Raw genomic sequence first — 56,522 nt, forward strand, 5'->3', positions numbered from 1 at the left:
TACCAACCTGTGGGTCGAGGTGGAGAAGGACTTCACCACCTACGGCGACGAAGTGAAGTTCGGCGGCGGCAAGGTGATCCGTGACGGCATGGGCCAGAGCCAGCTGTGTGCCGCAGACGTGGTCGATACGGTGATCACCAACGCGCTGATCATCGACCACTGGGGCATCGTCAAGGCCGACGTCGGCCTCAAGGGCGGGCGCATCGCCGCCATCGGCAAAGCCGGCAACCCGGACATCCAGCCCGACGTGACCATCGCCATCGGCGGCGCCACCGAAGTGATCGCCGGCGAGGGCATGATCCTCACCGCCGGCGGCATCGACACCCACATCCACTTCATCTGCCCGCAGCAGATCGAAGAAGCCCTGATGAGCGGCACCACCACCATGATCGGCGGCGGCACAGGCCCGGCCACCGGTACCTTCGCCACCACCGTCACCCCGGGGCCGTGGCACATGGCGATGATGCTCAAGGCCGCCGACGCCTTCCCGATGAACATCGGCTTCACCGGCAAGGGCAACGTCTCGCTGCCCGAGCCGCTGATCGAGCAGGTCAAGGCCGGCGCCATCGGCCTGAAGCTGCATGAGGACTGGGGCACCACGCCGGCGGCCATCGACAACTGCCTGAGCGTGGCCGACCAGTACGACATCCAGGTGGCGATCCACACCGACACCCTCAACGAATCTGGCTTCGTCGAAACCACCCTCGGTGCGTTCAAGAACCGCACCATCCACACCTACCACACCGAGGGTGCCGGTGGCGGCCACGCGCCGGACATCATCAAGGCCTGCGGCTTCCCCAACGTGCTGCCCAGCTCGACCAACCCGACCCGGCCGTTCACCCGCAACACCATCGACGAACACCTGGACATGCTGATGGTCTGCCACCACCTCGACCCGAGCATCGCCGAGGACGTGGCCTTCGCCGAATCACGCATCCGCCGCGAAACCATCGCCGCCGAAGACATCCTGCACGACCTCGGTGCCTTCTCCATGATCAGCTCCGACAGCCAGGCCATGGGCCGCGTCGGCGAGGTGATCACCCGCTGCTGGCAAACCGCCGACAAGATGAAGCAGCAGCGCGGCGCCCTGCCGGGCGACGGTCCGGGCAACGACAACTTCCGCGTGAAGCGCTACATCGCCAAGTACACCATCAACCCGGCGATCACCCACGGCATCAGCCACGAAGTCGGTTCCATCGAAGTGGGCAAGTTCGCCGACCTGGTGCTGTGGCGCCCGGCGTTCTTCGGCGTGAAACCGACGCTGATCCTCAAGGGTGGCGCCATCGCCGCCAGCCTGATGGGCGACGCCAACGCCTCGATCCCAACCCCGCAACCGGTGCACTACCGCCCGATGTTCGGCAGCTACGCCGGCATGCTCCACGCCACCAGCCTGACCTTCATCAGCCAGGCGGCCATGGAAGCGGGTGTGCCGCAGCAGCTCGGTTTGCAGAAGCAGATCGGCGTGGTCAAAGGTTGCCGCGAAGTGACCAAGGCAGACCTGATCCACAACGACTACCTGCCGGACATCGAAGTCGACCCGCAGAACTACCAGGTCAAGGCCGACGGCCAGTTGCTCTGGTGCGAACCGGCCGAGGTGTTGCCAATGGCGCAACGCTACTTCCTGTTCTGAGCACTCGGCGCTTGCCGCCAGGGCGTGTGTACGGTTGACTGCCGGCATTCAGTATTGGAAGTCGAGCATGTCCAACGCCCTGCGCGAGCAACTCCGGCAGCACCTGCTGCCCTGGCTGGAAACCCGCGGCTTCGTTGCCGACCAGCCGCAGAACGCCCTGTTCTGGACCTATCGGCGCGAGGTCGGCGAGCAGCTGCAGATTCTCGAAGTGCAGTGGGACAAGTACCGCCGCCCGCGTTTCATCCTCAACTACGGCACCTGCCCACGGCAGGGCCTGGTCATCGACGGGCGCAACATTTCCGGCCACGAGATGGCCGCCGGCTGGACCGAGGACGCGGGGCGCGCACATGCCGGCACCTCGGCCGAGGAGCACTGGTTCCGCCAGGACCGGCCCTGGTGGCGACGCCTGTTCGGTGGCGCGCCGCTGGTCGATGCACAGCCGATCCTGCATGGTCTGCAGATCTGCCTGCACGAGCTGGACATCTACTGGGCCAGCGGCCTGCTCGGCCCACACATGTGGCCGCTGGCGCGCCCGGAACGCGCCGCTCTCAAGACTCCCGCGGGCGACGCTGACTCCAGGCCAACGCCGCACCGCTAAGGATGATCACCGCCATGCCGAGCATCGCCCCGGCATCCGGCAGGTGGTCGAAGGCCAGGGCGCCGATCAGCGCGGCGGTGAGAATCTGGATATAGGTGAACGGCGCCAGGCTGGCCGCACTGGCGAAGCGCAGGGCGTGGGTCAGCAGCATATGCCCGCTCATGGCCAGGGCGCCGAGTGCCGCCATCAGCAGCAGGTCGTGCAGCTGCGGAAGCTGCCAGGTCCAGGGCAACAGCAGCCCGGAGACCAGGGTGCCGATCAGCGCGGTGAGGTAATTGCTGGTGGCTGGATCGTCGGTGGCGCTGAGGCGCCGGGTCAGCAGCTGATAGAGGCCAAAGCAGCAGGCGGCGGCCAGCGGCAACAGGATAGCCGGGGTGAACAGCGCACCACCTGGCCGCACGATCAGCAGTACGCCGAGCATGCTGCCGCCGATCGACAGCCATACGCCGCGCCCCACCGACTCCTTCAGCCACAGCACCGACAGCACAACGACCACCAACGGCGCGAGGAAGATCACCGCCGTCGCCTCGCCCAGCGGGATATAGCGCAAGCCACCGTAGAACAGCAGGGTCACACCCACCAGGCTCAGGCCGCGGGCCAGCTGCAGCAGCGGCCGCTGCGTGCGTACCAGGCGCCAGCCCATGCGCGGGGCGAACAGCGCGGTCATCATCAGGTTCTGCGCCAGGTAGCGGAACCACACCACCAGCAACAGCGGATAGGCGCTGGTCAGGGTCTTGGCCAGGGCGTCCTGGGTGGACAGCAGCAGGCCGGCGGCGAGGATCAGCAGAATGCCCAGACCGGGGCGCGAGTGCGGAGGCAATTTCACAACAACCTAATAATGAGCCGACTAACAATTCTGCCAAAGCCCGTCCCTGGCAGCCAGCGCCGGCCGTCTCGCCAACGAGCACCAACGCCGGGCAGCACTAGAGTGAAGACACCATCCACTCGCGGAGGTCGCCATGTTCAATCTTCACCCCATCCACATCATGGCCTGCATGCTCGTATTTGCCGCCACGGCCCGGGCCGAGACCCTGATCCCGCTCAACGGCCAGAGCCAGCAACAGATCCAGAGCGACATGGCCAGCTGCCAGAGCCAGAGCGCCAGTACCTCCAGCGGCACCAACGACAGCCATGTCGGCGGGCGCCTGCGTGGCGCGGCCGTGGGCGCCGCAGCTGGCGCCACCGCCGCGCAAGTGCGGGGTAACCAGCACGATGAGCTCTACGACCGGGTCGATGACGATGTGAAACAGCAATACCGGCAGAACCAGGCCCGCGAGACCGCGGCGGCCGGCGCGGTGGTAGGCGCCTCGCGGCAACGCCGTGAGCGGCGCCAGGACCGCCGCGCCGATCAGGCGGCCCAGGGCACTTCCAGCCAGGCCTACCTGAACTGCATGAGCGCTCGCGGTTACTCGGTCAGCCCCTGATCAGCGCAGCTGGCTGTCCTTGCTGCCGCGGCGGTTGTATCCGCTGAAGGCCTCCTGCTCGCGGTCATGCTGCTCCTGGCAGTTCACGCACAGGCGCACACCGGGCACGGCCTGCCGGCGCGCCTCGGGAATGACGGCGTCGCACTCCTCGCAGCGGCTCAGGCTCTCGCCGCGCGGCAACTGGCTGCGCGCACGGGCGACGGCATCTTCGATGCTGCTGTCGATCTGCTCCTGCACGGCGCTATCGTTGGTCCAGCCACCGGCCATGGGGCACCTCCACGAGATAGGTGTTCACTGCAGATATGCGCCCGGCCCTGAGCGAATGCAAGCGCAGCACCGAACTATGCTTGGGCAAGTCGCGGAGGAAATCTGTCCATGTCTTGCCCTCGCCTGCTGGCGGCACTCGTGCTTGGCTGCTGTTCCCTGGTGACCCGGGCGGAAACCCTGGTCGCCATCGACAATGCCAATCCGCCCTTCATGTACCAGCAGGGCGGGCAGCCCATGGGCCTGTACCCGCTGATCCTGCAGACGGTGTTCGCCCGCCTCGGCGAGCCTCTGGAAATTCATCCGATGCCGTGGAAGCGCGCCCTGCTCAAAGGCGCTACGGGCGAGCTGGGCATCGCCGGCATCTACAAGAACCCCGAGCGTCTGCAGCGCTTCGACTATTCGGCGCCGATCTTCGAGGAGCGCCTGCTGCTCTATGTGCAACGCGAACACCCGCTGCACTTCGAAAGAACCCAGGACCTGTACGGCAAACGCATCGGCGTGATCCGCGGCTGGAGCTATACGGAGGAGTTCGACCAGGCCGTGCGCAGCGGGCAGATAAAGGCCGAGGAAGGCAGCTCGGACGACGCCAACCTGCGCAAGCTGGCGTCCGGTCGCCTGGACGCGGTGATCGCCATCGAACTGGCCGGCCAGCGTCTACTCGGCCAGCCGGGCATGGAGCAGTTGCAGGCGCTGCCCCGGCCACTGAGCATCAATCCGACCTTCCTGGTCTTCGCCAAGCAGGCCGCGCAGCATGAGCTGCTGCAACGCTTCGACCAGACGTTGCGCGACATGCGCCAGGACGGCTCGCTGCAGCGCCTGATCGAGCAGGCGGTCGCTACTCCTTGACGTTCATGTACTCGCGCGCCCAGACGATGTAGTCCTCGGGCTGGGTGTACTTGTGCGTCAGCTCGGTGGCGTTGAGGTCGCTGGCGGCGATGCCACGCTGCTCGCGCAGGCAATCGTAGGTGGCCTTGATCGCGGCAAAGTAGGCGGCGTGGCCGTCGACCACGATGCGCACGCCGAGGCTGGCCAGGCGCGCGTCGTCACGCAGCGACGGGTTGCCGTAGCTGACCAGCATAAGCGGCACGTGCAGATGCTCGGCAATCAGCTCCAGGTGCTCGAAGTCACGCACGCCGACCATGCAGATGCCATCGGCACCGGCCTCCTGGTAGGCCACGGTGCGGCGGATCACTTCCTCGACGTCGAGCACTCCGGCATTGGTGCGGGCGATGATCGCCAGCTCCGGATCGAAGCGCGCTTCCAGCGCCGCACGAATCTTGCCGACGCCTTCGTCGACGCTGATCAGGTCGGTGGACTTGCGGCCGAACTGGGCCGGCAGCAGGGTGTCCTCGATGGTCAGCGCCGCCACGCCGGCACGCTCCAGTTCGACCACGGTGCGCATCACGTTGAGCGCGTTGCCGTAGCCGTGGTCGGCGTCGGCGATGAACGGCAGGCGCGCCACGCGGCCGATGCGAGTGGCCTGCTCGGCGAACTCGCTGAGGGTGATCAGGGCAAAATCCGGCGCGGCCAAAACTTGTAGTGAAGCTACAGAGCCGCCCAGGATGCCCACCTCGAAACCGAGGTCGGCGGCGATGCGCGCGGACATGGGATCGAACACCGAAGCCGTGTGATAGCAGGCGTTCGAGTTGAGCAGTGCACGGAACTGCACGCGAAGATCGTGATGCGAGGCTATTTGCATGGTAGGCGCTACGGCTAATTCTTGGTCTCTTGGGACGACCGATTATGTAGTAAAACTACAAAACCAGCCAGGCATTCGCGCCGCAAAGCTTCGCAGCCGCTCCTTGCGCCCCGCTTTCAGCGCCATCTCTCCTCACGGCAAGACTAGCCCGATCGTCTCGATGCTGGATTCTTCTCATTTTATTTTGTTATGTTATTTCATCTATATAAGGAAATGACATGAAAAACCCGCAATACATCCGAGCAATCGGAATATCTTCGTTGCTGCTGCAAGGCAGCGCCTGGGCCGAAGAACCCCTGCAGCTGGAAAGCCTATCGATCAGCGACAGCCAGCTGGAGAGCGTCACCGGGCCGGTCGAGGGCTACCGTGCCACCCGCTCCAGCACCGCCACGCGCAGCGATGTGGATATCCGCGACACGCCGCAGAGCATCGAAGTGGTACCGACTCAGGTGTTGGAAGACCTCAACACCACGCGCATCGATCGCGCCCTGGACTTCGCCGGCGGCGTATCGCGGCAGAACAACTTCGGCGGCCTGACCTTCCTCAACTACAGCGTGCGCGGCTTCACCACCGGCGAGCTATATCGCAACGGCTTCGCCATCAACCGTGGCAGCTACAGCTCGCCGGACGCCTCGGGCATCGAGCGCATCGAAGTACTGAAAGGCCCCTCGGCCAGCCTCTACGGCCGTGGCGACCCGGGCGGTCTGGTCAACATCGTCAGCAAGCGCCCGCAGGCGGAGGCGTTCAGCAAGCTCAACCTCAGCGCCGGCAGCTGGGACCGCTATCGCACCAGCCTGGACGCCAACACCCCGCTCAACGAAGACGGCACCCTGCTGTCGCGCATCAACCTGGCCGTAGAGGACAACGGCAGCTTCCGCGATTACGTCGGCAACAGCCGCCAGGTGGTCACGCCCTCGCTCAGCTGGCAGCTGGATGAAGACACCCTGCTGATGCTCGATGCCGAGTTCTCGCGCACCGAATCGGTGTTCGATCGCGGCATTCCGGCGGTGAACGGCGAGATGGGGGCGGTGAAGCGCTCCGCCTTCTTTGGCGAGCCGAACGACGGCGAGATCCGCAACGACAACCAGACCCTCGATCTGGCGCTGGAGCGCTACCTCAACGATGACTGGAAGCTGCGCCTGGCCAACCACTACACCCAGGGCACCCTGCGCGGCGACAGCTCGGAGCCGCAGAAACTGGTCGGCGAGACCATCACCCGCTTCTACCGCCAGCGCGACTTCGAGTGGAACGACAACATCACCCAGGCCGAGTTGCATGGCAGCTTCGAGCTCGGCGGCTGGCAGCACCAGAGCCTGATCGGCCTGGAGTACGAGAACTACCGCAACAGCCAGAAGTACCCGCAGAGCGAGACCCTGGCCAGCTACGGCCTGAACATCTACAACCCGGTGTACGGCAAGCCCAAGCCGGCGCTCACCAAACCCAACGACTTCCACGAACACACCGAGAGCTACGCGCTCAACCTGCAGGACCAGATCGCCTTCAGCGAACGCCTGCGCGGCCTGGTCGGCGTGCGCCTGGAGCGCGTCGAGCAGACCTCGCTGAACCGCACCACCCGCGTCAGCAATGAGCAGGAGAAGGACGTCGCCACGCCGCGAGTTGGCCTGCTCTACCAGCTCACCCCGGAAGTCGGCGTGTTCGCCAACGCCGGCACCTCGTTCAAGCCCAACACCATCGGCAGCCAGGGCCAGGTGTACAAGCCGGAGAAGGGCCTGGGCTACGAAAGCGGCCTCAAGCTGGACCTGTTCGACGGCCGCCTGGGCGGCACCATCGCGCTGTTCCACATCGACAAGGAGAACGTCGTCACCACCGACGCCCTGGGCGACAGCGTGGCCGCCGGCAAGGCGCGCAGCCAAGGTCTGGATATGCAGTTCAGCGGCCAGCTCAGCGACGCCGTGCGGCTGATCGGCGCCTACGCCTACATCGATGCCGAGGTGACCAAGGGCGACGCCGCCATTCCCACCGGCAGTGATCTGCTCGGCATTCCGCAGCACAGCGGCAGCCTGCTGGCGGTGTACGAGTTCCAGGGCGGCGCCCTGCACGGCTCGGATATCGGCGCGGCCGTCACCTATGTCGGCGAACGCTCCGGCCAGGCCGGCAGCGACTTCCGCCTGGCGGCCTACGAGACGCTCGACCTGCTCGGCCACTACAAGGTCAGCGAGGACCTGACCCTGGGCGTGAACCTCAACAACGTCTTCGACCGCAAGTACTACGAGCGCGCCTACAACAGCGTTTGGGTGCTGCCCGGCGAGCCCCGCAACCTCAGTTTCAGCCTGAGCCTCAACCTCTGATCACAAGGAAATATCCGATGCGTACCACCCTCCCCCTGCTGCTCGCCGGCCTGTTCGTCTGCGGTCAGGCGGCCGCTCATGGTCTGTGGACCGAACAGCGCCGCGGCAATCATGAAGTGGTCTACGGCCACGGCGCCGAAGACGATGCCTTCAAGGCCGCCAAGATCAGCGCCGCCTGGGCCTATGACGGCAGCGGAAAGATGATCCCGGTCAGCGTGCAACGCCTGGACGACCACGCCCGCCTGCAGCCGTTACGTACGCCGGCGGTGCTGGCCGTGGCTCTGGACAACGGCGCCTGGTCGCAGACGCCAGACAAACAGTGGATCAACCAGGGCCGCAGCCAGGTGCCGAACTCGACCCACTCGCTGCACACCTACAAGTACAGCCTGGCGATCCAGCAAGCTGGCGCCAAACTGCCGGACCTGAGCAAGTTGCGCCTGGCCATCGTGCCGCAGAGTGATCCGCTGGCGGTCGGCCCGGGCAAGCCGCTACGCGTGCGGGTGCTGGTCGATGGCAAGCCGGCCAAGGACGTGAAGCTGATCGGCGACTATCGCGGCATGCCGGACGAAGTCAGCGCCAGTAGCGACGCCGACGGCTACGCCACGCTGACCGTGCGCAACGCCGGCCTCAACGTGATCGCCGCCTCGGTGTACGTGTCGGTAAAAGGCGATGCCGATATCGATGAGCTCGGCTTCTTCAGCTCGCTGACCTTCGTCGGCAGCGAACACAAGGAGTAAGCCTCAGGGCCGCTCGACCGTCGGCAACCAGCGCTCGCGAATGCGGCGCAGGCTGCCGTCCTCGCCCATGCCGTCGAGCGCACGCTGCCAACGGCGCACCTGCGCGGCGTCGGTGTTCGGCGAGAAGGCGATGTAGTAGTCGGAACGCATGAAGGCCAGATGGCTCTGCACCTCGTCCGGGGTGAGGCCACCGCTGGCCAGTTCCTCGCGCAGGGTCAGGTCCTCGGTGGCGATCAGCTTGACCCGCCCGTGCTTGAGCATGGTCACCATGTGCTTGGCGCTGGGCACGCCGTAGAGATTGGTGAAGCCCATGCGCTCGAGCGTCTCGTAGGTGTACCACTGCTTGGGCAGCGCCAGGGTGCCGGCATGCGCGGCCTGTTCCAGGCTGTCAATCTGCAGCTGGCTCGACTTCAACGAATAGAAGCGCGTGGAACCACGCAGGATCGGGCCGACCCACTGGAACGAAGGCTCGCGGTCGACCGTGCGCACCACCGAGAACAGCGCGACATCGCTCTCGGTCTTGGCCAGGTGGTAGGCGCGGGTCCAGGGCAGCAGCTCGATGGTCGCGGCGCTGTCGGTGCGCCGGATCAGCTCACGCACCACTTCCACTGCGTAGCCGTCGGGCTTGCCGTCATGCAGGAAGCTGGTCGGCGGCGCCTCCTCGGTGAGCAGGCGCAGCTCGCCTGCCGCCCAACTCGGCAGCAGGCCCAGCACCAACCAGAGAAACCACCGCAAACGCATTCGACTACTCCACCCCGCCCGTGAGCCTAGCTCATGCTGACGGCGGAATCAGCCTCCCGGTGACACTTGGCCGCAGGTCAGTTGCCACGCAAGGCTCGAAATAGACGCCCGCATTGCTGGTTGAACGCCGCCCGGCGAGGCGCGCACCTGCCGAACCGACCTGCGGCATGCACGAAACGCTTTGCTCGCATAGAATGCGCGGCCGTTTTTCCGGAGCACAGCATGAATCCCTCCCGTCCCGCCAATGCCCTGGGCATCGACTTTGGCACCTCCAACTCCACCGTCGGCTGGTGGCGGCCGGGCATGGAACCGCTGCTGGAGCTGGAAGACGGCAAGATCACCCTGCCCTCGGTGATCTTCTTCAACACCGAGGAACGCCGCCCGGTCTATGGCCGCCAGGCGCTCGCCGAATACCTGGATGGCTACGAAGGCCGCCTGATGCGCGCGCTGAAGAGCCTGCTCGGCTCCAAGCTGCTGAAGAGCGAGACCACCGTGCTGGGCAGCGCCCTGCCGTTCCGTGACCTGCTCGGCTTCTTTATCGGCGAACTGAAACGCCGTGCCGAGGCCCAGGCCGGCCGTGAATTCGAACAGGTGGTGCTGGGCCGCCCGGTGTACTTCGTCGACGAAGACCCGCAGGCCGATGCCGAGGCAGCCAACACCCTGCTGGCGGTGGCGCACAAGCTCGGCTTCAAGGATGTGTCGTTCCAGTTCGAACCGATCGCCGCGGCCTTCGACTACGAGCGCAGCATCGAGCGCGAGGAACTGGTGCTGATCGTCGACATCGGCGGCGGTACCTCGGACTTCTCCCTGGTGCGCCTGGCACCCGAGCGTCGCGAGCTGAACGAGCGCCAGGACGACATCCTGGCCACCGGCGGTGTGCACATCGGCGGTACCGACTTCGACAAGCAGCTCAGCCTGGACGGCGTCATGCCACTGTTCGGCTATGGCAGCCGGATGAAGAGCGATGCGCTGATGCCCACCAGCCACCACCTCAACCTGGCCACCTGGCACACCATCAACGCGGCATACGCGCAGAAGGCCCAGCTGGCGCTGAAGAACATGCGCTACGACATCGTCGACCCGACCGGCATCGACCGTCTGCTGCGCCTCACCGAACAGCGTGCCGGCCACTGGCTGGCCATGCAGGTGGAAGAAGCCAAGATCAGCCTGACCGAGCGCGACGAGCACCTGATCGATCTGGCGCGCATCGAAAGCGGCCTCAGCGCCATGCTCGATCGCCCACTGTTCGACCAGGCCATCGACGGCCTGCTGCAGCGCATCCGCGCCAGCGTCGATGAGTTGCTGGCGCGTGCCGGCGTCGCCCACGCGGCAGTCGACACCATCTTCTTCACCGGCGGTTCCAGCAGCGTGCCGGCCCTGCGCCAGAGCGTCGCCGCTTTGCTGCCGAATGCCCGCGCCACCGAGGGCAACAGCTTCGGCAGCATCGGTAGCGGTCTGGCCATCGAAGCCGCGCGTCGTTACGGCTAGACCACTGGTGATGGCGGTCGCTGCACGGCGACCGGCAAAGCGCTAAGGTGAGCACTCATTCTCTGGAGATCGCCATGCGCACCTGCCTGCTACTGCTCAGCCTGTTCACCCTCGCCGCCTGTGACGGTGGTGTGGCCACCGCCACCAGCGCCAAGCTGCAGGCCGATCAGGCGCAACAGGCGCAGAAGCAGATGGAGCAGCTCAAGCAGCAGATCGAACAGGTCAACGCGCAGAGCCAGCAACGCCTGCAGCAGCTGGAACCACAAGGCCAGCAGTGAAACGAAAAAGGCCGGGCAAATGCCCGGCCTTTTCTTTGTCTGCCTGAATCAGGCCGCGCGTCTGAGCAGGAATATCCCGGCCACGGCGCAGATGGTCGCCGGCACCACCACCGCCAGCAGCGGCGAGAAGCCGAACACCAGGCTGGACGGACCGAGCAGGTCCTGGGCGATGCGGAACACGAAGCCCACCAGCACGCCGGTGAACACGCGCTGGCCGAGGGTCACCGAACGCAGCGGGCCGAAGATGAAGGAGATTGCCATCAATACCAGCGCGGCGGTCACCAGCGGCTGCAGCACTTTGGTCCAGAACGCCAGCCAGTAGCTGCCGTTGCTCAGACCCTGTTCGGCCAAGTAATGGATGTAGCGCCACAGGCCGGTCACCGACAGCGCATCCGGCGCCAGCACCACGGTGCCGAGCAGCTGCGGATTGAGCTCGATGTCCCAACGCTCGCTGTCGGCCTGCTGTACCTCGGTGTTCTTGTCGTGGAAGCGCGTGGTCTTCACGTCCTCCAGCAGCCAGTGGTCGCCCTGGTACTGGGCACGGCGGGCGAAGCTGGCGGACTCCAGCTTGCGCTGGTCGTCGAACTGGTAGCGGGTCACGCCAACCAGGCGGCCGTTGGGCTGCACGGCGTTGATGTGCACGTACTCCTGCCCCTGGCGGTGCCACAGACCATGCTTGGAGCTCTGCGCCTCGCCGCCACCCTGGGCCAGCGAGCGGTAGGCCTGGGCCTGGTTCTCGCTCCACGGCGCCAGGTACTCACCGACCAGCACGCCAACCAGCATCAGCACCAGCATGGGCTTCATCACCGCCCAAACGATGCGCCCGACCGATACGCCGGCGGCGCGCATGATGGTCAGCTCGCTGTTGCTGGCCAGGCTGCCGAGGCCGATCAGGCAACCGATCAGCGCCGCCATCGGCAGCATCTCGTAGGCCCGCCGCGGCAGGGTCAGCAGCACGTAGACCAGCGCCTCGACAGTGCCGTAGCCCTCGCTGAGGTCGCCCAGCTCGTCGATAAAGGCGAACAGCAGCGCCAGGCCGACGATGATGCCGAGCACCGAGAGGATGGCGAAGAACACACTGGTGCCGATGTAGCGATCGAGCTTACGCATGGGCCATCTCCTTGGCGGCGCGACGGCTGGCCCGCTTGAGCATCATCGGTTGCCAGAGGAACAGGGCGGCGCCGATCAGCAGGAACAGCACGTGCACCCACCACAGGCCCAGTTCCATGGGAATCTTGCCCTTGTCCAGCTGGCCGCGGGCGGCGATCAGCAGGGCCAGGTAGGCCATGTACAGGAGGATCGCCGGCAGCAGCTTGAGGAAGCGGCCCTGGCGCGGATTGACCTTGGACAGTGGCACCGCCAATAGGGTGACGATGAACACCAGCAGCGGAATCGACAGGCGCCACTGCAGCTCGGCCTGGTAGCGCGGATTGTCGCTGCCGAACAGCTCGCGGGTCGGGATCGCCTCGCGCTCGCCGATCTCGCCGCTGACGCTGGGCTTGGGCAGCAGCACGCCGTGGGTCTGGTATTGGGTGGCACGGTAATCGGCCTGGCCCGGGTTGCCGTCGTAGCGGTAACCGTTTTCCAGGATCAGATAGCGGCTGCCATCGGCCTGGATTTCCTGGCGGCCCTTCTCGGCGACCAGCACGGTGATGCCGCTCTCCTTCGGCTTCTCGCCATTGGCCGGAGCGGTCATGCGCTTCTCGGTGATGAACACGCCGCTGAGCTGGCCGCGATCCTCGGACAGGCCCTCGGTGTAGGTGACCCGCGAGCCGTCCTTCATCGCCTGGAAGCGCCCGGGCACCAGGGTATCGAACTCGGTCAGGGCGTCCTGCTGGTTGAAGATGCGCGCCACCTCGCTGACGCCCTGGGGCGCCAGGCCCAGGCTCAGCCAGGCGACCATCAGGGCGACAACGGTGGCCGGCGCCATGCTGTAGGCCAGCAGGCGGCGGTTGCTCATGCCGGTGGCTGAGAGCACGGTCATCTCGCTGTCCAGATACAGGCGACCGTAGGCCAGCAGGATGCCGAGGAACAGGCCCAACGGCAGGATCAGCTGGAGGAAGCCGGGCATGCGATAGCCCATAATCAGGAACAGCACGCCCGGGTCCAGCACGCCTTGCGCAGCCTGGGCCAGGTACTTGATGAAGCGCCCGCTCATGATGATCACCAGCAGCACGGCACTCACCGCACCGAGGGTCATCAGCACTTCGCGGGACAGATAACGGAAGACGATCAAACCGGACGCTCCAGGGTTGTCAGGCGCAGGCAGGCACGCTCACACTAGCCGCACTCGGTAGCACGGCCCGCCATGGCGGACCTCGAAAAAATGACCGGCATTATCCGTCAAACCCGCTTCTTTGTCTTGGGGACAGCACATGGAATTCCTCGTCAAAAGCACCCGCCCGGAAACCCTGAAGACCGCGACCCTGGTGGTCGCGCTCGGTGAAGGCCGCAAGCTCGGCGTTGCGGCCAAGGCCGTGGACGACGCCAGCGGCGGCGCCATTAGCACCCTGCTCAAGCGCGGCGACATCGCCGGCAAGCAGGGCCAGACCCTGCTGCTGCACAGCCTGCCAGGCCTCAAGGCCGAGCGCGTATTGCTGGTCGGTAGCGGCAAAGGCGAGCTGTCTGACCGCCAGTTCCGCAAATTGGTTGCAGCCGCCCATGGCGTGCTGAAGAACCTCGGCGGCGGCGATGCCGTGCTGGCCCTCGGCGAGCTCAAGGTCAAGGGCCGCGACGCCTACGCCAAGACCCGCTTGCTGGTGGAGACCCTGGCCGACGGCGGCTACGTGTTCGACCAGTTCAAGAGCAAGAAGGCCGAACCCAAGGCGCTGAAGAAGATCACCCTGATCGCCGACAAGGCCGAGCAGGCCGAAGTCGAGCGCGGCAGCCTGCACGCCCAGGCCATCGCCACCGGCATGGCCTTCACCAAGGATCTCGGCAACCTGCCGCCGAACCTGTGCCACCCGAGCTACCTGGCCGAAGAGGCCAAGGCCCTGGCCAAGGCACACAAGAACCTCAAGGTCGACATCCTCGACGAGAAGAAGCTCAAGGAGCTGGGCGCCGGCGCCTTCCTCGCCGTGGCCCAGGGCAGCGAGCAGCCGCCGCGGATGATCGTGCTCAACTACCAGGGCGGCAAGAAGGACGAGCAGCCCTTCGCCCTGGTCGGCAAGGGCATCACCTTCGACACCGGCGGCATCAGCATCAAGCCGGCCGCCGGCATGGACGAGATGAAGTACGACATGTGCGGCGCCGCCAGCGTGCTCGGCACCCTGCGCGCCGTACTGGAGCTGCAGCTGCCGATCAACCTGGTGTGCCTGCTGGCCTGCGCCGAAAACATGCCGAGTGGCCGCGCTACCCGACCGGGTGACATCGTCACCACCATGAGCGGGCAGACCGTGGAGATCCTCAACACCGACGCCGAAGGCCGTCTGGTGCTGTGCGACACGCTCACCTACGCCGAGCGCTTCAAGCCGCAGGCGGTGATCGACATCGCCACCCTCACCGGCGCCTGCATCGTCGCCCTGGGCAGCAATGCCTCCGGCCTGATGGGCAATAACGACACCCTGGTGAAGCAGATTCTCAAGGCCGGCGAGCATGCCGACGACCGCGCCTGGCAGCTGCCGCTGTTCGACGAGTACCAGGAGCAGCTGGACAGCCCGTTCGCCGACATCGCCAACATCGGCGGGCCTAAGGCCGGCACCATCACTGCCGGCTGCTTCCTGTCGCGCTTCGCCAAGAGCTACCACTGGGCGCACCTGGATATCGCCGGCACCGCCTGGATCAGCGGCGGCAAGGACAAGGGTGCCACTGGCCGCCCGGTACCGCTGCTGACCCAGTACCTGCTGGACCGGGTCAAGTGAGAGTCGAGTTCTACGTACTCTCCTCCGCCACACCGGAAGGCCGCCTGCGCGCGGCCTGCCAGTTGGCCGGCAAGGCCTGGAAGGCCGGACTTCCGGTATTCCTGCGCGGCGCTGACCAGGCACAGTGCGAGGCGCTGGACCAGTTGTTGTGGAGCGCCCGCCCGGAATCCTTCATCCCCCACGACCTGCATGAGACGGACCCGCAGGCCCCGGTGGTGATCGGCCTCGACCAGGAACCGGCGCAGGCTGGCGGCGTGCTGCTCAACCTGCATCCGCAGCTGTCGCCGCACCTGGCCCGCTTCAACCGGGTGATCGAGATCGTCAACCAGGAACCGGCCCTGCTCGCCCAGTGCCGCGAGAGCTTCCGCCAGTACCGCCAGCTCGGGCATGACCCGCAGCGCGTGGAACTCTGAACATCAGCGCGGTCGAAATGCCACGCCCTTAGGCGTAGAATTCGCCGCCCCGTCCACCTCGTCAGTCCGCAATGCCCATGGATAGCTCCAAACCACCCAAGTCCGATCTCCTCCTGGACGATCTGGAAGCCATCCGCCAGCTGCTGGAAAAAGATCAGCTGGAGCCGCCGCTGCTGACCGAAACACTGGACGACGACCTGCAAATCCCGCTGCTCTCGGACATCATCGAGCACGGCGCCGCAACACCCGCCGCAAGCAGCCCGGCAACGCCCGCACAGCCCGCTCCGACGCCAGCAGCCCCCGCAGTCACCAGCGTGCCGCTGTCCTACCCGGTACAACCAGCTGTCGCCCCCGCGCCTGCTGCAGCACCGGCACCAGCGCCTCAGCCCAGGCCGGCCGCGCCCAGCGCGCCGAGCATCAGCAGCGCCGTGCAGCACAGCCTGGCCGCCAGCCAGAGCAAGCTGGACGCCGAACTGCGTGCCGCCGCCCAGCTGATCCTGCAGGACGTGATCGACGACTTCGTGCCGCAGATCGAAGCCGAGCTCAAACGCCGCCTCGACGCCCGCCTGGACCGCCTGCTCAAGCCGAAAGCCTGATCCGCACGCCAGCCGGCGGCCAGTGGCCCATGGCGGGTGCCAGCCGTTATACTTGCCGGCTTTCCCGATCAGTTGCCAATACGGTCCCGCCGCACCCATGGACAAGACCTACCAGCCCCACGCCATCGAAACCGCCCTGTACGAGAACTGGGAGGCGAACAACTACTTCGCCCCGCAAGGTTCCGGCGAGCCCTACACCATCATGATCCCGCCGCCGAACGTCACCGGCAGCCTGCACATGGGCCATGGCTTCAACAACTCGATCATGGACTGCCTGATCCGCTTCCGCCGCATGCAGGGCCGCAACACCCTGTGGCAGCCGGGCACCGACCACGCGGGCATCGCCACGCAGATGGTGGTCGAGCGCCAGCTGGCTGCCGACGGCATCGGCCGCCACGACCTGGGCCGCGAGAAGTTCCTGGAGAAGGTCTGGGAGTGGAAGGAACAGTCCGGTGGCACCATCACCCGGCAGATCCGCCGCCTGGGCTCCTCGGTGGACTGGTCGCGCGAGCGCTTCACCATGGACGAAGGCCTGTCCGAAGCGGTTAAAGAAGCCTTCGTACGCCTGCACCAGGATGGCCTGATCTACCGCGGCAAGCGCCTGGTCAACTGGGACACCAAGTTCCACACCGCCATTTCCGACCTCGAAGTGGAGAACCACGACGAGAAAGGCCACCTGTGGAACCTGCGTTATCCGCTGGCCGACGGCAACAAGACCGCCGACGGCAAGGATTACCTGATCGTCGCCACTACCCGCCCGGAAACCATGCTCGGCGACAGCGCCGTGGCCGTGCACCCGGAAGACGAGCGCTATAAAGCCCTGATCGGCACCTTCGTCGAGCTGCCGCTGGTTGGCCGCCGTATCCCGATCATCGCCGACGACTACTGCGACCCCGAGTTCGGCACCGGCTGCGTGAAGATCACCCCGGCCCACGACTTCAACGACTATGAAGTCGGCAAGCGCCACAACCTGCCGCTGCTCAACATCTTCGACAAGAACGCCGCCGTGCTGGCCAAGGCCCAGGTGTTCAACATCGACGGCAGCGTCAACACCGAGCTCGACGGCAGCCTGCCAGCCGAATTCGCCGGCCTCGACCGCTTCGTCGCACGCAAGCAGATCGTTGCCGCCTTCGAGGCCGCCGGCCTGCTGCAGAGCATCGACGACCACGCCCTGAAAGTGCCGAAGGGCGACCGCTCCGGCACCGTCATCGAGCCGTGGCTGACCGACCAGTGGTACGTCTCCACCAAGCCGCTGGCCGAGAAAGCCATCGCCGTGGTCGAGAGCGGCGAGATCCAGTTCGTGCCCAAGCAGTACGAGAACATGTACTTCAGCTGGATGCGCGACATCCAGGACTGGTGCATCAGCCGTCAGCTCTGGTGGGGCCACCGCATCCCGGCCTGGTATGACGACGCCGGCAACGTCTACGTCGGCCGTGACGAGGCAGAAGTACGCGCCAAGCACAACCTCGGCGACGCCAACCTGCGCCAGGACGAAGACGTGCTGGACACCTGGTTCAGCTCCGGCCTGTGGACTTTCTCCACCCTCGGCTGGCCGCAGCAGACCGACTTCCTCAAGACCTTCCACCCCACCGACGTGCTGGTCACCGGTTTCGACATCATCTTCTTCTGGGTCGCCCGGATGATCATGCTGTCCACCCACCTGACCGGGCAGATCCCGTTCAAGACCGTGTACGTGCACGGTCTGGTGCGCGACGGCCAGGGCCAGAAGATGTCCAAGTCCAAGGGCAACGTCCTCGACCCACTGGATATTGTCGACGGCATCGAACTGGACGCCCTGCTGGAAAAACGCACCAGCGGCATGATGCAGCCCAAACTGGCCGAGAAGATCGCCAAGCAGACCCGCGCCGAGTTCCCCGAAGGCATCGCCGCCTACGGCACCGACGCCCTGCGCTTCACCAACCTGGCGCTGGCCTCCACCGGTCGTGACATCAAGTTCGACATGGGCCGCGTCGAGGGTTACCGCAACTTCTGCAACAAGCTGTGGAACGCCGCCAACTTCGTTATCGAGAACACCGATAACCAGGACACCGGCGTGAATGGCGAAGCGGTCGACCTGTCGCCGGTGGATCGCTGGATCATCTCCGCCCTGCAGCGCTGCGAGCAGGACGTGACCCGCCACCTCGACGCCTTCCGCTTCGACATGGCCGCGCAAGCGCTGTACGAGTTCATCTGGGACGAGTACTGCGCCTGGTACCTGGAACTGGTCAAGCCGGTGCTGTGGGACGAAAACGCGCCAGCAGAGCGCCAACGCGGCACCCGCCGCACCCTGGTGCGCGTGCTGGAAGTGATCCTGCGCCTGGCCCACCCGTTCATGCCCTTCATCACCGAAGAAATCTGGCAGCGCATCAAGGGCCAGGCTGGCATCAGCGGCGAAACCATCATGCTGCAGGCCTGGCCAGTGGCCAACGAAAGCCGCATCGACGCTGCCGCCGAAGGCGACATCGAGTGGGTCAAGCAGCTGATGCTCGGCGTCCGCCAGATCCGTGGTGAGATGAAGATCTCCATGGCCAAGCGCATCGACATCATCGTGCAGAACGCCAATGCCGAAGACCTGCGCCGCCTGGCCGACTTCGAGCCGCTGCTGAACAAGCTGGCCAAGCTGGAATCGGTCCGCGTGCTGGCCGCCGGTGAAGAAGCGCCGATGTCCGCCACCGCCCTGGTCGGTGAGATGCAGGTGCTGGTACCGATGGCCGGCCTGATCGACAAGGACGCCGAACTGGCGCGCCTGGACAAGGAAATCCAGCGCCTGCAAGGCGAAGTCCAGCGCGTCGGCGGCAAGCTGAGCAACGAAGGCTTCGTCGCCAAGGCGCCGGCCGAAGTGCTCGACAAGGAGCGCGCCAAGCTGGCCGAGGCCGAACAGGCGCTGGCCAAACTGGTCGAGCAGCGCGAGAAGATCGCCAACCTGTGATAAGAAAAAGGCCCGCTCATGCGGGCCTTTTTCTTTGCTGGCCAAGGACAGCCGATGATCGAATTGCGCTTCGAGTCGACCCTACCGACCACCCCGGACACCGCCTGGCGCTGGGTCACCGAGGTGCGTGGCCTGCGCCAGGAGATGCGCCCCTGGCTGTGGATGAGCGTGCCGCGACATATCCACAACCTGCAGGACGTGACTGTGGAACCGGGCCGGCCGCTGTTCACCAGCTGGCTGTGGCTGTTCGGCGTACTGCCACTCGGCACCTCGCGCCTGACACTGATCTCGCTCACGCCCACCCAGGGCTTCGTTGAACAGTCGCCGATGACCGGCATGCGCCTGTGGCGCCACGCGCGCAGCCTGGAGCCGGTCGCGGGCGGCGTTAGGCTGGTCGATCAACTGACGGTCGACCCACTGCTGCCGGCGCCACTGGTGCGTCTGTTCCTGCGCCTGCTGTTCAATAGCCGCCACCGCACCCTGCGCCGCCGTGCGCACAGCTGAGGAGTCTTCCATGGAAGTCAGCAAGACCAAGACCAGTTTCTACCGCCGCCTCTACGTGGCCTGGCTGATCGACAGCGGCACTGCCGCCAGCGTGCCGGCACTCATGGAAGCCACCGGCATGCCCCGCCGCACCGCCCAGGACACCCTGGCCGCACTCGGCGAACTGGATATCCTCTGCGACTTCGTGCAGCACGACGGTGAGCGCAACAACGCCGGCCACTATGTGATCCGCGAGTGGGGCCCGATCGACCGCGCCTGGGTCGCCGGCCATCTGGCGCAGATCAAGGCGCTGCTAGGCTATCCCTGAAACAATTGCCCGGAGCTGCTAAGGGGGAGGCGGCATGAATCCGCAATTGCTCTGGGTCCTGGGGCTGTTGGCCGGCGCGGTATTGCTGTTCGCGCTCAACAAGCCGCGCATGGACGCCGTCGCCCTGCTCGCCCTGGTCGCCCTGCCGCTGACCGGCGTGCTCGACATCCGGCAAACGCTGGACGGTTTCAGCGACCCCAACCTGGTGCTGATCGCCGCGCTGTTCGTCATCGGCGAGGGCCTGGTACGCACCGGCATCGCCTATCGCCTGGGTGACTGGCTGGCGGCCCGCGCCGGCAACAGCGAGACGCGCCTGATCGTGCTGCTGATGCTGGCGGTAGCCGGGCTCGGCTCGGTGATGAGCTCCACCGGCGTGGTCGCCATCTTCATCCCGGTGGTGCTCAGCGTGGCCGCGCGCCTGCACCTGTCACCGACCCGGCTGATGATGCCGCTGGCCTTCGCCGGCCTGATCAGCGGCATGCTCACCCTGGTGGCCACGCCGCCCAACCTGGTGGTCCACGCCGAACTGCGCCGCCACGGCCTGGAAGGCTTCGGCTTCTTCGCCCCGACCCTGATCGGCCTGCCCATCCTCGCCCTGGGCATCGGCTACATGCTGCTGGCCCGCCGCTGGCTGCTGCGCGACGACGCCCGCGACGACAGCCGCCCGGCGCGCCCAACCCTGGCCGAACTGGCTCGCGATTACCGCCTGAGCGAGCGCGAGCGACGTCTGCGCGTACGTGCCGACTCGCCCCTGGTCGGCCAGGTGCTCGACGAGCTGACGCTACGCCAGGAACACGGCATCAACGTGATCGCGGTGGAGCGCGAGCGGCAGTTCCGCACTCTGCTGCTGATGGCTACCGGTAGCACCCAGCTGCACGCCGGCGACTTCCTACTGGTCGACCTGGCCAGCCCGGCCATCGGCCTGCTCGGCACCTACCAGGCACTCGGCCTGGAACCCGCACCACTGCCCGCCTCCTACTATGGTCGCCACTCGCACCAGTTGGGCCTGGCCGAGGTGATACTGCCGCCGGAGTCGCAACTGGCGGGCAAGACGGTGCAGGAGATCGCCCTGCGCAGCCGCCATCGCCTCAACCTGGTCGGCCTGCGCCGCCAGGGCAAGGCGGTGGAAGGCGTGCTGGTGGACGAGAAGCTGCGCGCCGCCGACAGCCTGCTGGTAGCCGGTGAGTGGAAGTACATCCATCGATTGCAGCAGCAGACGCGCAATTTCGTCGTGCTCGGCCTGCCGGTGGAGGTGGACGAGGTGGCGCCGGCGATCAGCAAGGCGCCCTACGCCCTGCTCAGCCTGGCCGTGATGATCGGCCTGATGGTCAGCGGCGCGGTGCCCAACGTGCTGGCCGCGCTGATCGGCTGCCTGCTGATGGGCGCCTTCCGCTGCATCGACCTGGACAGCGCCTACCGCGCCATCCACTGGCCGACGCTGATCCTCATCGCCGGCATGCTGCCCTTCGCCCAGGCCCTGCAGCAGACTGGCGGCGTCGACCTGGCGGTGCGCGGCCTGGTCGGCCTGCTCGGCGGTGCCGGGCCCTACGCCATCCTCGCCTGCCTGTTCAGCCTTACCGCGGTGATCGGCCTGTTCGTCTCCAACACCGCCACCGCCGTGCTCATGGCGCCAGTAGCCATCGCCACCGCGCAGAGCCTGAGCATGGCGCCTCAGCCATTCGCCATGATCGTCGCCCTGGCGGCGTCGGCGGCCTTCATGACGCCGGTGTCCTCGCCGGTCAACACCCTGGTGATGACGCCAGGACGCTACCGCTTCGGCGACTTCGTGCGCATCGGCGTGCCCTTCACCGTGCTGGTGATGCTGGTCAGCGTACTGCTGGTGCCCTGGTTCTTCCCGCTCGCCTCGCAATAACTTGTACAAGAAATAGGACTTGTACAACTACGCCTCAGCGTATTTACTTGTACAAGACATCAATCTTGTACAAGTAAATGGCGGGAGGTGCACATGGCGGATCGTCTCAGGCTCGGCATCAGCTCCTGCCTGCTGGGCGAGCGGGTGCGCTTCAACGGCGGACACAAGCGCTCCTCGCTGTGCACCGAGGTACTCGCCGAGCACTTCGAGCTGGTGCCGCTGTGCCCAGAAATGGCCATCGGCCTGGGCAGCCCGCGGCCGTCGCTGCGCCTGGTCGGCAACGTGCAGGCACCACGCGCGCTGATGCCGCAGGAGCAGCAGCGCGACCTCAGCGACGCCCTGCGCGGTCAGGCCAGCCAGGTGGCGAGCGACCTCTGCGGCTATGTGCTGATGCAGAAGTCGCCCTCCTGCGGCCTGCACCGGGTCAAGCTGTATGACGACAACGGTCATCTCAGCGGCCAGGGCGGTCGCGGCCTGTTCGCCGCCGCTCTGCACACGCGCTTCCCCGACCTGCCCCTGGAGGAAGAAGGCCGCCTGCACGACCCGGTGCTGCGCGAGAACTTCCTCAACCGCGTGTTCGTCTACGGCCGCTGGCAGCGCCTGCTGGCCAGCGGCCTGACCCGCCAGGGGCTGCTCGACTTCCACGCCCGCCACAAGTACCTGCTGATGGCCACCCATCCGCAGCAGCAGAAGCTGCTCGGCCGCCTGCTCGGCGACCTCAGCCGCCAGGACCTGACCGAGCTCGGCCCGCGCTATTTCAGCCAGCTGATGCTGGCTCTCGCCCGCCACGCCAGCCGTGGCAACCACTGCAACGTGCTGCTGCACCTGAGCGGCTACCTGCGCCAGCGCATCGGCGATGCCGAGCGCGCCGAGTTGCAGCAACTGATCGAACAGTACCGCGCCGGGGTCATTCCGCTGATCGTGCCGCTGACCCTGCTGCGCCACCACTTCAACCGTCATCCGGATGCCTATGTGGCGCGCCAGGACTACCTGCGCCCCTACCCGGATGCACTCAGCCTGAGGAATGCGATTTGAGCGACACCCCACTCGACTACCAGAGCGCCCTGGCCCTGGGCTACCTGCCCATCCGCGAGGTGGCGCGCAGCACCGGGGTCAACCCGGTGACCCTGCGCGCCTGGGAGCGCCGCTACGGCCTGGTGGTCCCGCACCGCACCGCCAAGGGCCACCGCCTGTATGCCCCGGAGCAGATCGAGCGCATCCAGCAGGTGCTGACCTGGCTCAACCGCGGCGTGGCAGTCGGCCAGGTGCGCGAGCTGCTGGAGCAGAACGTGGCGCCGGAAACGGTGGTCAGCGGCGTGTGGGACGAGCTGCGCCAGGCCATGCTGCACAGCGTGGCACGCCAGGCCGAGCGCAGCCTGGACGAGGCCTTCAATCGCGCCCAGGCGCTCTACCCGCCGAGCGTGCTGTGCGCGCAACTGCTGCTGCCGCTGCTGGCAGAACTGGACCGACGCTGGCGCGAGCTGCCGTTCGGCGCGCGCCTGGAGCAGGTGTTCTTCCACTCCTGGCTGCGCAGCAAGCTCGGCGCCCGCCTGTACCACGACAACCGCCAGCAGGCCGGTGCGCCGCTGCTGCTGGTCAGCCAGTCGGAGCTGGAGCTGGAGCCCGGCCTGTGGCTGTGCGCCTGGCTATTCAACAGCGCCGGCTGCCAGGTACAGGTGCTGGACTGGGCGGTGCCGCTCAACGAGCTGGTGCAGGCGGTGGACCACATCGCCCCGCGCGCCCTGTTGCTGTATTCCAGCCAGGCCCTGGTGGCGCCGCTGCGCCATCAGCTGGCGCGCCTGCTCGACGCCTGCGCCGTTCCGCTGCTGCTGGCCGGCCCGGCCGCCAGCATCCACGCCGAGGAGCTGAGCCAGGTGCAGGGCCTGCACCTGGCCGCCGACCCACTGCTGGCCGAACAGCACCTGCGCGAGCTGGGCTTGCTGGAGGATGCGTCATGCGCCAGCTGATCTGGCTGCGCAGCGACCTGCGCTGCGCCGACAACAGCGCCCTGCATACGGCCATGGCCGCCGGCCCGACCCTCGCCGTGTACCTGCTCAGCCCCGAGCAGTGGCGCGAGCACGACGATGCGCCATGCAAGGTCGACTTCTGGCTGCGCAACCTGGCCGAGCTACAGCAGCAACTAGCCCACCTCAACGTGCCGCTGCTGATCCGCAGCGCGCCGCGCTGGCGCGATGCACCCAAGGTGCTGCTCGAGCTGTGCCACCAGCAGCAGATCGGCGCCGTGCACTACAACGACGAATACGGCCTCAACGAGCAAGCACGCGACCGCGCCGTGAGCCAGGCCCTGGCCGATGCGGACATCGCCTGCCACGGCCATCTCGACCAGCTGCTGTTCCGCCCCGGCAGCCTGCTGACCAAGTCCGGCGGCTACTTCCAGGTATTCAGCCAGTTCCGCAAGCTCTGCTACCAGCGCCTGCACAGCACCCTGCCGCCGATGCTCGGCATGCCCGCCGCGCAGGCGCCGCTGCCGGTATCGAGCGATCCGCTGCCGAGTGCCGTACCCGGTTTCGCCACGCCGCCGCAGAGCCTGCGCGAGCTGTGGCCGGCTGGCGAGGACGCTGCCAGCCAGCGCCTGGCCGACTTCGTCGACGAGCGTATGGGCTGGTACCAGCAGCGCCGCGACCTGCCGGGCGTGGACGGCACCAGCAGCCTCTCGGCCTATCTCGCCGCCGGCGTGCTGTCGCCACGCCAGTGCCTGCACGCCGCGCTGCGCAACAACTACGGCGAGTTCGAGAGCGGCAACCCCGGCGCCGTCACCTGGATCAACGAACTGCTCTGGCGCGAGTTCTACAAGCACATCCTGGTCGGCTACCCGCGCGTCTCGCGCCATCGCGCCTTCCGCCTGGACACCGAGGCCCTGCCCTGGCGCCAGGCCCAGGACGAGCTGGCCGCCTGGCAGCAGGGCCGCACCGGCATCCCGCTGGTCGACGCGGCCATGCGCCAGCTGCTGGCCACCGGCTGGATGCACAACCGCCTGCGCATGGTGGTGGCGATGTTCCTGACCAAGAACCTGCTGATCGACTGGCGCGAGGGCGAACGCTGGTTCATGCGCCACCTGATCGACGGCGACCTGGCCGCCAACAACGGCGGCTGGCAATGGAGCGCCTCCACCGGCACCGACGCGGCGCCCTACTTCCGCATCTTCAACCCGATCAGCCAGTCGCAGAAGTTCGATGCGGACGGCCGCTTCATCCGCACCTGGCTGCCAGAGCTGGCGCACCTGGACGACCGCGATATCCACAACCCGGCAGCGCTTGGCGGGCTGTTCGCGGCAGCGGACTACCCACCGCCGATGGTCGACCTGTCAGCCTCGCGCGAGCGCGCCCTGCAGGCGTTCAAGAACCTGCCCAAGCGGGAGATCGAGCATGTCTGACTTCCTGCGCCGCTTCGCCGCCGACTTCGCCACACTCGATGCCAACAACCTGCACCGGCTCGGCGCGCTGTACGCCGAGGACATCCGTTTCCGCGACCCGCTGCACGAGATCCACGGCCTGCCGGCGCTGCACGACTACTTCGCCGAGCTGTACGCCAACGTGCGCGAGGTGCAGTTCGATATCCATGGCCATGACCAGGTCGGCGACGGCGAGGGCTACCTGCGCTGGACCATGAGCTACCGCCACCCGCGCCTGCGCGGCGGCGCGCTGATCCGCGTCGACGGCTGCTCGCACCTGCTGTGGCGGGACAAGGTCTACCAGCATCGCGACTACTTCGACGCCGGCGCCCTGCTCTACGAACACCTGCCACTGATGGGCGGGGTGATCACCTGGCTCAAGCGGAGGCTGGCGTGAGCCGGCGCATCTGGCTGACCGGCGCCAGCAGCGGCATCGGCGCCGCGCTGGCCGAGGTGCTGCTGCGCCAGGGCCACCGCCTGGCCGTCAGCGCACGCAATGCGGCCGCCCTGCAGGCACTGGCCACACGTTTTCCCGAACAGGTGCTGCTGGCCCCCGGCGACCTCACCGACGCCGCGCAGGTACGCGCGATCGGCGCGCGCATCGCCGAGCAGTGGGGCGCGCTGGATCAGGCCATCCTCAATGCCGGTACCTGTGAATATGTCGAGGTCGAGCACTTCCAGGCGGCCATGGTCGAGCGGGTGATGCGCAGCAACCTGCTGTCCGCCGCCTATTGCGTCGAAGTCGCCCTGCCGCTGCTACGCGCCGGGCGCCAGCCGCACCTGGTGGCGGTGTGCAGCGCGGTGACCCTGTGGCCGCTGCCGCGCGCCGAGGCCTACGGCGCGTCCAAGGCGGCGATGCGCTACCTGTTCGAGTCGCTGCGTGTCGACCTGGCCAGCGCCGGTATTGCCGTCACCCTGGTCAGCCCCGGCTTCGTCGATACCCCGCTGACGCAGAAGAATGATTTCCCCATGCCGTTGCGCTGGCCGGTGGACAAGGCCGCCCGGCATATCGCCGCCAGGCTGCCCGCGCGGCCCCATGAGATCGCCTTCCCGATGCCCTTCATTGCCGCCCTGCGCCTGCTCGGCCTGCTGCCCAAAGGCCTGCAGCTGGCGCTGGGCAAACGCCTCGCCCGCGCGGAGCCACGTCCATGAAAATCGCCATCGTCGGCAGCGGTATTTCCGGCCTGACCTGCGCCCACCTGCTGCACCCGCGCCACGAGCTGACAGTGTTCGAGGCCGGCAGCTGGGTCGGCGGCCATACCCACACGGTGGATGTCGAGGTGGATGGCGAACGCCACGCCATAGACACCGGTTTCATCGTCTTCAACGACTGGACCTACCCCAACTTCATCCGCCTGCTGCAGCGCCTCGGCGTGGCCTCGCGCGCCACCGAGATGAGCTTCTCGGTGTGCGACCCGGCGAGCGGCCTGGAGTACAACGGCAACAACCTCAACAGCCTGTTCGCCCAGCGCCGCAACCTGCTGTCGCCGGCCTTCCTCGGCATGCTGCGCGACATCCTGCGCTTCAACCGCGAGGCGCAGTTCGATCTCGCCGAGCAACGCATCAGCAGCGAGCTGACCCTCGGCACCTACCTGCAGCGCTGCGGCTACGGCCGGCGCTTCGTCGAGCACTACATCGTGCCGATGGGCGCGGCGATCTGGTCGATGGCGCCAGAGCAGATGCTCGACTTCCCGCTGCAGTTCTTCCTGCGCTTCTTCAAGAACCACGGCCTGCTCTCGGTCAACGACCGCCCGCAGTGGCGTGTGGTCGCCGGTGGCTCGCGCAGCTATGTGGCGCCGCTGACCGCCGGCTTCGCCGAGCGCATCCGCCTGAACTGCCCGGTGTACAAGGTCGAGCGCGATGCCGAGGGCGTCAGTCTGTACAGCAGCGCCGGCCAGGAGCGTTTCGACAAGGTCATCTTCGCCTGCCACAGCGACCAGGCCCTGGCGCAGCTGGCCCGCCCCAGCCTGGTCGAGCGGGCGATCCTCGGCGACCTGCGCTACGCCGAGAACGAGGTGGTGCTGCACACCGACACGCGCCTGTTGCCCACACGCCGCCTGGCCTGGGCCAGCTGGAACTACCGCCTGGGCGGCCCGGCCGAACAGCCGGCGTCCGTCACCTACAACATGAACATCCTGCAGGGCATCCGCAGCGCCAGCACCTTCTGCGTCAGCCTCAACCAGAGCGAGACCATCGATCCGGCCCGCGTGCTCGGCCGCTACCGTTACGCCCACCCGCAGTACAGCCTCGCCGGCCTGGCCGCCCAGGCACGCTGGGCCGAACTGCACGGCCAGCAGCACAGCTACTTCTGCGGCGCCTATTGGGCCAACGGCTTCCATGAGGACGGCGTGGTCAGCGCGCTGCGCGTGGCCGAAGCCTTCGGGGAGCGCCTGTGAACAGCGCGCTTTACCAGGGCTGGGTGCAGCATCGCCGCCTGCTGCCGCGTGGGCATGCCTTCCGCTACCGCATCGGCCTGCTCTACCTGGACCTGGCCGAGCAGGACGCCGTGCTCGATCTGTCGCCGCTCTGCGGGCGCTCGCGCTGGGCGCCGCTGGCGTTTCGCGAGAGCGACTTCCTGCCGCAATTCACCGGCCACGGCATGCGCCTGATCGACGCCGTGCGCCAGTGCGTCGGCGAAGCCCTGGGCCAAGCGCCGCAGGGGCGCATCTGCCTGCTGTGCCAGCCGCGCAGCTGGGGCCTGGCGTTCAACCCGGCGAGCTTCTTCTACTGCTTCGACGAGCAGGAGCGGCTGGCGGCGATCCTCTGCGAGGTGAGCAACACGCCCTGGCGCGAGCGCTACCGCTACGTGCTGCCGACCCACGCCGAGGGCGAGTCGCGCCAGCGCGTGGCCAAGAGCTTCCACGTCTCGCCGTTTCTGCCGCGCGAACTGGAATACCACATGCGCTACAGCCCGCCGGATGAGCGCCTGCACCTGCATATCGAGAACTGGCAGGGCACGGACAAGCTGTTCGACGCCAGCCTCGGCCTGCGCCGCGTCGAGCTGAGCACCAGCAGCCTGCTGCGCCACCTGCTGGCCTTTCCCTGGATGACCGCCAGCACCCTGCTCGGCATCCACTGGCAGGCCCTGCGCCTGCTGCTCAAACGCCTGCCGATCTTCGACCATCGCCCCGCCGACGGCGCACAACGCAGCGGCCAACTGGAGCCCCGCCATGAAGAGTCCTGATCTGAGTTCGACCAAGACCGACGTACGCGCCAGCAACGGCCTGGGCGCCGGGCTGCTGCGCGGCCTGGTGCTGCGCCAGCTGGCCGGCCTGCGCCATGGCCGGCTGACACTGCTGGAAAACGGCGAGCGCCTGGAGTTCGGCGAACCGGGCGCCACGCCGCATGGCGAGATCGAGGTACTCGATGCGGCGGTGTGGTCGCTGGTGGCCAGCAACGGTTCGATCGGCTCCGGCGAGGCCTACGTGCACGGCTACTGGCGCAGTCCCGACCTGACTGCGGTGATCCGCGTGTTCGTCGCCAATCTCGACACTCTTGATGCCATGGAGCGTGGCTTCGCCCAGCTCTTCGGCCGCCCGCTGATGCAGGTGCTGCACTGGCTAAACCGCAACACGCGCAGCGGCTCGCGGCGCAATATCGCCGCCCACTATGACCTGGGTAACGCGCTGTTCGAGCGCCTGCTCGACCCGACCATGATGTATTCGGCGGCCATGTTCGAGAGCGCCGACAGCAGCCTGGAGCAGGCCCAGCTGCACAAGCTCGAACGCATCTGCCAGAAGCTCGAACTCAAGCCCAGCGACCACCTGCTGGAGATCGGCACCGGCTGGGGCAGCATGGCGCTGTACGCCGCCACCCATTACGGCTGCCGGGTGACCACCACGACCCTGTCGCAGCAGCAGTACGACTACGCCAGCCGGCGCATCGCCGAGCAGGGCCTGCAGGACCGCATCACCCTGCTGCTGCAGGACTACCGCGACCTCGACGGGCGCTACGACAAGCTGGTGTCGATCGAGATGATCGAGGCCGTCGGCCACCGTTTCCTGCCCCAGTACTTCCGCCAGTGCGCCGCGCTGCTCAAGGACGACGGGCTGATGCTGCTGCAGGCCATCACCATTCGCGATCAACGCTACGCGCAGGCGTGCCGCTCGGTGGACTTCATCCAGCGCTACATCTTCCCCGGCGGCGCTCTGCCCTCGGTGCAGAAGATGCTCCAGGTGGTCACCGCCGAGACCGACTTCAACCTGCACCACATGGAGGACTTCGGCCTGCACTACGCACGCACCCTGCGCCTGTGGCACGACAACCTGCGCGGTGCCCGTCACGAGCTGGAGCAGCTGGGCTACGACGACGACTTCTACCGCCTGTGGGAGTTCTACCTGTGCTACTGCGAGGGCGGCTTCCTCGAACGCGGCATCGGCACGGCGCAGCTGCTGCTGGCCAAGGCCGCCGCACGCCCGGCGCCGCTGCTCGGGCGCCTGCGCGCCTGAACGGCCGCCTGCTGCTCAACGCCGGGCTGTTCCAGCTCGGCTGGTGGGCCTGCGTGCTGAGCCCCGAGCATCCCTGGCTGCTGGCGTTCGCCCTGCTGATCCTGGCCGCTCACCTGTGCTGGCTGGCGCGCCCCGGCGAGTGGCGCGGCGTGCTGCTGGTCACCCTGTGCGGTAGCACGCTGGATGCCCTGCTCGGCGCCAGCGGCCTGTTCGACTTCAGCCTGCCGCCGCCCTGGCTGATCCTGCTCTGGGCCCTGCTGGCCTGTACCCTGCGCCATAGCCTGGCCTGGAGTGCTCGCCCGATCTGGCGCGCCGCCCTGCTCGGCGCCCTGGCCGCGCCACCGGCCTATATCGCCGGCGCCACATTGGCCGGCGTCGGCCTGCCTCTGGGCATGCCCTTCAGCTGGTTGCTGCTCGCCACGCTGTGGGCCGGCGTGCTGCCCCTGTGTCAGCGCCTGATGGCCAACTGAACCTCGTTCAGCTGCGGTTCAGCCAGGGTTCAGGAGGCGTTCAGCGCCCGCTGCTTAGTCTGTGTCCATCGAGACTTCCGCTGAGGAACAGACCATGAAACGCTTCCCGACCCTGCTGCTGAGTGCCGCCCTGAGCTCGACCCTGCTGCTCACCGGCTGCGCCTCCAACCTTAACGGCAGCACCTACTCGCGGGCCGACGCCCGTGCCGTACAGACGGTCCGCATGGGCACCATCGAGTCCCTGCGCCCGGTACAGATCGAAGGCACTCGCACGCCGATCGGCGCCCTCGCCGGCACCGTGGTCGGTGGTGTCGCCGGCAGCGGTATCGGCGGCGGTCGTGGCAGCACCATCGCCACCGTGCTCGGCGGCGTCGCCGGCGGCATGGCCGGTGCGGCGGTCGAGGAAGGCATCACCCGCAGCCAGGGTGTCGAGATCACCGTGCGCGAGGACAACGGCGGCATGCGTGCCTACGTACAGGAGGTCGACCCGGCCCAGCAGTTCCGCGTCGGTGACCGCGTCCGCATCACCACGGTAAACGGCAGCAGCCGCGTGGTGCTCTGAGGAGGACAAGCTCATGAAGACCCTCTGGCTTGCCGCGGCGCTGCTGGTTTGCGGCTCCGCCCTGGCGGACGACGGCGACCATTGGTACCTGCAGACCAGTGTGTACACCACGCACTGGTCGCATGACCCGATTCACAATAACAACCAGGACCTGATCGGTGTGGAGCGGCACAAGGCCGACGGCGAATTCGCCGGCATCGCCACCTTCCGCAACTCCTACCGCCAGCGCACGCAGTACGCCTATGTCGGCAAGCGCTTCGATGCCGACAGCCTGCCGGTCTACCTGAAGGTCTCGGTCGGTGCGATCCAGGGCTATCGCGGCGAATACCGCGACAAGATCCCGCTCAACCGCTACGGCGTGGCCCCGGCGATCATTCCTTCCCTGGGCCTGCAGATGGGTCCGGTCAGCACCGAGGCGGTGTTCTTCGGCAACGCCGGCGCCATGCTCAACATCGGTACGCGCATCTGAACCACGGGCGTGGCCGCATCAGCCAGGACGGCTACCGGTCAGCCCGCGCCCCGCTCCCCGGCCATCTCCCGTACACTGCGCGCCCATGTCGAACCTCTCCTCCCATATCCCCCACGTCCAGGTGCCCGCAGAGTCGGCCATCAGCTGCTCCAACTGCGCCGCCTGCTGCTGCCAGCTGGAGGTGATGCTGATCACCGATACCGGCGTGCCGCAACGCTTCATCGAAACCGATAGCTGGGGCGGTGAAGTGATGAAGCGCCTCGACGATGGCTGGTGCGCCGCCCTCGACCGCGACAGCATGCTGTGCAGCATCTACGAGCAGCGCCCGCTGATCTGCCGGGAATTCGAGATGCGCTCGGCGGAGTGCCAGGACGAGCGCCGCGGCATGGGCGCGATCTACCGCTGAGCACCAGCAGCCAAATCGCGGACAGCAAAAAGCCGGACACCAGGTCCGGCTTTTTTGTGCGCCAGCCTCTTAGAAGCTGGTGCGGTAATGCAGGGTGTAGGCCTCGACGCCGTCGTTGGGATCCTTGATCCCGGCGTTGGAGTAGTGCACCGCGCGGATGCCGATCTCCTGACCGGAGAAACGCACACCGGCGCCGATGCGGTCTTCGAACTGGAAGGACGAGCCCAGGTCGTTGTCTTCCAGATCGGTGTCGGCAAACAGGGCCACGCCGATGCCAGCCTCGATGTAGGGCTGCACGCTCTCGCCGGCGAACTCGTAGACGAATACCGGGGAGAAGGAAACGCTGTGGTTGCTGGCAGTCTCGTCACCATCCCAGTAGGTGTAGCCGGCATCCCAGTAGCCGGTCAGGCGACCGACGCTGCTCTGCCACCAGCTCTGGTCCCAATCCCATTGGGCGCCGAGGCGGTAGACCATGGTGGAGTCGCCGCTTTGGCCAACGGCGGCGGTGAAATCAACGGCTTGAGCGGAGAGGCTCGCCAGGCCGAGAGCAAGTACGGTCGCCTGAGCAATTATCTTCTTCATGTAACCTTCCTGTTACCGAGTGGGATGAACGCTTATCGCGTTGCAGTATAGAAAAAATTCTTATTAGAGAAACATGTAACCGCAATGAAATAGCCGCTGCGGTTCAAACAAAGAGCGGCTGCACTCGGGCGAGTTCAGACAATAATTTCGGCAGCACCCGCTCCATCGCCTGCGGGTCGCCGCTGGACCAGTAGCGAGTGTCCTGCGCCGGCCCGGCGGCGCGCAGGCCGTGCTGGTCGAGCAGCGCTTGCAGCTGCTTCGCCACCGCCGCGCCGGTATCCACCAGGCGCACCGTTTCCGGCACCAGCTCGCGCAGCAGCGGCTTGATGAACGGGTAGTGGGTGCAGCCGAGGATCAGCGTGTCACAGCCCTCCTCCAGCAGCGGCGTCACCCAGCCGCGCAGCAGCTCGCGAGTATGCGGGCTGTCCAGCTCGCCGGCCTCGACCTGCTCAACCAACCCCGGGCAGGGCTGGGTCACCACGCGAATGTCGTTGGCAAAACGGTCCAGCAGGGCGGCGAACTTGGCACTTTTCAGCGTGCCGGTGGTGGCCAGCACACCGACCACACCACTGCGGGTGGCGGCCGCAGCCGGTTTCACCGCCGGCTCCATGCCGACGATGGGCAGCTCCGGGTAGCGTGCGCGCAGGTCGGCGACGGCCGCCGCGGTCGCCGTGTTGCAGGCCAGCACCAGCGCCTTGGCGCCCTGCTCGCGAAGGAACTCGGCGATGCGCCGGCTGCGCTCGCAGATGAACTCGGCGCTCTTCTCGCCGTACGGAACGTAGCCACTATCGGCGACATAGAGCAGCGACTCCTCGGGCAGGCGCGCGCGAATCTCGCGCAGCACCGAGAGGCCGCCGACGCCGGAGTCGAATACGCCGATCGGCGCCTGGCTCAAGGCCGCCCTCCACAGACGCTGCAGCCCGGATCGCGCTTGACCCGCAGCTCACGGAAACGCGAGCCGAGCGCATCGACCAGCAGCAGGCGACCCACCAGCGGCTCGCCGAAACCGGCCAGCAGCTTGAGCGCCTCCAGCGCCTGCAGGCTGCCGACCAGGCCCACCAGCGGGCCGACCACGCCGGCCTCGCTGCAGGTCAGCTCAGCCTCGCTGCCGTGGCCATACAGGCAGTGATAACAGGGGCTAGCCGCGTTGCGCGGGTCGAACACCGCGAGCTGGCCCTCCAAACGAATCGCCGCGCCGGACACCAGCGGCTTGCCGGCGGCCACGCAGGCGGCGTTGACCGCCTCGCGGGTGGTGAAGTTGTCGCTGCAATCGAGCACCAGGTCTACGGCGGCCACGGCGGCGGCCAGAGAATCCTCGTCCAGCGCCGTGCGGTGTGGCACCAGGGCGATCTGCGCATTGATCGCGGACAGCCGCGTCATGGCCGAGTCGACCTTGGTCACGCCGACCTGGGTGGCGTCATGCATGATCTGCCGCTGCAGATTGGTCAGGTCGACCGTATCGAAGTCGGCCAGGTGCAGTTCGCCGACGCCGGCGGCGGCCAGGTACAGGGCCACCGGCGAGCCGAGGCCACCGAGACCGATGATCAACACGCGGCTCTGCTTGAGCTGCAATTGCCCGGCGACATCGATCTGCGGCAGCAGGATCTGCCGGCTGTAGCGCAGGAGTTCGTCGTCGCTCAGTTCAACCGTCATGCTGTCAACTGTCCCAAGGAAATACGCTCATGGCCGCCCAGGTCGCGGCGGCTCTCCACGGCGGCGAAGCCAGTGGCGCTAAGCAGCGCACGCACGGCCTCGGCCTGATCATAACCATGTTCCAGCAGCAGCCAGCCGCCGGCGTCGAGATGCTGCGGCGCCTGCACGACGATCTGGCGAATGTCGTCCAGGCCATCGGCGCCAGCCACCAGCGCGCTCATCGGCTCGAAGCGCACATCACCCTCGCCCAGGTGGCGGTCATCGGCGGCGATATAAGGCGGGTTGCTGAGGATCAGGCCGAAGCGCTCGCCGGCCAGGGCGTCGAACCAGCTGCTCTGGCGAAACTCGGCATTGTTCAATTTGAGACGCTGGCGATTGCGTTCTGCCAGCTCAACCGCCTCAGTGATGCGATCCACCCCAGTCACTTTCCAGCCACCGCGCTCGCTGGCCAGGGCCAGGGCGATGGCGCCGGTGCCGGTGCCCAGGTCGAGCACCCGCTGCGGTGTGGCCGGTGCCAGTTGCAGAGCGACCTCCACCAGCAGCTCGGTATCGGGGCGGGGAATCAGAGTGTGCGGCGCGACCTCCAGGTCCAGGCTCCAGAAGCCCTGGTGGCCGAGAATATAGGCCACCGGCTCGCCGCTACGGCGGCGTTCGAGCAAGGCGGCGAAGGCGGCCAGCTGCTCGGCACTCGGCTCGCGCTCGGGCCAGGTGCGCAGGTAGCTGCGCGGCTTGCCCAGCGCGGCAGCCAGCAGCAGCTCGGCATCCAGGCGCGCCGTCGGCGAATCCGGCAGCGTGGCCTGGTCCAGCAGCTCGGCGAGGCTCGGCATGGGTCAGTCGCCCAGGGCGGCCAGCTGGTCGGCCTGGTATTCCTGCAGCAGCGGCTCGATCACCTGCTCCACCGCGCCGCCGATCACTTCGGTCAGCGAATACAGGGTCAGGTTGATGCGGTGGTCGGTCACCCGACCCTGCGGGAAGTTGTAGGTGCGGATGCGCTCGGAACGGTCGCCGGAGCCCACCAGCAGCTTGCGTGTGTCGGAGATTTCCTTGTGCGCGGCGGCGTCCTGCTGGTCCTGCAGCTTGGCCGCCAGCCAGGCCATGGCCTTGGCGCGGTTCTTGTGCTGCGAGCGCTCTTCCTGACACTCGACCACCATGCCGGTGGGAATGTGGGTGATGCGGATGGCCGAGTCGGTCTTGTTCACGTGCTGGCCGCCGGCGCCCGAGGCGCGGTAGGTATCCACGCGCAGGTCGGCCGGGTTGATCTCGATGGCCTGCTGTTCATCCGGCTCCGGCAGTACGGCGACGGTGCAGGCGGAGGTGTGGATGCGCCCCTGCGACTCGGTCTCCGGCACGCGCTGCACGCGGTGGGCGCCGGACTCGAACTTGAGCTTGGCGTAGACGTTGTCGCCTTCCACGCGGCTGATGACTTCTTTATAGCCACCGTGCTCGCCGATGTTCTCGGAGAGGATCTCGACTCGCCAGCCCTGGCGTTCGGCGTAGCGCGAGTACATGCGGAACAGGTCGCCGGAGAAGATCGCCGCCTCGTCGCCGCCGGTACCGGCACGGATTTCCAGGAACACGTTGCGCCCGTCGTTGGGGTCCTTGGGCAGCAGCATGCGCTGCAGGCGATCTTCCAGCTCGACCAGCGCTTCCTTGGCCTGGGCTACTTCTTCCTCGGCCATCTCGCGCATCTCAGGATCGCCGTCCTTGAGCAACGCCTGGGCGCCCTCGAGGTCATCCTGGGTCTTGCGGAACTCGCGGTAGGCACCAATCACCGGCTCGACCTCGGCGTATTCCTTGGAATAGGCGCGGAAGCGCGTCTGGTCGCTGATCACCTCGGCATCGCCGAGCAGCGCGGTGAGCTCCTCGAAACGGTCGTGGAGGATGTCGAGTTTCTTCAGCAGGGAGGCTTTCATGTCTTGCTCGGGCCCTCGTCGAGGGCAAACAGTTCCTGAGCCACGGCCAGCGCTTCGTAGCGACCGTCGGCGGAGATTTTCTTCAGCTGCACGCTGGGCGCGTGCAACAGCTTATTGGTCAGGCCGCGGGCCAGCTGGGCCAGCACGTCCTCGGCGCTGCTGCCGTTGGCGAGCATGCGCTGAGCCTTGGCCAGTTCCTCGTCACGCAGGCGCTCGGCCTGCTGGCGATAGGCACGCAGCACGTCCACCGCGGCCAGCTCGCGCAGGCGCTGCATGAACTCATCGGCGCCACTGGAGACCAGCTCCTCGGCAGCCTGGGCCGCGCCCTGGCGGCTCTTGAGGTTTTCCTCGATGACCTCGTGCAGGTCGTCGACGGTATAGAGATAGACGTCATCCAGCTCGCCCACTTCCGGCTCGATGTCGCGCGGCACGGCGATATCGACCATGAACATGGGCTTGTGCTTGCGCTGCTTGAGCGCACGCTCCACCGCCCCCTTGCCGAGGATCGGCAACTGGCTGGCAGTGGAACTGATGACGATATCGCTGTGCGCCAGCTCCTGAGGAATATCGGCCAGCAAGACGGCGTGTGCACCGAACTGCTCGGCCAACTGGCTGGCACGTTCCAGGGTACGGTTGGCGACCACAATGCGCTTCACACCTTGGTCATGCAGGTGGCGGGCGACCAGGCTAATGGTCTCGCCAGCGCCGATCAGCAGCGCCTGGCTACGGTGCAGGTCGGCGAAGATCTGCTTGGCCAGGCTGACGGCGGCGAAAGCCACCGATACCGGGTTCTCGCCGATGGCGGTGTCGGTACGCACGGTCTTGGCGGTGCTGAAGGTGGCCTGGAACAGGCGACCGAGCAGCGGGCCGACGGTGCCGGCCTCGCGCGCCACGGCGTAGGCCGACTTCATCTGGCCGAGAATCTGCGGCTCACCGAGGATCATCGAGTCCAGCCCGGAGGCGACGCGCATCATGTGGCGTACCGCGTCGTTGTCCTGGTGCACGTAGGCGCAGGCACGCAGGTCATCGAGACTCAGGCGGTGGTAATCGGCCAGCCAGCGCAGCACTTCGTCGGCGGACAGCTGGTCCTGTTCCAGGTACAGCTCGCTACGATTGCAGGTGGAGAGGATCGCCGCCTCGCGGCTCGGCGTGACACGACACAGCTGCTGCAAGGCCTCGACCAACTGCTCGGGGGTGAAAGCCACGCGTTCGCGGACGTCCACCGAGGCGGTCTTGTGGTTGATGCCGAGGGCGAGAAAGGCCATGCAGGGTCGCTAGGGGAATTCGAGATAGCGGGCGATTGTCCTACGTCACCCGAGGGAGAACAACTGTTGCGACAAATTGACCCGATAGACAAACACCGGCCGCAAGCCGCCCCGCAAAAGCCCGGCAGCGCGGTGGGCTTGCGCCCGCCGCTTGTGTCATGATGCAGCCACGCCACGGACCGCAGCTTTACTTATGAATAAATCCCTCGCGTTGCTGACCGCCTCCCTCCTGCTCGCCGGCTGCCAGAGCCTGGCACCCACGCCGGACGGCACCCCGCCGGTGGAGGATGCTGCGGCCAGCAAGGCTCCAGTCGAACCCAAGCAGTACGCCTCGTTCAGCGAGGAGACCCTGTATTCGCTGCTCGCCGCCGAACTGGCCGGCCAGCGCAATCGCTTCGACATCGCCCTCGGCAACTACGTGCAGCAGGCCAACGCGACCCAGGACCCGGCCGTGGCCGAGCGCGCCTTCCGCATCGCCGAGTACCTGGGCGCCGAACAGGCTGCCCTGGATACCGCGCTGATCTGGTCGAAGAACGCCCCGGACAGTGTCGACGCCCAGCGCGCCGCCGCCGTGCAGCTGGCCCGCGCCGGCCGCTACGACGAATCCATGGAATATATGGAGAAGGTCCTGCAGGGCCAGGGCGATACCCACTTCGACTTCCTTGCCCTGTCTGCCGCCGAGACCGATCCCGACACCCGCTCCGGCCTGCTGCAGAGCTTCGATCGCCTGCTGCAGAAATACCCGGAGAACGGCCAGCTGCTGTTCGGCAAGGCCCTGCTGCTGCATCAGGACGGCCGCGCCGAAGAGGCTCTGGAGCTGCTCGAAGCGCACGACGCCAGCCAGGAAGAGATTCCGCCGCTGCTGTTGCGCGCCCGCCTGCTGCAAGGCCTGAACCGTGGCAAAGAAGCCTTGCCGTTGCTGGAAAAAGGCATCGAGAAGCACCCAGAAGACAAGCGCCTGCGCCTGGCCTATGCGCGCCAGTTGGTCGAGCTCAAGCGCCTGGACGAAGCCAAGAGCGAGTTCGCCGGCCTGGTCCAGCGCTTCCCCGAGGACGATGATCTGCGCTACTCGCTGGCCCTGGTGTGCCTGGAAGCCCAGGCCTGGGACGAGGCCTCCGTCTACCTGGAAGAACTGGTGGCGCGCAACGCCCACGCCGATGCCGCCCACTTCAACCTGGGGCGCATCTACGAGCAGCGCGGCGACCAGGAAAGCGCGCTGATCGAATACGCCCTGGTCGGCCCAGGCGACGACTTCCTGCCCGCGCAGGTGCGCCAGACCGAGATCCTCTTCGAGCAGGACCGCGCCGCCGAAGCCGGCAGCCGCCTGGCCCGCAGCCGCGAGAGCCAGCCGGACTATGCGATCCAGCTGTATCTGATCGAGTCCGAGGCCCTGGCTAACCGCCAGCGCCACGACGAAGCCTGGCAGGTCATCAGCAAGGCGCTCGAACAGTTCCCGGGCGACACCAACCTGCTCTACACCCGCGCCATGCTCGCCGAGAAACGCGACGACCTGCCCGGCCTGGAAAAGGACCTGCGCACCATCATCGAACGCGAGCCGGACAACGCCACCGCGCTGAACGCCCTCGGCTACACCCTGGCCGACCGCACCACGCGCTATGACGAGGCCAAGGCGCTGATCGAGCGCGCCTACCAGCTCAACCCGGACGACGCCGCCACCCTCGACAGCCTGGGCTGGGTCAACTACCGCCTGGGCAACCTGGAGGATGCAGAGCGCTATCTGCGCGCGGCCCTGGCCAAGTATCCCGACCACGAGGTCGCCGCCCACCTGGGCGAAGTGCTGTGGGCCCAAGGCAAGCAGCGCGAAGCGCGCAAGGTCTGGGCCGGCGCGCTCGAAGCCGCCCCCGACAGCCCCATCCTGCGCTCCACCCTGCAGCGCCTGACCGGTTCCGAGAAGCTCTGACCCATGTTTCGCCACGCTATCGTTTTCAGCCTTGTCGCCCTTCTCGCCGGCTGCGCCGGCCTCAGCAGCCGTGAAGCCGTCGAAGGCCAGGGCGATGCGCAGCAATGGCAGGCGCACAAGGCCAAGGTCAGCGCCCTGGACGGCTGGCAGATCAGCGGCAAGGTCGGCATCCGCGCGCCCAAGGACTCCGGCAGCGGCACCCTGTTCTGGCTGCAGCGCCAGGGCTACTACGACATCCGCCTGTCCGGCCCGCTCGGCCGTGGCGCCGCGCGCCTGACCGGGCGCGAGGGCGACGTGCTGCTGGAAGTGGCCAACCAGGGCCGCTACCAGGCCGAGTCGCCCGAGGCCCTGCTCGAAGAGCAACTGGGCTGGCGCCTGCCGGTCTCGCACCTGTTCTGGTGGGTACGCGGCCTTCCCGCTCCCGACAGCAAGAGCCGCGTCACCCTGGATAGCGACAGCCACCTGGCGCGCCTGGAGCAGGACGGCTGGCAGCTGCAGTACCTGAGTTATGTCGAGCAGAACGGCTACCGCCTGCCCGAGCGCATCAAGCTGCACGGCACCGACCTCGACATCACCCTGGTGATCAAGGACTGGCAGCCACGCCAGCTCGGCCAGTAATCCCACTTCCTCGAGGCGGCGCTGCAGGCGTCGCCGGCAAGACGCTCGCCATGACCGCCACCTCGATTCCCGCCAGCGCCGAACTGGTGCTGCCCGCCCCGGCCAAGCTCAACCTGATGCTGCATATCCTCGGCCGCCGTGCCGACGGCTATCACCAGTTGCAGACCCTGTTCCAGTTCCTCGACCACGGCGACGAGCTGGGCTTCGCCCTACGCCAGGACGGCGAGATTCGCCTGCACACCGAGGTAGCCGGCGTCCCCCACGACAGCAATCTGATCGTGCGTGCCGCGCGCCGCCTGCAGCAGGAGTCGGGCACCAGCCTCGGTGCCGATATCTGGCTGGACAAGCGCCTGCCCATGGGCGGCGGCATCGGCGGCGGCAGCTCGGATGCGGCGACTACCCTGGTCGGTTTGGATCACCTCTGGCAAACCAATCTGGGTGAAGAACGCCTGGCCGCACTAGGCCTGGCGCTGGGCGCCGATGTACCGGTGTTCGTCCGTGGTCGCGCCGCCTTCGCCGAGGGCGTGGGCGAGCAACTGCAGCCGGTGGAGCTTGCCGAGCCCTGGTTTCTGGTGGTGATCCCGCAAGTCAGCATCAGCACCGCAGAAGTTTTTGCCGACCCCGAGTTGACACGTGATACCCCCGCCATTACAGTTCGCAGCCTTCCCGAGGGGGGCGGTCGTAATGACTGCCAACCGGTTGTCGAGAAGCGCTACCCCGAAGTGCGTAACGCTCTGATAACGCTCAACAAATTTGTTGCAGCAAAGATGACCGGAACCGGAGCTTGTGTGTTTGGGAGCTTCCCAAACCAGGCCGATGCTGATAAAGTCTCGCGCCAACTTCCGGCCACCCTGCCGAGCTTCATCGCTCGCGGCTGCAACAGGTCTCCTTTGCACCGCAAGCTAGAAACGGCAACTCGGAAGTGAATGCGGGACCAGATACAGGGGCGTCGCCAAGCGGTAAGGCAGCAGGTTTTGATCCTGCCATGCGTTGGTTCGAATCCAGCCGCCCCTGCCATAATCTCCCAGCATTCGACTAATACTTAGGGGCGTCGCCAAGCGGTAAGGCAGCAGGTTTTGATCCTGCCATGCGTTGGTTCGAATCCAGCCGCCCCTGCCATACACTCGAGAGCTGTTCAGGAAGCCCGCTTTCTGAACAGCTTTTTGTTCATCGGAACCACACCAGGCAGGTACTGCGCGTGTCCAAGATGATGGTCTTCACGGGGAACTCCAACCCCGATCTGGCTCGTCGCATCGTGCGTCAGCTGCATATCCCTCTGGGCGATGCTTCCGTAGGCAAGTTCTCCGACGGCGAAATCAGCGCCGAGATCAACGAGAACGTACGCGGCAAGGATGTCTTCATCATCCAGCCGACCTGCGCGCCGACCAACGACAACCTGATGGAACTGGTGGTGATGGCTGATGCCTTCCGCCGCTCCTCGGCCACTCGTATCACCGCCGTCATCCCCTACTTCGGCTATGCCCGCCAGGATCGCCGTCCGCGCTCCGCTCGCGTGGCGATCAGCGCCAAGGTAGTGGCCGACATGCTGACCGTGGTCGGCATCGACCGTGTTCTCACCGTCGACCTGCACGCCGACCAGATCCAGGGCTTCTTCGATGTCCCGGTGGACAACATCTACGGCTCGCCGGTACTGACCGATGACATCCAGGATCAGCGCTTCGAGAACCTGATGATCGTCTCTCCGGACATCGGTGGCGTGGTTCGCGCCCGCGCCGTGGCCAAGAGCCTGGGCGTTGACCTGGCAATCATCGACAAGCGTCGTGAGAAGGCCAACGTTTCCGAAGTCATGCACATCATTGGCGATGTCGAAGGCCGCACCTGCGTGCTGGTCGACGACATGGTCGATACTGCCGGCACCCTCTGCCACGCCGCCAAGGCACTGAAAGAGCACGGCGCCTCGAAGGTCTACGCCTACGCCACCCACCCGGTGCTGTCGGGCCGCGCCATCGAGAACCTGGAAAATTCCGTGCTGGACGCACTGGTGGTGACCAACACCATCCCGCTGTCCGCCGCCGCCCAGGCCTGCTCCCGCATTCGTCAGCTGGACATGGCCCCGGTTATCGCCGAAGCGGTTCGCCGCATCAGCAACGAAGAATCGATCAGCGCGATGTTCCGCTAAGCGGAATCTCCCTGACGACAAGTGCCCCGCCGCGTGCGGGGCTTTTTGCCCAACCGTCCACACGCTGGTCGCAAGCGCTTCGGACGGTTTGGTTATTTTGGAGAAATGTAATGACTGATTTTGCCCTGAATGCCGAAGTGCGTTCCGACCTGGGGAAAGGTGCGAGCCGCCGCCTGCGTCGTAACGAAAGCCTGGTTCCTGCCGTGATCTACGGTGGCGAGAAGCCAGCTCAATCCATCAGCCTGGTTGCCAAAGAGCTGGCCAAGCTGCTGGAAAACGAGGCTGCCTTCAGCCACGTTCTGGCCCTGAGCGTTGCCGGCGCTACCGAGAACGTCGTGATCAAAGCCCTGCAACGTCACCCGGCCAAAGGCTACGTGATGCACGCTGACTTCGTTCGCGTCGTTGCCGGCCAGAAGCTGAGCGCTCACGTTCCCCTGCACTTCATCAACGAAGCCAGCTCCGTTGGCGTGAAGCAGCAAGGCGGCGAAGTGTCCCACACCATCTCCGAAGTCGAAGTTTCCTGCCAGCCGCAAGACCTGCCGGAATTCATCGAAGTCGACCTGGCTAAAGTGGAAGTCGGTCAGATCGTTCACCTGTCCGACATCAAACTGCCGAAAGGCGTCGAGCTGGTGGCCCTGGCCCACGGCAACGACCTGGCAGTTGCCAACATCCACGCTTCCCGCGTGAAGGAAGAAGGCGCCGAGTAATACTCGCCCGCCCCTTCCGGTAAAAGGGCCCCTGACGTGACTGCCATTCAACTGATCGTCGGCCTGGGTAATCCAGGCCCCGAATACGACCAGACCCGGCATAACGCAGGGGCCCTTTTCGTTGAGCGCCTGGCCGACAGCCAACGCGTCAGCCTCGCCCTCGACAAAAAGTATTTCGGCCTGGTGGGTAAATTCAGCCATCAGGGCCGCGACGTTCGTCTGCTCATCCCCACCACCTTCATGAACCGCAGCGGCCAGGCCGTGGCGGCGCTGGCGAATTTCTTCCGCGTGCCGGTAGACGCCATGCTGGTGGCTCACGACGAACTCGACATGCCTCCCGGCGTCGCCAAGCTCAAGACTGGCGGCGGCCACGGCGGCCACAACGGCCTGCGCGACATCATCGCCCAGTGCGGCAATCAGAACGGCTTCCACCGCCTGCGCCTCGGCATCGGCCATCCTGGCCACGCCAGCCTGGTCTCCGGCTTCGTCCTCGGCCGCGCCCCGCGCAGCGAGCAGGAGCTGTTGGACAAGAGCATCGACAACGCCCTCGGCGTGCTGCCCGAAATGCTCGCCGGCGACTGGACCAAGGCCATGCAGAAGCTGCACAGCCAGAAAGCCTAACCCTTTTCACGACTTCATCTCCGCGAGGGATACACCATGGGATTCAACTGCGGCATCGTCGGCCTACCCAACGTCGGCAAGTCCACCCTGTTCAACGCCCTCACCAAATCCGGCATCGCCGCGGAGAACTTCCCCTTCTGCACCATCGAGCCGAACAGCGGCATCGTGCCGATGCCGGACAGCCGCCTCGACGCCCTGGCCGCCATCGTCAAACCCGAGCGCGTGATCCCCACCACCATGGAGTTCGTCGACATCGCCGGCCTGGTAGCGGGCGCCTCCAAGGGTGAAGGCCTGGGCAACAAGTTCCTCGCCAACATCCGCGAGACCGACGCCATCGCCCACGTGGTGCGCTGCTTCGAAGACGAGAACGTCATCCACGTCGCCAACAGCGTCGACCCTAAGCGCGATATCGAGATCATCGACCTCGAACTGATCTTCGCCGACCTCGACAGTTGCGAGAAACAACTGCAGAAGGTCACCCGCAACGCCAAGGGCGGTGACAAGGAAGCCCTGGCGCAGAAGGCCATCCTCGAGAAACTCATTCCCCACTTCACCGAAGGCAAGCCCGCACGCAGCCTGATGAAGAACATGAGCACCGACGAGAAGCTGGTCATCCGCGGCTTCCACCTGCTCACCAGCAAGCCGGTGATGTACATCGCCAACGTCGCCGAAGATGGCTTCGACAACAACCCGCACCTCGATGTGGTCCGCGCCATCGCCGAAGAGGAAGGCGCCGTCGTGGTACCAGTGTGCAACAAGATCGAGGCCGAAATCGCCGAACTGGACGAAGACGAAGAGAAGCAGATGTTCCTCGAGTCCATGGGCATGGAAGAGCCGGGCCTCAACCGCGTGATCCGCGCCGGCTACGACCTGCTCAACCTGCAGACCTACTTCACCGCTGGCGTGAAGGAAGTCCGCGCCTGGACCGTACGCATCGGCGCCACCGCCCCGCAAGCCGCTGCAGTGATCCACACCGACTTCGAGAAAGGCTTCATCCGCGCCGAAGTGGTGGCCTACGACGACTTCATCGCCTTCAAGGGCGAAAGCGGCGCCAAGGAAGCCGGTAAATGGCGCCTGGAAGGCAAGGAATACATCGTCAAGGATGGCGACGTGATGCACTTCCGCTTCAACGTCTAAGCCCCACCAGAGCCCCGCAATCGCGGGGCTTTGTCTTTCTCCCTCGGTCTCGCCTAAGCGCTTGATAAAGAATCAATTTATCCGCCAGACGGGGTTGACAGCCCAGACCGACAAGAGAATAATGCGCGCCACTCGGCTACATAGCTCAGTCGGTTAGAGCGCAGCATTCATAATGCTGATGTCCCAGGTTCAAGTCCCGGTGTAGCCACCATACAAAACAAAGGGTTAGCGAAAGCTAGCCCTTTGTCGTTTCTGGGCATCCAAAACAGTTCCAAGCACTCATTAGGAGCCGCCATGAGAGACGATTTCGAAAGCATTCGCGCCGAGCGCGATGCGCCGCTGCAGCGCGCAAACTCCTCCAGCCATCACTACTCCGGTCTGTGGAAGCAGATTGCCCTAGGTATCGTGACTGGCTATCTGGCGCTCGGTCTGTTGGCTGCAGTCGGCTGGTGGGCATTTGCCAAGCTGGCGCTGAGCGGACTGCAGATCACCACGCCATGAGGGGCTAGGACTTCTGCGCGCGGGCAGCCAGCACCAGGCCGCTGACGATCAGCGCCCCGCCCACCCAGTGATGCTCCTGCAACCCCTCGCCCAGCAGCAGCCAGCCGAGAATCGCGGTGAACACCGGCATCAGGTAGTTGCTCATCGCCGTGCGCGCGGGGCCTAGTTCGCGCAGGCCGATGTTCCATAGCTGGTAGGCCACCACCGAGGCGAATAGTGCGGTGTAGCCGATAGCTGCCAGGTTGGGCAGGCTGAGTTCGAAGCGCGCGCCCTGCCATAGCTCCCAGGCATAGAGCGGCGAGAGCATCAGCAGCCCCAGTAGCACCAGGGCGCCGAGCAAGGTGAAGGGCGGTAGCTGGAAGTGCGCACTCCAGCGGCGCAGCAGCAGCGAGTACAACGCCCAGTCGAGAGTTGCCACGACCATCAGCAGGTCGCCCTGGGCAAACGACAGGCTGGCCAGCGCCCGCCAATCGCCCTGAGCGATCAGCCACAGCAGTCCGCACAGCGCCAGCAGCAGACCGAGCCAGGCGCGCCGCGCCGGCCACTCGCCCAACAGCAGCCCCGCACCAATGAAGGTAGCCAGCGGCAGGCAGGTGCTGACCAGGCTGAGGTTGATCGCCGCGGTACTCAGCGCAGCGGTGTAGAGCAGGTAGTTGTAACTGGCGATGGCCAGTCCCGCGAGTACCCAGAGGCGCCAGCCGGCGCGACGCAGGGTCTGCCGGTGCTGCCAGAGCGAGGGCCCGACCAGGGGCAGCAGAATCATCAGGGCCGTCGCCCAGCGCCAGAAGGCCAGCGAGATCGGCGGGATGGCTCCGGTGAAGGCCCGCGCCACCAGCGAGTTACCGGCCCAGAACAGGCTGGCCAGAGCCAGCCCGGCCCAGGCCAGCAACGCCGCACGACTCATCCGCACGGCCTTTGAAGATGGATGGCGCTCAAGCATAGATCTCGCAGAAGCGATGGCTCATTCGATGAGGGTGCAAGCCATCACCAGCGCATCTTCGCGCCCGCCAGGGGCCGGATAGTAGTCGCGGCGCCGGCCGATCTCGTTGAAGCCGTAGCGCTCGTACAGGCGGTAGGCGCCCTGGTTGCTGGCACGCACCTCGAGGAAGCACTCGCCCGCCTTGAGCTGCATGGCGCGCGCCATCAGGTGCTCCAGCAGCTTGAGGCCCAGGCCCTTGCCCTGGCTCTGCGGGCGCACGGTGATGTTGAGCAGGTGCGCCTCGTCGAGGATCACCTGGATGATGCCGTGGCCGATCTGTTCCTCGCCATCGAACATCAGCCAGCAGTCGTAGGACTTGAGGCCGTCGGCGAACAGGTTGCGGTTCCACGGATGGCTGAACGCGGCGCTCTCGATCTGCACCACGCGGTCGAGATCCGCCTCGGTCATCGGGCGGAAGCTGATGGAGTCGCTCATGCGCTCGCCTTCCAGCGCGGCATGATGCGGCGCATGGCGCGCCACAGTTCGGCCTTGCGCTGCGGCTCGTCCATCAGCAGCTCCAGGCTCGGCAGCGCCCAGGCAGCGCCCAGCCCCTCGACCTGCAGCTCGCGGTTATAGGCATCCTCGTCCGCCTCGCCGGCGAAACGCACCGCTGGCAGGCCGACCAGCCACAGGCAGCGGCAGGGCTCGGCCTCCAGCTGACCGGCCAGCACGCCCTGCACATAGTCGCGAGCGGCGTCAGGGCCCTGATCCATGTTGCCGCGGGTGAGCAGCGGCCAGCGGATCGGTGAACCATCACCGACCTGTTGCGGCGCATCCGGCAGGCCGGCTGCACGTAGCAGGTCCTTGAGCAGCAGGTAGGAAGGATCGCGACTCTGGAACGGCTCGCCGGTGGCCAGCTCGACCAGCAAGGCGCAATCGCCGGCGCGTAGCAGTTGCAGGGCGAAGCGCGGTGGCGGCGTGACCGGCTTGGCCTCCACCACCGGCGCCTCTTCCGGCTCGGCCTTGGTCTCGGGCTTGGCGAAGACCTTGGAAGCAGCGCTGGGGCGCGGCACTTCGATAGCCGGCCGAGCCACAGCTTGCGGCACCGGCTCCGGCGCCACGACAGGCGCAGCCGCTGCGACCTCGACAGCCGCGCTCTGCGGCTCGGCCTCAGGTTCCGCCTGCGGCTGCAGCAGCTCGGGACGCGAGGGCGCGGCGAATGGCAGCTCCACGCGCGGCAGCCAGCTGGCCACCTGCATGGCACTCAGATAGGCGCGGCGACGCAATTCGGCGATCACGAACGCACCTGCGGGAAATCGATGGAGTGGATGCGGCTCAAGGGCGCTGGCCTTTCACGGGAACGCATGGCCGGGCATTGTCGCGTGAAACGCCGCAAGCGGAAAGCCGCCCTGCGTAAAGCCGGCCGCGAGAATGGATATCCAGAATGCACAAGGCCCGCCGATTGGCGGGCCTTGTGAGGGGGATCAGAGAGCCTGATCCCAGGGACGGTCGCCGTGCTCGTCCTTGATGCGGGTGGGCAGGCCCATCCCATCGAGGAGCTTGAGAAACGGCTCAGCCGGCAGTTCCTCGACGTTGACCATGCGCAGTGCATCCCACTCGCCACGCGCAACCAGCAGGGCGGCGGCGACCGGCGGTACGCCGGCGGTGTAGGAGATGCCCTGGCTGTCGGTCTCGGCGAAGGCTTCGGCGTGGTCGGCCACGTTGTAGATGAACAGCTCGCGCGGCTCACCATCCTTGCTGCCTTTGACCAGGTCGCCGATGCAGGTCTTGCCGCTGTAGCCCGGTGCCAGCGAGGAAGGATCCGGCAGTACGGCCTTGACCAGCTTGAGCGGGATCACCTGTTGCCCTTCGGCGGTGGTGACCGGCTGCTCGGAGAGCAGGCCGAGGTTCTTCAGCACGGTGAAGACGTTGATGTAGTGGTCGCCAAAGCTCATCCAGAAGCGCACGTTCGGCACGTTCAGATGCTTGGACAGCGAGTGCACTTCATCGTGGCCGGTCAGGTACAGGTTCTGCACGCCAACCACCGGCAGATCGTCGGTGCGTTTGACTTCGAACATGCTGTTGCTGGTCCACTGGCTGTTCTGCCAGCTCCAGACCTGACCGGTGAATTCGCGGAAGTTGATTTCCGGGTCGAAATTGGTGGCGAAGTACTTGCCGTGGGAACCGGCGTTGACGTCGAGGATGTCGATCGACTCGATCTTGTCGAAGTACTGCTGTTGCGCCAGTGCGGCGTAGGCGTTGACCACGCCCGGGTCGAAGCCGACGCCGAGAATCGCGGTGATGCCCTTCTCCTGGCACTCGTCCAGGTGCTTCCACTCGTAGTTGCCATACCACGGCGGGGTTTCGCAGATTTTGCTCGGATCCTCGTGGATCGCGGTGTCCAGGTAGGCGACACCGGTGTCGATGCAGGCACGCAACACGGACATGTTGAGGAAGGCGGAGCCGACGTTGATGACGATCTGCGATTCGGTTTCGCGGATCAGTGCCTTGGTCGCTTCCACGTCCAGGGCATTCAGCGCGTAGGCGCGGATATCCGCGGGCTGCTTCAGGCTGTCTTTAGCCTGCACGCTGTCGATGATGGCCTGGCATTTGGAGATGTTGCGCGACGCAATAGCAATGCGACCTAACTCGTCATTGTGTTGCGCGCACTTATGGGCCACCACCTTGGCAACACCTCCTGCACCAATGATAAGAACGTTCTTCTTCAATTCGTTATCTCTCCTTTACCCGGACCAGCCTCAGGAGAGGCTGGAGAGGTAATCGTCAAAGGTAAATTCGCGAACCACCTCGACGCTGCCGTCGAGCTGTTTCACCACAATGGCCGGCATTTTCAGGCCGTTGAACCAGTTCTTCTTGACCATGGTGTAACCCGCCGCATCGATGAACGACAGACGATCGCCGATGGCCAGCGGACGATCGAATTGGTATTCGCCGAAGATGTCGCCGGCCAGACAGGACTTACCGCACACCATCCAGGTGTGCTCGCCGTCGTTGGGCGCCATCTTGGCGTTGAGGCGGTAGATCAGCAGATCGAGCATGTGCGCCTCGATCGAGCTGTCGACCACCGCGAGGTTCTTGCCGTTGTACAGGGTGTCGAGCACGGTGACTTCGAGCGACGCACTCATGGTGATCGCCGCTTCGCCCGGCTCCAGGTAGACCTGCACGCCGTACTTGTCGGAGAAGGCCTTGAGCCGCGCGCAGAAGGCGTCCAGCGGATAGCCTTCGCCGGTGAAGTGGATACCGCCGCCGAGGCTGACCCACTCGACCTGGGCAATCAGGTGGCCGAAGCGCTCCTCGATGGTGGTCAGCATCTTGTCGAACAGCTCGAAGCTGCCGTTCTCGCAGTTGTTGTGGAACATGAAGCCGCTGATCTTGCCCATCACCGGGGCGATCTTCTCGGCGTCCCACTCGCCCAGGCGGCTGAACGGCCGCGCTGGGTCCGCCAACAGGTAGTCGGAGCTGCTCACCTGCGGATTGACGCGCAGGCCGCGGATGGTGCCCTCGGTGGCAGTCTCGAAACGCTCCAGCTGGCTGATCGAGTTGAAGATGATCTTGTCGCAGTTGGCGACCATCTCTTCGATTTCGTCATCGGCCCAGCCCACGCTGTAGGCATGGGTCTCGCCGGCGAACTTCTGGCGGCCGAGCTTGAGCTCATATAAGGAAGAGGACGTGGTGCCGTCCATGTACTGCTGCATCAGGTCGAACACCGACCAGGTGGCGAAGCACTTGAGCGCCAGCAGAGCCTTGGCGCCGGAGTGTTCGCGCACGTAGGCGATCTTCTCCAGGTTGGCCATCAGCTTCTGCTTGTCGATGAGGTAGTACGGCGTATTGATCATCTCGTAGCCCCGGTCGATGGAGGGACGGAGGCCCCCCGAAAAAATGGACGCGAATTGTGCCGACAACCGGCGCATATCGAAAGAGCGATGGCTGAATTTCGATCAATGGCGACGCATTCGAGCATGCCGACAGGGCGTGACGACGACATGACGGACGCGGGTATCGCCGGAGACTCGATACGCTACAATCCGCCGCTTTCAATCAATGGATAACCGGGCCCGCGATGATCGATCCCAAGCGCGTACTGCGCGCCCTCGCCGAGCACTGGACGCTGCTCGAACCGCTGTGCGAGCGCTTCGATACCGGCACCCTGAGCCTGGTCGAGCTGCGCAACCAGCTCGGCACGCAGCTGCCCGAGGGCAGCCCCGCCGACATCACCGCCCTGCTCGACCAGTGGATCCGCCTGGACATCCTGGTGCCGGTGGCCAAGAGCCCCAACCGCTTCGAGCTGAACGCGCAGATCCACGACTTCCTCGCCTACCTGCGGCGTGAACACCGTTTGGGTTTGTGTCTGGAGATCGAGGCCTACCTGCGCCATCTGGAGCGCCTAGCCGGCTATATCCAGGACGCTTTCGAAGTGCGCGACGGCAACGACCTGGCACGCCAGCTGCGCCTGCTCGACATGCGTGTGCGCGACGTCCTGAAGAAGCTGGCCAACGACGAGCAGGCGCTGGTCGGCGTCGCCGAGCGGGCCAAGACCAGCGACCGGCAGATTCCGCTGCGCCAGCGCTACGCCGAAGTGCTGGCGACCTGGGACGAATATGTCGAGCCAATGATCCAGCTGGTCTCCGCCGACGGCGCCTTCGAGCAGGGCGTGCGCCGCGTCGAACAGGTGCTGCTGCGCCTGCTCGGCGAGCAGCAACGCCTCGGCCAGTTGGTCGACGACGACCTGCTGCTGCGCACCCATGCACGCATCCTGGAGATGCAGACCGTCGCCCAGCTGACCCTGCGCAAGGCCCGCGAGCTGCTGCTGCCGCTGCGCGAGGAAGCGCGCCGGCACAACGCCGTGACCCGTGGCGCCGCGCTGGCCCTGTCGGTGATCCGCAAGAAGGGCCTGGACGCCCTGCCGCAGGCCTCGATGCCGCTGTTCACCCGGCCGCAAAGCACCTTCCTCGGCACCGCCAGCCAGGTCGAAAGCTACGTCTACGCCCTGGCCCGCTTCCAGCCCAAGCCCAACCAGTTCCCACGCGCCAGTGGCTCGCGCAAGGGCGCACCGCCCAAGGCGCCACGCACCGCCCGCGAGATGATCGAGCGCTGCGAGCAGGCCCTGCCGCTGCCGGACCTGATGGTCTGGCTGCTGGAGCAGGAGCCGGAAGGCGCCACCGACGAGCTCCTCTACTGGTTCTCGCGGCTGTCGCGTGACGGCCGCTTCCAGCGCGAACGCCTCGAGCGCCGCGACTACCTCACCCGCGAGCATCAGGTCAGCCTGAGCTCCTATGCCCTGATCAAGCCGGCCGGGACCTCCGCATGAATATCGATCTGAAAGAACTCACCCAGCTCGCGCCGATCTTCCGCGAGCTGTTCAAGGGCTACCACATCAGTCGCGCCGCTCCCGAGCTGTACACCCAGCTCTCCAACCAGCAGGACGCCTACCGCGCGCTGTTCAAGTCGCTGGGTTACGAGCTGGTCTGCGACAGCCGCGGCTTCTACTACTTCGTACCGGAGCAGATGGGCGCCCAGGTCAACAAGACCGCCCAGCGCCTGGCGCTGTTCACCTTCATCCTGGTCGAGCACCTGGCCGACCAGGGCCGTGACCCGCTGGCCGTGCTCGACGGCGGCAGCCTCGGGCGCGACGAACTGCCGCCGCTACTGGAGAAGTACAAGGACCTGTTCCTGCAGGCCGAGGTCACCACCCAGGACGAGCTGGAAGAGAAGATCATGCGCCGCATGACCCAGCTCGGCTTCGCCAGCGAGGAGAACGGCGTGTACCGTTTCCTCGCGCCGATGCACCGTTTCCTCGACGTGTGCCTGTCGGTGCAGCAGGACCGCGACCTGGCGGCCAGCCTGCACAGCAACCTGCCGCTGCCGACACCGGAGCTGGTGATCGACGACGCCGAAGAAGACATCGTGCGCATCGAGCCGCTGCCCGCAGCCACCGAGGAATCGGAAGAATCCGAGGAAGAGGCCCTGGCCCGCGCCATGGCCGAGGAACGTGACGCCCAGGAGATCGACGCATGAGCCAGGAACGCTACGGCATCCGCCGCTTCGCCCTGCTGAACACCGCCGGCTACAGCCTCGGCATCTTCCCGCTGGAGAACCCGCTGTCGGTCTACGGCGCCAACAACCTGGGTAAGTCGGCGTCGATCAACGCGCTGCAGTTCCCGATCCTCGCGCGCATGTCGGACATGAGCTTCGGCAAGTACAGCCTGGAGCAGTCGCGCAAGTTCTACTTCGCCAGCGACACCAGCTACATCCTGGTCGAGGTCGCCCTGCCCCACGGCCCGCATGTGATCGGCGTGGCCGGCCGCGGCCCGGGCGGCGGCTTCGGCCACCAGTTCTTCGCCTACCAGGGCGAGCTGGACCTGGCCCACTACCAGCAGGACGGCACCTGCCTGCGCCAGCGCGAGCTGTTCAAGAACCTCGGTCAGGCCGGCATCGTCGCCTACGAGCTGAAACCCGAGGAACTGCGCCGCCTACTGGTTGGCGGCCACACCAGCATCCCGCTGGACCTGACCCTGATCCCGCTGCGCTCCACCAGCGAGCAGAGTCTGAAGACCTTCCGCGCGCTGTTCATCAACCTGCTGCACATGCGCGAGATTACCGCCGCGAAATTGAAGCAGCTGTTCCTTGATGCCTTCGAGCACAGCCTGCGTTCGGGCAGCGTCGACTACATCGCCGCCACCGAAGAGGCGTTCCGCGACGTGCGCCGCATGGAGCAGGACTACCAGGCGCTGGTCGCCGCAGGTCCCTTGGTCGAGGCCCTGTCCGGCGGCGTGGCCCAGCGCGAACTACTGCGCGGCAAGCTGCATCGCCTGTCGCCGCTGCTGGATAACCTGCTCGGCGCCTGGCAGGACTACTCCGGCGCGCGCAAGGAAGAGCTGGTGATCCAGGCCGAGCACTACCGCCGCGAGCAGGACGGCCTGCAGAACGAGCAGCGCGGCGGCACCGCCGAACTGATGCGCCTGGAGCGCGAGATCAGCGAGATCCAGCGCTGGCTGGGTGAGCTGTCCGTGCTGAAGAACCGCTTCGCCCTGGTCGACAGCGCCAAGGTGCTGGAAGAGCAGCTGCTCGCCGCCAAGGACGCCCACGACGAGCTGGCCGGCGCCCTGGCGCAGTCGCGGCAGTTCTCCGCCGAGGACCTGGACGAGCGCCTGCGCGACCTGGAGAAACGCCTGAAGTCGGTCAAGCAGCAGCTCGACCACGCCGACAACAACAGCTACTCGCGCCTGCGCGAGGAGTTCAGCCAGGCCGACGTCGATCGCCTGATGCGCCTGTTCAATGGCCAGCTGTTCAGCCTGCCGCTGGGTGAGAAAGGCATCCAGGCCGAGGGCGAGGACTGGGTCAAGGCGGTCGAGGCAGTACTGGATCGCTTCAAGGGCGACACCTTCGCCGTGCCGGGCCTGTCCATCGACCTCTCGCACATCGAGCCGCCAGCCCTGCAGGCCCTGGCCGACCGCGCGGCCCTGCGCGATCAGAAGGACCGCCTGGAGCGCGAGCTCAAGCAGCTGAAGACCCAACAGGCGGTAGCCAACGACCGTGCGGCGAGCAAGGCCCAGGCCGAGCAGCTGTACCAGGCCGTGCTGGATGCGCAGAAGGCCCTGGAAGACTTCCGCAAGAGCCAGACCCTGGCCGCCGAGGAGCCAACCAAGCTGGAGCAGCTGGCCGAGGCCGAGGCCGCCCAGGACGAACTCAAGCGCGCATCGGACGCCTTCACCGAGCGCGTGCAGCAGCTGTCCGCCAAGCTGCAACTGGTCGGCCGCCAACTGGCTGATCTGGAAGCCAAGGAGCGCACCCTGGAGGACGCCCTGCGTCGTCGCCAGCTGCTGCCGGCCGACCTGCCCTTCGGCACGCCGTTCATGGAGCCGGTCGACGACAGCCTGGAGAACCTGCTGCCACTGCTCAACGACTATCAGGACAGCTGGCAGGCGCTGCAGCGCATCGACGGCCAGATCGACGCACTGTACGCCCAGGTACGCCTCAAGGGCGTGGCCAAGTTCGACAGCGAGGACGATCCGGAGCGTCGCCTGCAACTGCTGGTCAACGCCTATGCGCACCGCCAGGACGAGGCCCTCACCCTGGCCAAGGCGCGCCGCGCCGCAGTCACCGATATCGCCCGTACCCTGCGCAATATCCGCAGCGACTACGACAACCTGGAACACCAGCTGGCGCTGTTCAACCGCGAGATCAACAAGCGCCAGGTATCCAACCTGGAGAGCTTCCGCATCGTCCTGGCGCCCAACCGCGACGCGCTCAAGCACATCGACCAGATCATCCACAGCGCCGGCCAGTACGAGGAAGGCGAAACCCTGTCGGTGTTCGATCTCTCGCAGAGCGCCGAGCAGGATGCGAAGAACGAAGAGGCCAAGGACTACCTGTCGCGCCTGGTGGCCGCCAACGGCAACCAGCTGGGCCTCAAGGACCTGTTCGAGCTGGCCTTCGAGATCACCAAGGTCGGCGGTCAGCCGGTGATGCATACCGACATCGATGGTGCCGCCTCCAACGGCACCACCATGACCATCAAGGCGCTGACCAACATGTACCTGTTGCTGCACCTGATGGATCGCGAGCAGGCCGGCAAGGTACGTCTGCCCTACTACCTCGACGAGGCCGCGGACATCGACGAGCGCAACCAGCAGGCACTGATCGAGACCAGCCTGCAGCTGGGCTTCGTGCCGATTCTCGCGTCGGTGAAGCCGCAGGTTTCGGCCCACGTGGCCATCGACCTGGAAGGCGGCAGCGGACCCAACGGCATCTACATCGACGAAGCCGACTGGAAGTTCATCAAGCGTCGCGAAACCGCCAAGGCGACCGAGGAACAGGCCGAGCCGGCCTGATTCCTCCGCGTAAACGAAAAGGGCCGCTCATGCGGCCCTTTTTCTTGGGGATGGATCAGTCGTCTTGGTGATCCTTGAGGATCTGGCCATTGGTGGCGTCCAGCTCCAGGTCCCACTTCACGCCCTGGGCGTCACGCACTTCTACCTGGTAGATGTAGCGGCCGTATTCCTCTTCCAGCTCGGTCTCGGTGACCTGGCCGCCGGGGTGCTTGGCCAGGGCGGCGGCATTGAGCTTGTCAAAGCTCTGGATGGTGCCGGCATCGCGCAGCTTGAGCGCTTCGTCCGGGCCGAGGTCACGGGCCTGGGCGATACCGGCAGTGGCGGCGAGGGTGGTGATGGCGAAAAGGGCAGTCAGCTTGTTCATAGTGTTTCTCCGTCGGGAGTAATTGGTTTCGACGGGAATCAAGATAGCCAAGCCGACTTAAGCCAAGCTGAATCCGCTTAATTCTCCAGGCGAATCTTCGGCGCCCACTTCAGCCACTCTTCATTCACCTCGTCATTCAGGGCGAAGGTCTGCCCGGGCTGAGCCGGACCACCCATGACCGCGTTGTCTGGCGTAGCGAAGGCGATACCGCCTTCAAGCAGTGCCTCCAGCGACTCGGTACGCACCTTCACGCCCTTGAACAGTCCGGCGTCCACGCCGATGCCACTGGCATTCCAGAAGCGCGTGCCGCTGCGCACCAGAGGGGCATAGCGCGGCTCGATCAGTACATGGATCAGCACGCGATCGGAAGTCGGGCCCAGCTCGAAGTCGGTGACCTTGCCCACCGGAATCTCGCGATAGCTGACCACCACGCCAGGCTTGATCGAACCACGGCGCGCGGCGCTGAGCACCAGACGCAAGCCACCCTCGCGCACCTCGGAAGTCGGCGCCTGTTTACGCGCCTCGAAATAGCTCTGCGCCTTACCCGCCTTGGCAGCGGGCAGCACCTCGACGTACTGGCCGCTGACCAGAGTATCCAGGTTGGCGGTACGCACCAGGCCCAGCTCCGGCTTGACCACCCAGAACTCGCTACCCGCGCTGGCGATGCGTCCGGTGGCCTTGGTGATACGGGCATTGAGCAGTACCGCCTTGAGGTCATCGGTGAGCTCGACACTCTCGACCTTGCCGACGTCGATACCCTTGAAGCGAATCGCCGTGCCCGGATTGATGCCATCACCACTCGGCACCTTGATCTGGATGGCCACCCCCTCCTGCATCGCCTCATCACGGTCGGCATGCAGGCTGAAGCGCTGGATCTTGCGATTGACCGGGGCATTCATGTCCGGCGTCTCGAAGGTCACGCCACCAGCCAGCAGGGTCTGCAGCGACTCGCTCTTGACCTCGATACCGGAGGAAATACCGCCTTTCAGGGTGATGCCGCTGGAGTTCCAGAAGCGCGTGGAGCTGTTCACCAGGTTGGCATAGCTGGGCTCTATATGCGCGCCCAGTACGACACGCTTGCGATCACGGGAGAACTGGAAGCTCTGGATGGTACCGACCTTGACCTGACGGTAGAGAATCGGGCTACCGACCTCCAGCGAGCCCAGGGTATCGGCGAACAGCACCAGATGCAGGCCCGGAGCATCGATATCCAGCGGCGGCGCCTTGAGTCGCGCCGTGAAGTCACGCACCGGCGTCTTGCCCTTCTCTCCCGGCTTGATCGCGATGTAGTTACCCTTGACCAGGGCCTCCAGGCCCGTGATCCCGGCCAGCGAGATGGACGGCTTGACCATCCAGAACTCGGCTCCCTCGGTCAGGTAGTCCTCGGCCTTGGGGTCGAGGGTCAGATCGACCGATGCCGACATCAGCCCGTCATCGACCTTGATGGTCTTCACGCTGCCGACCTGGATGCCTTTGTAGATCACCGGCGTACGCCCAGCCTCGATACCTTCGAAGTCCTGCAGCTTCAGAGTGACCTTGATTCCCGCCTGGGCGGCATCGAAGTCGTCATACAGACGGAAAGGAATCGAAGGATCGGTAGGCGGGCTGTCCTTGCGATGTTCGGGAGTGGCGAAGGCGATACCACCAGCGACGATGCTGGCGAGCGACTCGGTGCGCACCTTGACCCCGGAGAGCCCCGCATTGATGGTCACGCCGCTGGCATTCCAGAAGCGCGTATGTTTGCGCACCAGGCTGGCGAACTCAGGCTGGATGAATACCTGAACCTCGACGGTGGTTTGATCCTCGGCCAGGCGATAGCTCTTCACCCGTCCGACCTGAATCTGCTTGTAGAACACCGGGCTGTCACGATTGATTGAGGCCAGGCGATCGGCTTTCAGCGTCAGGTGCA

At 66.0% G+C, this 56,522-nt stretch carries 57 protein-coding genes and 3 tRNA genes (2 of these 60 running past the window's edge); 41 read left to right on the forward strand and 19 right to left on the reverse strand.

Annotation, left to right across the window (positions count from 1 at the left end):
• Positions 1-1,630 carry the 3' portion of an urease subunit alpha gene (gene ureC / locus IP89_RS01530; RefSeq protein ID WP_043307127.1) on the forward strand. The gene continues 71 nt to the left of window position 1, outside the view, so 1,630 of the gene's 1,701 nt are visible here — the last part of the coding sequence; its start codon lies off the left edge, out of view; its stop codon occupies positions 1,628-1,630.
• A 67-nt stretch (positions 1,631-1,697) separates the two neighbouring features.
• Positions 1,698-2,228 (forward strand): hypothetical protein, encoded by a 531-nt coding sequence (locus IP89_RS01535; RefSeq protein WP_043307129.1) that lies wholly within the window; start codon positions 1,698-1,700, stop codon positions 2,226-2,228.
• Here the strand turns inward: IP89_RS01535 and IP89_RS01540 are convergent.
• Positions 2,179-3,048: a DMT family transporter gene (locus IP89_RS01540; RefSeq protein ID WP_043307130.1), complete on the reverse strand. Its 870-nt coding sequence runs from the start codon at positions 3,046-3,048 to the stop codon at positions 2,179-2,181. The two genes, IP89_RS01535 and IP89_RS01540, sit on opposite strands and share 50 nt — an antisense overlap.
• A 139-nt stretch (positions 3,049-3,187) precedes the next feature.
• On the opposite strand from IP89_RS01540, the gene IP89_RS01545 reads away from it, so the two are divergent.
• Complete coding sequence (locus IP89_RS01545) at positions 3,188-3,652, forward strand: YMGG-like glycine zipper-containing protein (protein WP_052080908.1); 465 nt, start codon at positions 3,188-3,190, stop codon at positions 3,650-3,652.
• Here IP89_RS01545 and IP89_RS01550 read toward each other — a convergent pair whose 3' ends face one another.
• A complete protein-coding gene (locus tag IP89_RS01550) occupies positions 3,653-3,919 on the reverse strand; it encodes a DksA/TraR family C4-type zinc finger protein (RefSeq protein WP_043307131.1) in 267 nt (88 codons plus the stop codon). It lies immediately after the preceding gene.
• Between the two features lie 108 nt (positions 3,920-4,027).
• Between IP89_RS01550 and IP89_RS01555 the strand changes: the two genes are divergently transcribed.
• Positions 4,028-4,765, forward strand: a complete 738-nt coding sequence (locus tag IP89_RS01555) for an ABC transporter substrate-binding protein (RefSeq protein WP_043307132.1) — start codon at positions 4,028-4,030, stop codon at positions 4,763-4,765.
• Here the strand turns inward: IP89_RS01555 and IP89_RS01560 are convergent.
• Positions 4,755-5,618: an oxaloacetate decarboxylase gene (locus IP89_RS01560; protein ID WP_043307134.1), complete on the reverse strand. Its 864-nt coding sequence runs from the start codon at positions 5,616-5,618 to the stop codon at positions 4,755-4,757. The two genes, IP89_RS01555 and IP89_RS01560, sit on opposite strands and share 11 nt — an antisense overlap.
• Before the next feature lie 218 nt (positions 5,619-5,836).
• Between IP89_RS01560 and IP89_RS01565 the strand changes: the two genes are divergently transcribed.
• On the forward strand, positions 5,837-7,927 hold the full coding sequence (locus IP89_RS01565; RefSeq protein WP_081963130.1) for a TonB-dependent siderophore receptor: 2,091 nt from the start codon (positions 5,837-5,839) through the stop codon (positions 7,925-7,927).
• A 17-nt stretch (positions 7,928-7,944) separates the two neighbouring features.
• A complete protein-coding gene (locus tag IP89_RS01570; protein WP_043307135.1) occupies positions 7,945-8,664 on the forward strand; it encodes a DUF4198 domain-containing protein in 720 nt (239 codons plus the stop codon).
• A 3-nt stretch (positions 8,665-8,667) separates the two neighbouring features.
• Here IP89_RS01570 and IP89_RS01575 read toward each other — a convergent pair whose 3' ends face one another.
• Positions 8,668-9,405 carry an ABC transporter substrate-binding protein gene (locus IP89_RS01575; protein ID WP_043307136.1) on the reverse strand — a complete coding sequence of 246 codons (738 nt, stop codon included), beginning with the start codon at positions 9,403-9,405 and terminating at the stop codon, positions 8,668-8,670.
• A 222-nt stretch (positions 9,406-9,627) separates the two neighbouring features.
• Here IP89_RS01575 and IP89_RS01580 point away from each other — a divergent pair, with 222 nt between their 5' ends.
• Both IP89_RS01580 and IP89_RS01585 read left to right on the forward strand, forming a co-directional pair.
• Positions 9,628-10,893 carry an Hsp70 family protein gene (locus IP89_RS01580; RefSeq protein ID WP_043307137.1) on the forward strand — a complete coding sequence of 422 codons (1,266 nt, stop codon included), beginning with the start codon at positions 9,628-9,630 and terminating at the stop codon, positions 10,891-10,893.
• 47 nt (positions 10,894-10,940) lie between these two features.
• Positions 10,941-11,171: a hypothetical protein gene (locus IP89_RS01585; protein ID WP_256203087.1), complete on the forward strand. Its 231-nt coding sequence runs from the start codon at positions 10,941-10,943 to the stop codon at positions 11,169-11,171.
• 48 nt (positions 11,172-11,219) lie between these two features.
• Here IP89_RS01585 and lptG read toward each other — a convergent pair whose 3' ends face one another.
• Together lptG and lptF are read right to left on the reverse strand one after the other, a co-directional pair.
• Positions 11,220-12,281, reverse strand: coding sequence for an LPS export ABC transporter permease LptG (gene lptG, locus IP89_RS01590; RefSeq protein ID WP_043307138.1), 1,062 nt, complete (start codon positions 12,279-12,281; stop codon positions 11,220-11,222).
• Complete coding sequence (gene lptF, locus IP89_RS01595; RefSeq protein ID WP_043307139.1) at positions 12,274-13,407, reverse strand: LPS export ABC transporter permease LptF; 1,134 nt, start codon at positions 13,405-13,407, stop codon at positions 12,274-12,276. The genes lptG and lptF overlap by 8 nt, the downstream gene beginning before the upstream one ends.
• A 139-nt stretch (positions 13,408-13,546) precedes the next feature.
• Here lptF and IP89_RS01600 point away from each other — a divergent pair, with 139 nt between their 5' ends.
• From IP89_RS01600 to IP89_RS01690, 19 genes are all read left to right on the forward strand, one after another.
• A complete protein-coding gene (locus IP89_RS01600) occupies positions 13,547-15,031 on the forward strand; it encodes a leucyl aminopeptidase (protein WP_043307140.1) in 1,485 nt (494 codons plus the stop codon).
• A complete protein-coding gene (locus IP89_RS01605; protein ID WP_043307142.1) occupies positions 15,028-15,444 on the forward strand; it encodes a DNA polymerase III subunit chi in 417 nt (138 codons plus the stop codon). Before IP89_RS01600 ends, IP89_RS01605 begins: the two co-directional genes overlap by 4 nt.
• A 77-nt stretch (positions 15,445-15,521) precedes the next feature.
• Positions 15,522-16,040, forward strand: coding sequence for a hypothetical protein (locus IP89_RS01610; protein WP_043307143.1), 519 nt, complete (start codon positions 15,522-15,524; stop codon positions 16,038-16,040).
• Positions 16,041-16,137: 97 nt separating this feature from the next.
• Complete coding sequence (locus IP89_RS01615; protein ID WP_043307144.1) at positions 16,138-18,969, forward strand: valine--tRNA ligase; 2,832 nt, start codon at positions 16,138-16,140, stop codon at positions 18,967-18,969.
• Positions 18,970-19,023: 54 nt separating this feature from the next.
• Positions 19,024-19,473: a hypothetical protein gene (locus tag IP89_RS01620; protein WP_043307145.1), complete on the forward strand. Its 450-nt coding sequence runs from the start codon at positions 19,024-19,026 to the stop codon at positions 19,471-19,473.
• A 10-nt stretch (positions 19,474-19,483) separates the two neighbouring features.
• A complete protein-coding gene (locus IP89_RS01625) occupies positions 19,484-19,780 on the forward strand; it encodes a helix-turn-helix domain-containing protein (protein ID WP_043307146.1) in 297 nt (98 codons plus the stop codon).
• 34 nt (positions 19,781-19,814) lie between these two features.
• Positions 19,815-21,653, forward strand: a complete 1,839-nt coding sequence (locus IP89_RS01630) for an SLC13 family permease (RefSeq protein WP_043307147.1) — start codon at positions 19,815-19,817, stop codon at positions 21,651-21,653.
• Between the two features lie 93 nt (positions 21,654-21,746).
• Positions 21,747-22,688 (forward strand): DUF523 and DUF1722 domain-containing protein, encoded by a 942-nt coding sequence (locus tag IP89_RS01635; protein ID WP_043307148.1) that lies wholly within the window; start codon positions 21,747-21,749, stop codon positions 22,686-22,688.
• Positions 22,685-23,620: a MerR family transcriptional regulator gene (locus IP89_RS01640; RefSeq protein WP_043307149.1), complete on the forward strand. Its 936-nt coding sequence runs from the start codon at positions 22,685-22,687 to the stop codon at positions 23,618-23,620. Before IP89_RS01635 ends, IP89_RS01640 begins: the two co-directional genes overlap by 4 nt.
• Positions 23,608-25,047: a deoxyribodipyrimidine photo-lyase gene (gene phrB, locus IP89_RS01645; RefSeq protein ID WP_043307150.1), complete on the forward strand. Its 1,440-nt coding sequence runs from the start codon at positions 23,608-23,610 to the stop codon at positions 25,045-25,047. The genes IP89_RS01640 and phrB overlap by 13 nt, the downstream gene beginning before the upstream one ends.
• A complete protein-coding gene (locus IP89_RS01650) occupies positions 25,040-25,462 on the forward strand; it encodes a nuclear transport factor 2 family protein (RefSeq protein ID WP_043307151.1) in 423 nt (140 codons plus the stop codon). The genes phrB and IP89_RS01650 overlap by 8 nt, the downstream gene beginning before the upstream one ends.
• Entirely contained in the window at positions 25,459-26,217 is a 759-nt protein-coding gene (locus tag IP89_RS01655) for an SDR family oxidoreductase (RefSeq protein WP_043307152.1), read from the forward strand. Before IP89_RS01650 ends, IP89_RS01655 begins: the two co-directional genes overlap by 4 nt.
• Positions 26,214-27,461, forward strand: coding sequence for an NAD(P)/FAD-dependent oxidoreductase (locus IP89_RS01660; RefSeq protein ID WP_043307153.1), 1,248 nt, complete (start codon positions 26,214-26,216; stop codon positions 27,459-27,461). The genes IP89_RS01655 and IP89_RS01660 overlap by 4 nt, the downstream gene beginning before the upstream one ends.
• Positions 27,458-28,249: a DUF1365 domain-containing protein gene (locus IP89_RS01665; RefSeq protein ID WP_043307154.1), complete on the forward strand. Its 792-nt coding sequence runs from the start codon at positions 27,458-27,460 to the stop codon at positions 28,247-28,249. The genes IP89_RS01660 and IP89_RS01665 overlap by 4 nt, the downstream gene beginning before the upstream one ends.
• Positions 28,236-29,513: a cyclopropane-fatty-acyl-phospholipid synthase family protein gene (locus IP89_RS01670; protein WP_043307155.1), complete on the forward strand. Its 1,278-nt coding sequence runs from the start codon at positions 28,236-28,238 to the stop codon at positions 29,511-29,513. The genes IP89_RS01665 and IP89_RS01670 overlap by 14 nt, the downstream gene beginning before the upstream one ends.
• A complete protein-coding gene (locus IP89_RS01675; protein WP_043307231.1) occupies positions 29,510-29,983 on the forward strand; it encodes a DUF2878 domain-containing protein in 474 nt (157 codons plus the stop codon). Before IP89_RS01670 ends, IP89_RS01675 begins: the two co-directional genes overlap by 4 nt.
• A 94-nt stretch (positions 29,984-30,077) precedes the next feature.
• Entirely contained in the window at positions 30,078-30,545 is a 468-nt protein-coding gene (locus tag IP89_RS01680) for a glycine zipper 2TM domain-containing protein (protein WP_043307156.1), read from the forward strand.
• A gap of 13 nt (positions 30,546-30,558) precedes the next feature.
• On the forward strand, positions 30,559-31,014 hold the full coding sequence (locus IP89_RS01685) for a hypothetical protein (RefSeq protein WP_043307157.1): 456 nt from the start codon (positions 30,559-30,561) through the stop codon (positions 31,012-31,014).
• A gap of 85 nt (positions 31,015-31,099) precedes the next feature.
• On the forward strand, positions 31,100-31,420 hold the full coding sequence (locus IP89_RS01690) for a YkgJ family cysteine cluster protein (protein ID WP_043307158.1): 321 nt from the start codon (positions 31,100-31,102) through the stop codon (positions 31,418-31,420).
• Between the two features lie 69 nt (positions 31,421-31,489).
• Here the strand turns inward: IP89_RS01690 and IP89_RS01695 are convergent, their stop codons facing one another.
• From IP89_RS01695 to hemA, 6 genes are all read right to left on the reverse strand, one after another.
• Positions 31,490-32,002, reverse strand: a complete 513-nt coding sequence (locus IP89_RS01695; RefSeq protein WP_043307159.1) for an acyloxyacyl hydrolase — start codon at positions 32,000-32,002, stop codon at positions 31,490-31,492.
• A 103-nt stretch (positions 32,003-32,105) separates the two neighbouring features.
• Positions 32,106-32,897: a glutamate racemase gene (murI, locus tag IP89_RS01700; RefSeq protein ID WP_043307160.1), complete on the reverse strand. Its 792-nt coding sequence runs from the start codon at positions 32,895-32,897 to the stop codon at positions 32,106-32,108.
• On the reverse strand, positions 32,894-33,655 hold the full coding sequence (locus IP89_RS01705) for a molybdopterin-synthase adenylyltransferase MoeB (protein WP_043307161.1): 762 nt from the start codon (positions 33,653-33,655) through the stop codon (positions 32,894-32,896). Before IP89_RS01705 ends, murI begins: the two co-directional genes overlap by 4 nt.
• On the reverse strand, positions 33,652-34,482 hold the full coding sequence (prmC, locus tag IP89_RS01710) for a peptide chain release factor N(5)-glutamine methyltransferase (RefSeq protein ID WP_043307162.1): 831 nt from the start codon (positions 34,480-34,482) through the stop codon (positions 33,652-33,654). The genes IP89_RS01705 and prmC overlap by 4 nt, the downstream gene beginning before the upstream one ends.
• A 3-nt stretch (positions 34,483-34,485) precedes the next feature.
• Complete coding sequence (prfA, locus tag IP89_RS01715) at positions 34,486-35,568, reverse strand: peptide chain release factor 1 (protein ID WP_043307164.1); 1,083 nt, start codon at positions 35,566-35,568, stop codon at positions 34,486-34,488.
• Positions 35,565-36,833: a glutamyl-tRNA reductase gene (gene hemA, locus IP89_RS01720; protein WP_043307166.1), complete on the reverse strand. Its 1,269-nt coding sequence runs from the start codon at positions 36,831-36,833 to the stop codon at positions 35,565-35,567. Before hemA ends, prfA begins: the two co-directional genes overlap by 4 nt.
• A 193-nt stretch (positions 36,834-37,026) precedes the next feature.
• On the opposite strand from hemA, the gene IP89_RS01725 reads away from it, so the two are divergent.
• The 11 genes from IP89_RS01725 (at position 37,027) to IP89_RS01775 (ending at position 44,478) form a co-directional block, all read left to right on the forward strand.
• Positions 37,027-38,754, forward strand: coding sequence for a tetratricopeptide repeat protein (locus tag IP89_RS01725; RefSeq protein ID WP_043307167.1), 1,728 nt, complete (start codon positions 37,027-37,029; stop codon positions 38,752-38,754).
• Between the two features lie 3 nt (positions 38,755-38,757).
• Positions 38,758-39,372 (forward strand): lipoprotein insertase outer membrane protein LolB, encoded by a 615-nt coding sequence (gene lolB / locus IP89_RS01730; RefSeq protein ID WP_043307168.1) that lies wholly within the window; start codon positions 38,758-38,760, stop codon positions 39,370-39,372.
• Positions 39,373-39,422: 50 nt separating this feature from the next.
• Positions 39,423-40,298, forward strand: coding sequence for a 4-(cytidine 5'-diphospho)-2-C-methyl-D-erythritol kinase (ispE, locus tag IP89_RS01735; protein ID WP_043307170.1), 876 nt, complete (start codon positions 39,423-39,425; stop codon positions 40,296-40,298).
• Between the two features lie 16 nt (positions 40,299-40,314).
• A tRNA-Gln gene (locus tag IP89_RS01740) sits at positions 40,315-40,389 on the forward strand.
• A 27-nt stretch (positions 40,390-40,416) separates the two neighbouring features.
• Positions 40,417-40,491, forward strand: a tRNA-Gln gene (locus IP89_RS01745).
• A 79-nt stretch (positions 40,492-40,570) separates the two neighbouring features.
• The gene (locus IP89_RS01750; RefSeq protein WP_043307172.1) at positions 40,571-41,512 is read left to right on the forward strand and encodes a ribose-phosphate pyrophosphokinase; all 942 of its coding nucleotides are present in this window, start codon (positions 40,571-40,573) and stop codon (positions 41,510-41,512) included.
• Between the two features lie 110 nt (positions 41,513-41,622).
• Complete coding sequence (locus IP89_RS01755; RefSeq protein ID WP_043307173.1) at positions 41,623-42,219, forward strand: 50S ribosomal protein L25/general stress protein Ctc; 597 nt, start codon at positions 41,623-41,625, stop codon at positions 42,217-42,219.
• A gap of 36 nt (positions 42,220-42,255) precedes the next feature.
• The gene (gene pth / locus IP89_RS01760; protein WP_043307175.1) at positions 42,256-42,840 is read left to right on the forward strand and encodes an aminoacyl-tRNA hydrolase; all 585 of its coding nucleotides are present in this window, start codon (positions 42,256-42,258) and stop codon (positions 42,838-42,840) included.
• 36 nt (positions 42,841-42,876) lie between these two features.
• Entirely contained in the window at positions 42,877-43,977 is a 1,101-nt protein-coding gene (gene ychF / locus IP89_RS01765) for a redox-regulated ATPase YchF (RefSeq protein WP_043307176.1), read from the forward strand.
• Positions 43,978-44,111: 134 nt separating this feature from the next.
• Positions 44,112-44,188: transfer RNA gene (locus tag IP89_RS01770), tRNA-Met, on the forward strand.
• Between the two features lie 83 nt (positions 44,189-44,271).
• Positions 44,272-44,478: a hypothetical protein gene (locus IP89_RS01775; protein ID WP_043307178.1), complete on the forward strand. Its 207-nt coding sequence runs from the start codon at positions 44,272-44,274 to the stop codon at positions 44,476-44,478.
• A gap of 4 nt (positions 44,479-44,482) precedes the next feature.
• Here the strand turns inward: IP89_RS01775 and IP89_RS01780 are convergent, their stop codons facing one another.
• From IP89_RS01780 to IP89_RS01800, 5 genes are all read right to left on the reverse strand, one after another.
• Positions 44,483-45,382, reverse strand: coding sequence for a DMT family transporter (locus IP89_RS01780; protein WP_043307180.1), 900 nt, complete (start codon positions 45,380-45,382; stop codon positions 44,483-44,485).
• A 57-nt stretch (positions 45,383-45,439) separates the two neighbouring features.
• Positions 45,440-45,892, reverse strand: a complete 453-nt coding sequence (gene rimI / locus IP89_RS01785) for a ribosomal protein S18-alanine N-acetyltransferase (RefSeq protein WP_043307182.1) — start codon at positions 45,890-45,892, stop codon at positions 45,440-45,442.
• Positions 45,889-46,695 carry a hypothetical protein gene (locus tag IP89_RS01790; RefSeq protein WP_043307184.1) on the reverse strand — a complete coding sequence of 269 codons (807 nt, stop codon included), beginning with the start codon at positions 46,693-46,695 and terminating at the stop codon, positions 45,889-45,891. Before IP89_RS01790 ends, rimI begins: the two co-directional genes overlap by 4 nt.
• Positions 46,696-46,881: 186 nt before the next feature.
• Complete coding sequence (locus tag IP89_RS01795) at positions 46,882-48,126, reverse strand: saccharopine dehydrogenase family protein (RefSeq protein WP_043307186.1); 1,245 nt, start codon at positions 48,124-48,126, stop codon at positions 46,882-46,884.
• A 30-nt stretch (positions 48,127-48,156) separates the two neighbouring features.
• Positions 48,157-49,254, reverse strand: a complete 1,098-nt coding sequence (locus tag IP89_RS01800) for a carboxynorspermidine decarboxylase (RefSeq protein WP_043307188.1) — start codon at positions 49,252-49,254, stop codon at positions 48,157-48,159.
• A gap of 224 nt (positions 49,255-49,478) precedes the next feature.
• Here IP89_RS01800 and mksB point away from each other — a divergent pair, with 224 nt between their 5' ends.
• Genes mksB through mksF form a run of 3 tightly spaced genes read left to right on the forward strand, consistent with a single transcriptional unit; the run spans position 49,479 to position 54,249 of the window.
• The gene (mksB, locus tag IP89_RS01805; protein ID WP_043307190.1) at positions 49,479-50,726 is read left to right on the forward strand and encodes an Mks condensin complex protein MksB; all 1,248 of its coding nucleotides are present in this window, start codon (positions 49,479-49,481) and stop codon (positions 50,724-50,726) included.
• Positions 50,723-51,433: an Mks condensin complex protein MksE gene (mksE, locus tag IP89_RS01810; protein WP_043307192.1), complete on the forward strand. Its 711-nt coding sequence runs from the start codon at positions 50,723-50,725 to the stop codon at positions 51,431-51,433. The genes mksB and mksE overlap by 4 nt, the downstream gene beginning before the upstream one ends.
• The gene (mksF, locus tag IP89_RS01815) at positions 51,430-54,249 is read left to right on the forward strand and encodes an Mks condensin complex protein MksF (RefSeq protein ID WP_043307193.1); all 2,820 of its coding nucleotides are present in this window, start codon (positions 51,430-51,432) and stop codon (positions 54,247-54,249) included. The genes mksE and mksF overlap by 4 nt, the downstream gene beginning before the upstream one ends.
• Before the next feature lie 55 nt (positions 54,250-54,304).
• On the opposite strand, the gene IP89_RS01820 is transcribed toward mksF, so the two are convergent.
• Entirely contained in the window at positions 54,305-54,613 is a 309-nt protein-coding gene (locus IP89_RS01820) for a PepSY domain-containing protein (RefSeq protein ID WP_043307194.1), read from the reverse strand.
• Positions 54,614-54,690: 77 nt separating this feature from the next.
• Positions 54,691-56,522 carry the 3' portion of a PqiB family protein gene (locus IP89_RS01825; protein WP_043307195.1) on the reverse strand. The gene runs 472 nt beyond the window's last position, so the window shows 1,832 of its 2,304 coding nt (coding positions 473-2,304); the start codon falls outside the window, past its right edge; its stop codon occupies positions 54,691-54,693.

It is taken from the genome of Pseudomonas sp. ML96 (assembly GCF_000761545.1).
GTDB lineage: Bacteria > Pseudomonadota > Gammaproteobacteria > Pseudomonadales > Pseudomonadaceae > Aquipseudomonas.

Coding starts and splice junctions, on each gene's coding strand:
- IP89_RS01630 (WP_043307147.1), top strand. CDS start 19,815: ATGAATCCGCAATTGCTCTGGGTCCTGGGGCTGTTGGCCGGCGCGGTA.
- IP89_RS01820 (WP_043307194.1), bottom strand. CDS start 54,613: ATGAACAAGCTGACTGCCCTTTTCGCCATCACCACCCTCGCCGCCACT.
- mksF (WP_043307193.1), top strand. CDS start 51,430: ATGAGCCAGGAACGCTACGGCATCCGCCGCTTCGCCCTGCTGAACACC.
- IP89_RS01650 (WP_043307151.1), top strand. CDS start 25,040: ATGTCTGACTTCCTGCGCCGCTTCGCCGCCGACTTCGCCACACTCGAT.
- IP89_RS01725 (WP_043307167.1), top strand. CDS start 37,027: ATGAATAAATCCCTCGCGTTGCTGACCGCCTCCCTCCTGCTCGCCGGC.
- IP89_RS01610 (WP_043307143.1), top strand. CDS start 15,522: ATGGATAGCTCCAAACCACCCAAGTCCGATCTCCTCCTGGACGATCTG.
- IP89_RS01780 (WP_043307180.1), bottom strand. CDS start 45,382: ATGAGTCGTGCGGCGTTGCTGGCCTGGGCCGGGCTGGCTCTGGCCAGC.
- IP89_RS01800 (WP_043307188.1), bottom strand. CDS start 49,254: ATGATCAATACGCCGTACTACCTCATCGACAAGCAGAAGCTGATGGCC.
- rimI (WP_043307182.1), bottom strand. CDS start 45,892: ATGAGCGACTCCATCAGCTTCCGCCCGATGACCGAGGCGGATCTCGAC.
- ychF (WP_043307176.1), top strand. CDS start 42,877: ATGGGATTCAACTGCGGCATCGTCGGCCTACCCAACGTCGGCAAGTCC.
- IP89_RS01680 (WP_043307156.1), top strand. CDS start 30,078: ATGAAACGCTTCCCGACCCTGCTGCTGAGTGCCGCCCTGAGCTCGACC.
- IP89_RS01550 (WP_043307131.1), bottom strand. CDS start 3,919: ATGGCCGGTGGCTGGACCAACGATAGCGCCGTGCAGGAGCAGATCGAC.
- IP89_RS01545 (WP_052080908.1), top strand. CDS start 3,188: ATGTTCAATCTTCACCCCATCCACATCATGGCCTGCATGCTCGTATTT.
- hemA (WP_043307166.1), bottom strand. CDS start 36,833: ATGGCCTTTCTCGCCCTCGGCATCAACCACAAGACCGCCTCGGTGGAC.
- IP89_RS01690 (WP_043307158.1), top strand. CDS start 31,100: ATGTCGAACCTCTCCTCCCATATCCCCCACGTCCAGGTGCCCGCAGAG.
- mksE (WP_043307192.1), top strand. CDS start 50,723: ATGAATATCGATCTGAAAGAACTCACCCAGCTCGCGCCGATCTTCCGC.
- IP89_RS01695 (WP_043307159.1), bottom strand. CDS start 32,002: ATGAAGAAGATAATTGCTCAGGCGACCGTACTTGCTCTCGGCCTGGCG.
- lptG (WP_043307138.1), bottom strand. CDS start 12,281: ATGCGTAAGCTCGATCGCTACATCGGCACCAGTGTGTTCTTCGCCATC.
- IP89_RS01660 (WP_043307153.1), top strand. CDS start 26,214: ATGAAAATCGCCATCGTCGGCAGCGGTATTTCCGGCCTGACCTGCGCC.
- IP89_RS01565 (WP_081963130.1), top strand. CDS start 5,837: ATGAAAAACCCGCAATACATCCGAGCAATCGGAATATCTTCGTTGCTG.
- IP89_RS01620 (WP_043307145.1), top strand. CDS start 19,024: ATGATCGAATTGCGCTTCGAGTCGACCCTACCGACCACCCCGGACACC.
- IP89_RS01705 (WP_043307161.1), bottom strand. CDS start 33,655: ATGACGGTTGAACTGAGCGACGACGAACTCCTGCGCTACAGCCGGCAG.
- IP89_RS01615 (WP_043307144.1), top strand. CDS start 16,138: ATGGACAAGACCTACCAGCCCCACGCCATCGAAACCGCCCTGTACGAG.
- mksB (WP_043307190.1), top strand. CDS start 49,479: ATGATCGATCCCAAGCGCGTACTGCGCGCCCTCGCCGAGCACTGGACG.
- IP89_RS01535 (WP_043307129.1), top strand. CDS start 1,698: ATGTCCAACGCCCTGCGCGAGCAACTCCGGCAGCACCTGCTGCCCTGG.
- ispE (WP_043307170.1), top strand. CDS start 39,423: ATGACCGCCACCTCGATTCCCGCCAGCGCCGAACTGGTGCTGCCCGCC.
- IP89_RS01560 (WP_043307134.1), bottom strand. CDS start 5,618: ATGCAAATAGCCTCGCATCACGATCTTCGCGTGCAGTTCCGTGCACTG.
- phrB (WP_043307150.1), top strand. CDS start 23,608: ATGCGCCAGCTGATCTGGCTGCGCAGCGACCTGCGCTGCGCCGACAAC.
- prmC (WP_043307162.1), bottom strand. CDS start 34,482: ATGCCGAGCCTCGCCGAGCTGCTGGACCAGGCCACGCTGCCGGATTCG.
- IP89_RS01580 (WP_043307137.1), top strand. CDS start 9,628: ATGAATCCCTCCCGTCCCGCCAATGCCCTGGGCATCGACTTTGGCACC.
- lolB (WP_043307168.1), top strand. CDS start 38,758: ATGTTTCGCCACGCTATCGTTTTCAGCCTTGTCGCCCTTCTCGCCGGC.
- IP89_RS01670 (WP_043307155.1), top strand. CDS start 28,236: ATGAAGAGTCCTGATCTGAGTTCGACCAAGACCGACGTACGCGCCAGC.
- IP89_RS01635 (WP_043307148.1), top strand. CDS start 21,747: ATGGCGGATCGTCTCAGGCTCGGCATCAGCTCCTGCCTGCTGGGCGAG.
- IP89_RS01625 (WP_043307146.1), top strand. CDS start 19,484: ATGGAAGTCAGCAAGACCAAGACCAGTTTCTACCGCCGCCTCTACGTG.
- prfA (WP_043307164.1), bottom strand. CDS start 35,568: ATGAAAGCCTCCCTGCTGAAGAAACTCGACATCCTCCACGACCGTTTC.
- IP89_RS01600 (WP_043307140.1), top strand. CDS start 13,547: ATGGAATTCCTCGTCAAAAGCACCCGCCCGGAAACCCTGAAGACCGCG.
- IP89_RS01775 (WP_043307178.1), top strand. CDS start 44,272: ATGAGAGACGATTTCGAAAGCATTCGCGCCGAGCGCGATGCGCCGCTG.
- IP89_RS01570 (WP_043307135.1), top strand. CDS start 7,945: ATGCGTACCACCCTCCCCCTGCTGCTCGCCGGCCTGTTCGTCTGCGGT.
- IP89_RS01755 (WP_043307173.1), top strand. CDS start 41,623: ATGACTGATTTTGCCCTGAATGCCGAAGTGCGTTCCGACCTGGGGAAA.
- IP89_RS01575 (WP_043307136.1), bottom strand. CDS start 9,405: ATGCGTTTGCGGTGGTTTCTCTGGTTGGTGCTGGGCCTGCTGCCGAGT.
- IP89_RS01685 (WP_043307157.1), top strand. CDS start 30,559: ATGAAGACCCTCTGGCTTGCCGCGGCGCTGCTGGTTTGCGGCTCCGCC.
- IP89_RS01555 (WP_043307132.1), top strand. CDS start 4,028: ATGTCTTGCCCTCGCCTGCTGGCGGCACTCGTGCTTGGCTGCTGTTCC.